This window comes from Kitasatospora sp. NPDC002522 (assembly GCF_053595195.1).
The window spans coordinates 57672-114804 of sequence record NZ_JBSFXE010000014.1 but is presented as its reverse complement, the minus strand read 5'-3'; the positions used below and the strand labels follow the sequence as shown (position 1 = coordinate 114804).

At 74.8% G+C, this 57133-nt stretch carries 49 protein-coding genes and 2 tRNA genes (2 of these 51 only partly in view); 22 read left to right on the top strand and 29 right to left on the bottom strand.

What is annotated here, in order from left to right:
* The 9 genes from ACWD4U_RS14835 to ACWD4U_RS14795 all read right to left on the bottom strand — a co-directional run.
* Positions 1-271, bottom strand: partial view of a phytanoyl-CoA dioxygenase family protein gene (locus tag ACWD4U_RS14835; RefSeq protein WP_363448936.1) — the 5' portion only. Its footprint begins 647 nt before the window's first position; the window shows 271 of its 918 coding nt (coding positions 1-271); the start codon lies at positions 269-271; its stop codon lies beyond the left edge, outside the window.
* A gap of 14 nt (positions 272-285) precedes the next feature.
* Positions 286-1287 (bottom strand): VOC family protein, encoded by a 1002-nt coding sequence (locus ACWD4U_RS14830; protein WP_363448938.1) that lies wholly within the window; start codon positions 1285-1287, stop codon positions 286-288.
* Positions 1284-2552 (bottom strand): beta-ketoacyl-[acyl-carrier-protein] synthase family protein, encoded by a 1269-nt coding sequence (locus tag ACWD4U_RS14825; protein ID WP_363448940.1) that lies wholly within the window; start codon positions 2550-2552, stop codon positions 1284-1286. The genes ACWD4U_RS14830 and ACWD4U_RS14825 overlap by 4 nt, the downstream gene beginning before the upstream one ends.
* A complete protein-coding gene (locus ACWD4U_RS14820) occupies positions 2549-4168 on the bottom strand; it encodes a class I adenylate-forming enzyme family protein (RefSeq protein ID WP_363448942.1) in 1620 nt (539 codons plus the stop codon). Before ACWD4U_RS14820 ends, ACWD4U_RS14825 begins: the two co-directional genes overlap by 4 nt.
* Positions 4169-4248: 80 nt before the next feature.
* Entirely contained in the window at positions 4249-4719 is a 471-nt protein-coding gene (locus ACWD4U_RS14815) for a beta-ketoacyl-[acyl-carrier-protein] synthase family protein (protein WP_363448944.1), read from the bottom strand.
* 103 nt (positions 4720-4822) lie between these two features.
* Positions 4823-5938 (bottom strand): beta-ketoacyl synthase N-terminal-like domain-containing protein, encoded by a 1116-nt coding sequence (locus ACWD4U_RS14810; RefSeq protein ID WP_363448946.1) that lies wholly within the window; start codon positions 5936-5938, stop codon positions 4823-4825.
* Positions 5935-6246, bottom strand: a complete 312-nt coding sequence (locus ACWD4U_RS14805; RefSeq protein ID WP_363448947.1) for an acyl carrier protein — start codon at positions 6244-6246, stop codon at positions 5935-5937. Before ACWD4U_RS14805 ends, ACWD4U_RS14810 begins: the two co-directional genes overlap by 4 nt.
* Positions 6246-6512 carry an acyl carrier protein gene (locus ACWD4U_RS14800; protein ID WP_363448948.1) on the bottom strand — a complete coding sequence of 89 codons (267 nt, stop codon included), beginning with the start codon at positions 6510-6512 and terminating at the stop codon, positions 6246-6248. Before ACWD4U_RS14800 ends, ACWD4U_RS14805 begins: the two co-directional genes overlap by 1 nt.
* 130 nt (positions 6513-6642) lie before the next feature.
* Positions 6643-7998, bottom strand: a complete 1356-nt coding sequence (locus tag ACWD4U_RS14795; RefSeq protein ID WP_363448949.1) for a class I adenylate-forming enzyme family protein — start codon at positions 7996-7998, stop codon at positions 6643-6645.
* Positions 7999-8239: 241 nt separating this feature from the next.
* Here ACWD4U_RS14795 and ACWD4U_RS14790 point away from each other — a divergent pair, with 241 nt between their 5' ends.
* The 4 genes from ACWD4U_RS14790 to ACWD4U_RS14775 all read left to right on the top strand — a co-directional run bounded on the left by ACWD4U_RS14790 (position 8240) and on the right by ACWD4U_RS14775 (position 12559).
* Positions 8240-9340: an alpha-hydroxy acid oxidase gene (locus ACWD4U_RS14790; protein WP_363448950.1), complete on the top strand. Its 1101-nt coding sequence runs from the start codon at positions 8240-8242 to the stop codon at positions 9338-9340.
* Between the two features lie 104 nt (positions 9341-9444).
* The gene (locus tag ACWD4U_RS14785) at positions 9445-10272 is read left to right on the top strand and encodes a class I SAM-dependent methyltransferase (RefSeq protein ID WP_363448951.1); all 828 of its coding nucleotides are present in this window, start codon (positions 9445-9447) and stop codon (positions 10270-10272) included.
* Positions 10272-11249, top strand: a complete 978-nt coding sequence (locus ACWD4U_RS14780; RefSeq protein WP_363448953.1) for an alpha/beta hydrolase — start codon at positions 10272-10274, stop codon at positions 11247-11249. Before ACWD4U_RS14785 ends, ACWD4U_RS14780 begins: the two co-directional genes overlap by 1 nt.
* Positions 11246-12559: an aminotransferase-like domain-containing protein gene (locus ACWD4U_RS14775; RefSeq protein ID WP_363448955.1), complete on the top strand. Its 1314-nt coding sequence runs from the start codon at positions 11246-11248 to the stop codon at positions 12557-12559. The genes ACWD4U_RS14780 and ACWD4U_RS14775 overlap by 4 nt, the downstream gene beginning before the upstream one ends.
* 71 nt (positions 12560-12630) lie before the next feature.
* Here ACWD4U_RS14775 and ACWD4U_RS14770 read toward each other — a convergent pair whose 3' ends face one another.
* The 3 genes from ACWD4U_RS14770 to ACWD4U_RS14760 form a co-directional block, all read right to left on the bottom strand.
* Positions 12631-13395, bottom strand: a complete 765-nt coding sequence (locus ACWD4U_RS14770; protein ID WP_363448957.1) for an ABC transporter permease — start codon at positions 13393-13395, stop codon at positions 12631-12633.
* Positions 13396-13477: 82 nt separating this feature from the next.
* Entirely contained in the window at positions 13478-14428 is a 951-nt protein-coding gene (locus tag ACWD4U_RS14765; RefSeq protein ID WP_363449332.1) for an ATP-binding cassette domain-containing protein, read from the bottom strand.
* A gap of 104 nt (positions 14429-14532) precedes the next feature.
* On the bottom strand, positions 14533-15711 hold the full coding sequence (locus tag ACWD4U_RS14760; protein ID WP_363448959.1) for a glycosyltransferase: 1179 nt from the start codon (positions 15709-15711) through the stop codon (positions 14533-14535).
* A gap of 202 nt (positions 15712-15913) precedes the next feature.
* Between ACWD4U_RS14760 and ACWD4U_RS14755 the strand changes: the two genes are divergently transcribed.
* From ACWD4U_RS14755 to ACWD4U_RS14725, 7 genes are all read left to right on the top strand, one after another.
* Positions 15914-16846 carry a 3-oxoacyl-[acyl-carrier-protein] synthase III C-terminal domain-containing protein gene (locus tag ACWD4U_RS14755; protein WP_363448961.1) on the top strand — a complete coding sequence of 311 codons (933 nt, stop codon included), beginning with the start codon at positions 15914-15916 and terminating at the stop codon, positions 16844-16846.
* A 126-nt stretch (positions 16847-16972) separates the two neighbouring features.
* The gene (locus ACWD4U_RS14750) at positions 16973-17305 is read left to right on the top strand and encodes an acyl carrier protein (RefSeq protein WP_363448963.1); all 333 of its coding nucleotides are present in this window, start codon (positions 16973-16975) and stop codon (positions 17303-17305) included.
* Positions 17306-17307: 2 nt separating this feature from the next.
* Positions 17308-18183 carry a hypothetical protein gene (locus tag ACWD4U_RS14745; protein WP_363448965.1) on the top strand — a complete coding sequence of 292 codons (876 nt, stop codon included), beginning with the start codon at positions 17308-17310 and terminating at the stop codon, positions 18181-18183.
* Positions 18180-18947, top strand: a complete 768-nt coding sequence (locus tag ACWD4U_RS14740; protein WP_363448967.1) for a 4'-phosphopantetheinyl transferase family protein — start codon at positions 18180-18182, stop codon at positions 18945-18947. The genes ACWD4U_RS14745 and ACWD4U_RS14740 overlap by 4 nt, the downstream gene beginning before the upstream one ends.
* Positions 18948-18955: 8 nt before the next feature.
* Positions 18956-19834, top strand: coding sequence for a class-II aminoacyl-tRNA synthetase family protein (locus tag ACWD4U_RS14735; RefSeq protein WP_363448969.1), 879 nt, complete (start codon positions 18956-18958; stop codon positions 19832-19834).
* 13 nt (positions 19835-19847) lie between these two features.
* Positions 19848-21500, top strand: a complete 1653-nt coding sequence (locus ACWD4U_RS14730) for a condensation domain-containing protein (RefSeq protein WP_363449334.1) — start codon at positions 19848-19850, stop codon at positions 21498-21500.
* A 175-nt stretch (positions 21501-21675) separates the two neighbouring features.
* On the top strand, positions 21676-22617 hold the full coding sequence (locus tag ACWD4U_RS14725) for a DUF5996 family protein (RefSeq protein WP_363448971.1): 942 nt from the start codon (positions 21676-21678) through the stop codon (positions 22615-22617).
* 37 nt (positions 22618-22654) lie between these two features.
* Here ACWD4U_RS14725 and ACWD4U_RS14720 read toward each other — a convergent pair whose 3' ends face one another.
* Together ACWD4U_RS14720 and ACWD4U_RS14715 are read right to left on the bottom strand one after the other, a co-directional pair.
* Positions 22655-24220: a glycosyltransferase family 39 protein gene (locus tag ACWD4U_RS14720; protein WP_363448973.1), complete on the bottom strand. Its 1566-nt coding sequence runs from the start codon at positions 24218-24220 to the stop codon at positions 22655-22657.
* Between the two features lie 86 nt (positions 24221-24306).
* On the bottom strand, positions 24307-25218 hold the full coding sequence (locus tag ACWD4U_RS14715) for a hypothetical protein (protein WP_363448975.1): 912 nt from the start codon (positions 25216-25218) through the stop codon (positions 24307-24309).
* Between the two features lie 322 nt (positions 25219-25540).
* On the opposite strand from ACWD4U_RS14715, the gene murQ reads away from it, so the two are divergent.
* Together murQ and ACWD4U_RS14705 are read left to right on the top strand one after the other, a co-directional pair.
* A complete protein-coding gene (gene murQ / locus ACWD4U_RS14710; RefSeq protein WP_363448977.1) occupies positions 25541-26476 on the top strand; it encodes an N-acetylmuramic acid 6-phosphate etherase in 936 nt (311 codons plus the stop codon).
* Between the two features lie 304 nt (positions 26477-26780).
* Positions 26781-28304: a hypothetical protein gene (locus ACWD4U_RS14705; protein ID WP_363448980.1), complete on the top strand. Its 1524-nt coding sequence runs from the start codon at positions 26781-26783 to the stop codon at positions 28302-28304.
* A gap of 52 nt (positions 28305-28356) precedes the next feature.
* Here ACWD4U_RS14705 and ACWD4U_RS14700 read toward each other — a convergent pair whose 3' ends face one another.
* Positions 28357-30426 carry an ATP-binding SpoIIE family protein phosphatase gene (locus ACWD4U_RS14700; RefSeq protein ID WP_363448982.1) on the bottom strand — a complete coding sequence of 690 codons (2070 nt, stop codon included), beginning with the start codon at positions 30424-30426 and terminating at the stop codon, positions 28357-28359.
* 267 nt (positions 30427-30693) lie between these two features.
* Between ACWD4U_RS14700 and ACWD4U_RS14695 the strand changes: the two genes are divergently transcribed.
* The 4 genes from ACWD4U_RS14695 (at position 30694) to ACWD4U_RS14680 (ending at position 34596) form a co-directional block, all read left to right on the top strand.
* Positions 30694-32490, top strand: coding sequence for an AMP-binding protein (locus ACWD4U_RS14695; protein ID WP_363448984.1), 1797 nt, complete (start codon positions 30694-30696; stop codon positions 32488-32490).
* Between the two features lie 369 nt (positions 32491-32859).
* Positions 32860-32935 (top strand) — tRNA-Ala (locus ACWD4U_RS14690).
* 12 nt (positions 32936-32947) lie between these two features.
* Positions 32948-33022 (top strand) — tRNA-Tyr (locus ACWD4U_RS14685).
* 65 nt (positions 33023-33087) lie between these two features.
* Positions 33088-34596: an SDR family oxidoreductase gene (locus tag ACWD4U_RS14680; RefSeq protein ID WP_363448986.1), complete on the top strand. Its 1509-nt coding sequence runs from the start codon at positions 33088-33090 to the stop codon at positions 34594-34596.
* Between the two features lie 9 nt (positions 34597-34605).
* Here the strand turns inward: ACWD4U_RS14680 and ACWD4U_RS14675 are convergent, their stop codons facing one another.
* Positions 34606-35946: an APC family permease gene (locus ACWD4U_RS14675; RefSeq protein WP_363448988.1), complete on the bottom strand. Its 1341-nt coding sequence runs from the start codon at positions 35944-35946 to the stop codon at positions 34606-34608.
* Between the two features lie 105 nt (positions 35947-36051).
* On the opposite strand from ACWD4U_RS14675, the gene ACWD4U_RS14670 reads away from it, so the two are divergent.
* Positions 36052-36540, top strand: coding sequence for an Lrp/AsnC family transcriptional regulator (locus tag ACWD4U_RS14670; RefSeq protein WP_363448990.1), 489 nt, complete (start codon positions 36052-36054; stop codon positions 36538-36540).
* A gap of 42 nt (positions 36541-36582) precedes the next feature.
* On the opposite strand, the gene ACWD4U_RS14665 is transcribed toward ACWD4U_RS14670, so the two are convergent.
* The 5 genes from ACWD4U_RS14665 to ACWD4U_RS14645 all read right to left on the bottom strand — a co-directional run bounded on the left by ACWD4U_RS14665 (position 36583) and on the right by ACWD4U_RS14645 (position 42971).
* The gene (locus ACWD4U_RS14665) at positions 36583-36963 is read right to left on the bottom strand and encodes a hypothetical protein (protein WP_363448992.1); all 381 of its coding nucleotides are present in this window, start codon (positions 36961-36963) and stop codon (positions 36583-36585) included.
* 44 nt (positions 36964-37007) lie between these two features.
* Complete coding sequence (locus tag ACWD4U_RS14660; protein WP_363449336.1) at positions 37008-40544, bottom strand: RHS repeat-associated core domain-containing protein; 3537 nt, start codon at positions 40542-40544, stop codon at positions 37008-37010.
* Between the two features lie 96 nt (positions 40545-40640).
* On the bottom strand, positions 40641-40859 hold the full coding sequence (locus ACWD4U_RS14655; RefSeq protein ID WP_363448994.1) for a hypothetical protein: 219 nt from the start codon (positions 40857-40859) through the stop codon (positions 40641-40643).
* A gap of 142 nt (positions 40860-41001) precedes the next feature.
* Positions 41002-41763, bottom strand: coding sequence for an SDR family NAD(P)-dependent oxidoreductase (locus ACWD4U_RS14650; RefSeq protein ID WP_363448996.1), 762 nt, complete (start codon positions 41761-41763; stop codon positions 41002-41004).
* Between the two features lie 68 nt (positions 41764-41831).
* Positions 41832-42971 carry an acyl-CoA dehydrogenase family protein gene (locus tag ACWD4U_RS14645; protein WP_363448998.1) on the bottom strand — a complete coding sequence of 380 codons (1140 nt, stop codon included), beginning with the start codon at positions 42969-42971 and terminating at the stop codon, positions 41832-41834.
* A 121-nt stretch (positions 42972-43092) separates the two neighbouring features.
* Here ACWD4U_RS14645 and ACWD4U_RS14640 point away from each other — a divergent pair, with 121 nt between their 5' ends.
* On the top strand, positions 43093-43689 hold the full coding sequence (locus ACWD4U_RS14640) for a TetR/AcrR family transcriptional regulator (protein WP_363449000.1): 597 nt from the start codon (positions 43093-43095) through the stop codon (positions 43687-43689).
* Positions 43690-43731: 42 nt separating this feature from the next.
* Here the strand turns inward: ACWD4U_RS14640 and ACWD4U_RS14635 are convergent, their stop codons facing one another.
* Together ACWD4U_RS14635 and ACWD4U_RS14630 are read right to left on the bottom strand one after the other, a co-directional pair.
* Positions 43732-43905, bottom strand: coding sequence for a hypothetical protein (locus ACWD4U_RS14635; RefSeq protein WP_363449002.1), 174 nt, complete (start codon positions 43903-43905; stop codon positions 43732-43734).
* A gap of 90 nt (positions 43906-43995) precedes the next feature.
* Positions 43996-44976, bottom strand: a complete 981-nt coding sequence (locus ACWD4U_RS14630) for an NADPH:quinone reductase (protein ID WP_363449004.1) — start codon at positions 44974-44976, stop codon at positions 43996-43998.
* A gap of 157 nt (positions 44977-45133) precedes the next feature.
* On the opposite strand from ACWD4U_RS14630, the gene ACWD4U_RS14625 reads away from it, so the two are divergent.
* Positions 45134-47275, top strand: coding sequence for a hypothetical protein (locus tag ACWD4U_RS14625; protein WP_363449006.1), 2142 nt, complete (start codon positions 45134-45136; stop codon positions 47273-47275).
* Between the two features lie 30 nt (positions 47276-47305).
* Here the strand turns inward: ACWD4U_RS14625 and ACWD4U_RS14620 are convergent, their stop codons facing one another.
* The 3 genes from ACWD4U_RS14620 to ACWD4U_RS14610 form a co-directional block, all read right to left on the bottom strand.
* Positions 47306-48985: a translation initiation factor 2 gene (locus ACWD4U_RS14620; RefSeq protein WP_363449008.1), complete on the bottom strand. Its 1680-nt coding sequence runs from the start codon at positions 48983-48985 to the stop codon at positions 47306-47308.
* Positions 48986-49195: 210 nt separating this feature from the next.
* Positions 49196-49945, bottom strand: a complete 750-nt coding sequence (locus ACWD4U_RS14615; RefSeq protein WP_363449010.1) for a CbtA family protein — start codon at positions 49943-49945, stop codon at positions 49196-49198.
* 23 nt (positions 49946-49968) lie between these two features.
* The gene (locus ACWD4U_RS14610; protein WP_363449012.1) at positions 49969-50181 is read right to left on the bottom strand and encodes a CbtB domain-containing protein; all 213 of its coding nucleotides are present in this window, start codon (positions 50179-50181) and stop codon (positions 49969-49971) included.
* A gap of 268 nt (positions 50182-50449) precedes the next feature.
* Between ACWD4U_RS14610 and ACWD4U_RS14605 the strand changes: the two genes are divergently transcribed.
* Positions 50450-51013 (top strand): histidine phosphatase family protein, encoded by a 564-nt coding sequence (locus ACWD4U_RS14605; RefSeq protein ID WP_449787197.1) that lies wholly within the window; start codon positions 50450-50452, stop codon positions 51011-51013.
* Positions 51014-51065: 52 nt separating this feature from the next.
* Here ACWD4U_RS14605 and ACWD4U_RS14600 read toward each other — a convergent pair whose 3' ends face one another.
* Both ACWD4U_RS14600 and ACWD4U_RS14595 read right to left on the bottom strand, forming a co-directional pair.
* Positions 51066-53879, bottom strand: coding sequence for a hypothetical protein (locus ACWD4U_RS14600; RefSeq protein ID WP_363449016.1), 2814 nt, complete (start codon positions 53877-53879; stop codon positions 51066-51068).
* A 198-nt stretch (positions 53880-54077) separates the two neighbouring features.
* Positions 54078-54878, bottom strand: a complete 801-nt coding sequence (locus ACWD4U_RS14595; RefSeq protein ID WP_363449018.1) for a TIGR03084 family metal-binding protein — start codon at positions 54876-54878, stop codon at positions 54078-54080.
* 305 nt (positions 54879-55183) lie between these two features.
* On the opposite strand from ACWD4U_RS14595, the gene ACWD4U_RS14590 reads away from it, so the two are divergent.
* Positions 55184-56872 (top strand): (2,3-dihydroxybenzoyl)adenylate synthase, encoded by a 1689-nt coding sequence (locus ACWD4U_RS14590; protein WP_363449020.1) that lies wholly within the window; start codon positions 55184-55186, stop codon positions 56870-56872.
* Positions 56873-56929: 57 nt separating this feature from the next.
* Here ACWD4U_RS14590 and ACWD4U_RS14585 read toward each other — a convergent pair whose 3' ends face one another.
* A protein-coding gene (locus tag ACWD4U_RS14585; protein WP_363449022.1) for a class I SAM-dependent methyltransferase crosses the window boundary here: on the bottom strand, positions 56930-57133 show its final stretch. The gene runs 525 nt beyond the window's last position; 204 of the gene's 729 nt are visible here — the last part of the coding sequence; the start codon falls outside the window, past its right edge; the stop codon is at positions 56930-56932.

The following is a 57133-nucleotide window of genomic DNA, read 5'->3' as shown; positions in this document are numbered from 1 at the left end:
GCTCGTAGTGCACGTAGTCGTTGTGCCGCTGCACCGCACCGTCGGCGGGTGTCCAGGACGCCAGGTGCGGCGGGCGGCCGGGCAGTTCACGGTCCCGCTCGCCGCGGTAGTAGCGCTCGGTGGCGGCCTGCAGCAGGTCGAGTTCCGCGTCGCTGAACAGCCGCCGCGACAGGTACCAGCCGCGCTCGGCGTACTCCAGCACCTCCTCGGTGGTGGGCAGCAGCGCCGACTCCTCGTCGGTCAGCGTGAACGGCTCGATGGTGGTGGTCACGTGGGTCACTCCTCTCAGCTGTCCGCGGCGGCGCGCTCGCGCTCGACCGCCTCGTACAGGGCCTTGATGTTGGCGGTGCCGAAGGTGCCGGCGCCCCGCCGCTCGACCAGCTCCAGGAAGAGGGTCCGCCGCGGGTGGATGGAGCGGGTGAAGATCTGGAACAGCTCGCCGCCGTGGTCGCGGTCGACCAGCACGTTGAACTCGCGCAGCTCGGCGACCGGGATGGCGGTCGGGCCGAGGCGGCCCTCCAGTGCGTCGTAGTAGGTGCCCGGGGTGGTCAGGAACACCACCCCGCGCTCGCCCAACTCCCGTACCGACGCGGTGATCGAGCGGGTGGCGAAGGCCAGGTGCTGGACCCCGGCGCCGCCGTGGGCGTCGAGGAAGCCGTCGATCTGGCCGGGGCTGCGCGCGGTGTCCGGCTCCAGCAGGGTGAGGGTCACCGAGCCGTCGGGGCTCTGCACCACCCGCGAGTCCATCGCCTGGTCGCCGATCTCCACGTACTCGCGGAAGATCTCCCGGTACCCGAGGCCCTGCGCGGCGAACTCCACCCCGGCGTCCAACTGCCCGCCGGGCACCACGACCGCCACGTGGTCGAGCAGCACCAGCGGCCCCTCGCCGGGCAGTTCGTCGGCCGGCAGCGGGTCCGGGTCGGCGGTGAACCGGATCGCCACGTCGCCGAACCCGGCCACCGTGCCCGCACCGTCCAGGCAGCCGCCGCCGGCGTTCAGCGCCCGCTCGGCGGCCGAGGCCGCCGCGACCCGGTCGGTGAAGCGCAGCGCCAGCACCGCGACGCCGTCGCCGTGCCGCCGCACCCACTCGGCGACCTGGTGCTCGGCGTCCACCGCCGAGGTCAGCAGCAGCCGGATCGCGCCCTGGTGGGCCAGCACCTGCTCGGTGCCCGCCGCCACGGCGGCCGGCGCGGTCAGGGTGAACCCCCAGGCGTCGCGCAGGTGCGCGGCGTACTTGTGGGCGTCCTCCACGTACAGTTCGGCGTAGGCGAGGCCCGGGCCGGTCATGAGGTCCCTCCGAGGTGCTTGGCCGGGATGCTCGGCGGACCGAACACCAGGCTCAGGTTGTGGCCGCCGAAGGCGAAGGAGTTGGACAGCGCGTACCGCACCGGGCGGCGCTCGGCCGCGCCGCGCACGTGCCGCAACCCGTCCGCCGGGTCCGGCTGTTCGAGGTTGAGGGTGGGCGGCAGGACGCCCTCGGCGACGGCCAGCGCGCAGACCGCCGCCTCCACCGCCCCGGCGGCGCCCAGCAGATGGCCGGTCGCGCCCTTGGTGGAGCTGACCGACGGGCCGTCGGGGCCGAACACGGCGCGCAGCGCGGAGGCTTCGGCGCGGTCGCCGAGCTTGGTGCCGGTGCCGTGCGCGTTCACGTAGTCGACCGCGCCGGCGTCCAGGCCGGCCGAGCGCAGCGCGAGGCGCATCGCCGCGGCCGCGCCGGACCCGTCGGGGCGGGGCATGGTCGGGTGGTGGGCGTCGGTGGTCGCGCCCCAGCCGGCCACCTCCGCGTACCCGGCGGCGCCGCGGGCGGCGGCGTGCTCGGCCCGCTCCAGCACCAGCACCGCGCTGCCCTCGCCGAGCACGAACCCGTTGCGGCGGGCGTCGAACGGCCGGGAGGCCTGCGTCGGATCGTCCCAACCCGAGGCCAGTGCACGGGAGTTGTCGAAGGCGGCGGCGATCGTCGGGTGCAGCGGGGCCTCGCTGCCGCCGCACACCACGACGTCCGCCTCGCCGCCGCGGATCAGCCGCAGCCCCTCCGCGACGGCCTGCGCGCCCGCCGCGCAGGCGGTGATCACGGCGGAGCTGTAGCCGCGGATGCCGTGGGTGATGGCGATCCGGGCGGCCGCCATGTTGGAGAGCATCCCCGGCAGCAGGTAGGGGCTGACCGCGGCCCGGCCGCGCTGCCGGCGTCCGTCGGCCTGCTGCTCGTACGTCTCCAGCCCGCCGCCGCCGGTGGCCAGCACCACCGCGACCCGCTCCGGGTCGGCGTGCTGACCGACCGTCAGCTCGGCGTCGGCGAGCGCGTCGGCCGCGGCCGCCAGGGCGAGCAGCACGAAGCGGTCCGCGCAGCGGGTCTCGGTGGGCGGCAGCACCTCGACGGCGGGCACCTCGGGGGCGATCCCGGCGGCGCGCAGCCAGCCGGCGGCCGGGTGGCCCTCGGGCGGGGCGACCAGCCCGGAGCGGCCCGCCGCCAGCGACTCGAACACCTCGGGGACGCTGCGGCCGAGCGGGGTGAGGAACCCGATGCCGGTCACCACCGCCGCGGCGGCGCTCACCGCGCCCCGGCCTCGGCCAGGTGGCGCCGGCGCAGCAGCACCTTCCGGACCTTGCCGGTCGGGCCGACCGGGATCGACTCGTCGGCGACCGGCTGCACCGAGCGGACCACCTCGGCGACGTGCGGCTCCAGCGCGGCCAGCACCTCGGCGGTGCGGTCGCGCTCCTGGTCGGCGGCCGGGTCGAGCTGCAGCAGCACGTCCGCCACCACCGTGTCGCCGTCGCGGAACGCCACCACCGTGCAGTCCAGCACCTCGGGGCAGGCGGTCAGTACCCGCTCCTCGCTGGCGGCGGTGTGCAACCGGCGGCCGCCGGTCAGCTCGACCGTGTCGACGGCGCGGTCCACGTGGTAGTAGTAGCCGTCCTCGTCGCGGTACATCAGGTCGCCGGTGAGGAAGTAGCCGCGCACCCGGGTGCGGTGGGTGGTGACCGAGTCGTTCCAGTAGCCGAGCGACAGGGTGGGGGAGCGGGTGCCGAGCTCGCCGACCTCGCCGGGGCCGAGCTCGTTGCCGTCCGGGTCGAGGACCGCGCAGTCGACGAAGGCGTGCGGGCGTCCCACGCAGCGGCCGTAGCGCTCGGAGTCGACGGTGTGGGTGATGAAGAAGTGCGAGTGGCCCATCTCGGAGGAGCCCAGGCCGTCGATGAAGACCGAGCCGGCGGTGCGCACCCGGCCCTCGCGGGTGGCGGTCTCCCGGGAGCCCTGGGCGACCAGCCGGCGGATGTGTGCCTCGTGCGCGCAGTCGCCGGTGTTCCACCACAGGCCGACCGAGGCGAGGTCGCGCCGCGCGAGGTCGTGCCGGGCCAGGTCGGCCCAGGTGGTGGCGAAGCCGTACACGCTCTGCGGCTGCCAGCGCTCGATGGCGTTCAGCACCTCACCGCCGGACTGACTGGAGATCAGGTGCAGTTGGGAGTCGAAGCTGAGCGCCAGGTTGACCGCGATCAGGGTCGCCGCGTGCGGCGCGGGCAGCGCGCTGAGCACCCGGTCGATGCCCTGCGGGCGGGGCAGCAGCAGGCGGTGGCGGATCGCCGCGTACAGGCTGTCGTGCGAGTGCAGCACCGCCTTGGGCAGGCCGGTGGTGCCGGAGGAGTGGGTGATCGCCACCGGGTCGGTGGGCCAGTGCCGGTACGGCGCGGGCGCCGACTCCGGGTCGCCCGCGCCGAGTTCGGCGGTGTCGGCGAGCAGCGTGGTGCCGAAGTCCTGGTCGGCCAGCGCCTTGGCGTGCGCGGTGTCGGCGAGCAGCCCGGCCGCGTTCAACCGGCGCAGGTAGCGGGCCGAGGTGTCCGCGTCCAGCGCCGGGTTGAGCAGTGCCGGGATCGCGCCGAGCCGGGTCAGCGCCAGGAAGGCCAGCACCTGGTCGGCCGCGGCGGAGGCCTGCACCGCGACGGGGTCGCGCCGGCGCACCCCGAGGGCGTGCAGCGCGGCGGCTCTGGCGCGGACGGCGCGGTCGAGTTGACGCAGCGTCAGGGTGGTGAGGGCGGGGTGCTCGTCGACGGCGGTGTCGAAGGTCAGGGTCGGCGAGTCCAGGCCGAGGCCCTGCTCGACGCGGGTGGTCAGCACGTTGCCGGCGCCGACGGACGGGTCCGCGGACAGGACGGCACGCAGGGTGCGGATGCTCATGGTTCCCGTTCTGGTCGTGGTGCGGGAGGGGGAGTCGGGTTCTCGCGCGGCCGCGGTGCGCGAGGCGGGGTCGGGTGCGGTCAGGGAGCGAGCAGGACCGCGGTGGCGTGGTCCGGCGGGCCCTGGACGGCGGTGATCGCCAGGACCTGCTCGGCGTCGCCGTCCTCGATCAACAGGGCTGCCTGTTCCTGAAGTTGACGTGTATCGTGAAAGCCGGGGCCGAGCGCGACGACCGGGCCGTCGAGCTGCCAGCGCGCGGCCAGGTGGCCGAGCACCGCGTTCGGGTTGGACTGGTAGAAGAGCAGCGGCGGCACCCGGTGGCCTTCGGCGACGGCCTCGGCGAGCGCGTCGGCGGTGCCCAGGTCGCCGGTCGGGCTGACCAGCAGCAGGGCGGTGCGCGGCGCGTCGGCCGCGGGCGGCGGACCGTAGGCCAGGCGCAGGCAGCGTTCGGCGGCCTCCGCGATCAGGGGGCTGAAGGTGGAGACCACGAACCCGGCGATCGGCGGCAGCTGGTCGCCGGGACTGCTCGGCCAGTGCGCGCGGGCCAGCACCCGGAGCGGCGGGTCGGACGTCCGGCGAGCCGAACGTGCTTCGGTGGAAGGGGAGTTGACGGTCGGTATCACGGCGTGGCCTTGGCGGGCGGACGGGCGGCGCTCATGCGGGCGCCAGCAGCAGGGCGGTGTTGGCGCCGCCGAACGCGGCGTTGACGGTCAGGGCCAGTTCCGGGGCGGCCGGCCGGGGCAGGTCGAGGACCAGTTCCAGCGGGCAGTCCGGGTCCGGGGCCCGCCAGCCGGCGTTGACCGGCAGCCGGCCCGCGCGCAGCACGCCGACGGTGACGGCGAACTCCAGCAGCGCGGACGCCTCGAGGGCGTGGCCGTGCAGCGACTTGGTGGAGCTGACCGGCGGGGTGCCGGACGGGTAGAGCAGGGTGAGCGCGGCCGCTTCGGCCCGGTCGCCGAGCTTGGAGCCCGCGCCGTTGGCGTTGACGTAGCCGATCCGGTCCGGGCCGGCGCCCGCGCGGGCCAGTGCGGAGCGCACTGCCCGGGCCAGCCCGGCACCGTCCGGACGCGGCCGCACGACGTGGTGCGCGTCCCCGGTGCGTCCCCAACCGGCCAGCCGGGCCAGGGCGTTGCCGCCGCGACGGCGCAGCGCCGTAGCCGACTCGAGGACCACCGCGACCACGGCGTCGCCGAGCAGCATGCCCTGCCGGCCGAGACTGAACGGCCGGACCGCGCCGTCGGTGGACAGCGCCCGGCCGGCGTCGAACACCGCGAAGGTGTCCGGCTCGACCAGGTAGCCGGCGGCGACCACCACCCGCTCCCGGCGGCCGGAGGCGATCAGTGCGGCGGCGTCCGCCACCGCGGTGGACGCGGCGACGCACGCCCCGGTGTAGACCCGGGGCCGCAGCCCGGTGCGGGCGGCGACCTCGGCGGCAACCGGCCCGGTGCGCCGGTCGCCGTGCAGCGCCAGCAGCACCTCGTCGGCGCCCCCGTCCGGGGTCCGGCCGTGGCCGGGATCGGCCAGGGCGTCCGCCTCGGCCAGCACCGCCGTCAACTGGTCGGCCAGCCGCGGCGATCCGGCCGCGGTCGCGGCCAGGTCGGTGCGGCGCAGGTCGGTGGCGAAGCGGGTGACCGGGGAGAACGCCGGCCGGCCGGCCAGCACGCCCTCGGTCAGCGCCGCGAGCCCCGCGCCGAACGCCGAGCGGACCCCGACTCCCGCGACCAGCACGGCGCCTGGCGGCGGACCGTCCCGGAGAGCGGCGGTAGTCATGACCCGGCGACCCCGGCGACCCCGACGGTCTCCCCGGTCCCGGTCCCGGTCCCGGCGCCCGCCGCGGCGAGCACCGCACCGAGCGCCAGGGCCGCGTCGTCCACCGTGCGGATGGCGTCCAGGCGGTCGTCGTCCAGGTCGAGTTGCACCCCGTACGCCTGCTCGACCTCGGCGATCAGCCAGGTCAGCTCCAGCGAGCCGAGTTCCTCCTCGACCTGTTCGGGGGAGCGGTCGCCGTACCGGGCGAGCATCGAGCGGACCGCGGTGCGGTCGAGCGGGCCCTGCGGGGCCGGTCGGTCGACGCCCATCAGGCCGAGCCCACCGCGGACTTGGCGATCCGGGAGGCGACCTCGGCGGCGAACTCGTCGATCGTCATCAGCGCGGTCGACTCCATGTCGTCGAGTTCGAAGCGGACCCCGAACTCCTCCTCGACCTGCACCGCCAGGTCGGCCAGCGCCAGCGACTCCAGATCGAGCCCGGCCGGGCCCAGGTCGGTCTCCGAGGTGACCTGCGAGACGTCGTAGTTCATCGCGGCCAGGGTGGCGAGGACGAACGAGCGGACTTGTTCCTGCATGGGCTGACTCTCCAACGCGTCGGGAAGGGCGGATCGGTGTCCGGGCAGCACGGACCGGCGGAGGGGCGGACGGCGTCTGGAACCGTCCGGACCCGCCGGAGAGATACCGGAGACCCGGATGAAGGGGGGATCAGCGGGCGTCGTCGGCCTGTCGGCGCAGGGCGGCGGCGTCCCGCAGCAGCTTCCCGGTGGCGGTCCGGGGCAGTTGCGGCAACACGTGCAGGCGGCGGGGCAGCTTGTAGCCCGCCAGTTGTTTGCCGAGCAGTTCGCGCAACTGCTCGGCGGCGCCGCCCGGTCGGGACGGCGGGCAGGAGACGCCGTCGGCGGTCGCGGCATACGCCTCGATCGCGCCGTCGGCGAAGACCACCACGGCCTCGACCACGCCGGGGAGCCCGGCGAGGGTCTGCTCGACCTCGTTGAGGTCGACCTTGAGACCGCCGATGGAGATCTGGGAGTCGCGTCGGCCGAGCACCGTGACCAGGCCGGTCGCCGGGTCGAGCAGGGCCGCGTCGCGGGTGTGCAGCAGGCCGTCCGACCAGCGGGTCGGATCGGTCAGGCCGAGGTAGGGGGAGTGCGCGCGGGCGATGTGCAGTTCGCCGCCCTCGACACTGAGCTCCAGGCCGTGCACCGGTGCCACCGCAGGATGGTGACGGCCCGTCAGGTCGGTCGCGATCACGCCGACCTCGGTCATCCCGTACATGGTGCCCAGCGGCACCCCGTACCGGGCGCGGAACGCCTCCGGCAGGTGCGGGCGGACCAGTTCGCCGGCCACGATCATCCGGCGCAGCTGCGGCAGCGGCGGGGGAGCGGCGACCGCGGCCAGCAGCTCGGCGTGGAACGGCACGCCGATCACGGTGGTCGGTGCCGGCCCGGCGGCGACGGCCGCCAGGATGCCGCTCGGCGTCATCCGCTCCGGCACCACCAGCTCCACCCCGGCGTGCAGGGCGTGCAGCAGCCCGCCGACCAGGCCCAGCACGTGGACCGTGGAGGACAGCAGCACGGTGCGCTCGCCGCGCGCCGGGAACTCCGGCAGCCGGGCGTAGCAGTCGAGTTCGCGCAGCAGATCGGCCGCGGTGCGGGCGATCACCTTGGACGGGCCGGTCGAGCCGGAGCTCAACTGCACCAGCGCATGCCCGCCGGCCTCCGGCGCGTCGGCCGCGAGGGTGCGGAACTGCAGCTCGCCGTCGATGAGTTCGACCAGCACCCGCGGGTTCAGCCGCTCCAGCGCCCGGTCCACCTCGGCGGCGGTCAGCCGGTGGTCCAGCAGGACCGCCTGGCCGCCGGAGCGCCAGACCGCGAGCAGGACGGCGGCGAAGTCCAGCGACGGCGCCAGCCGCAGCGCGGCCACGCCCCGCTCGCCGAGACCCGCCGCGGCCAACTGCCGCTGCCGCTCGGCCACCAGGGCGCGCAGGGCGCCGCGGTCCACCGGAGCGCCGAAGCGCAGACACGGTTCGCCGTCCGGTCCGGCGAGTAACTGCTGGTCCACCCAGGTCGCGACAACCGTGTGGTCGCGCCCAGGAGTTGGGGTAAGCGTCAACGCAACTCCGCGCGCTCGAAAAGGGAAGCATGGGTCGAGAAGTTGTGATGCTTCAGTGTCGAACCCCCGTCGGCCCCGACCTTTGCACGGGAGTCCATCAAGGGTCAAGGTCTATACCAGTGGCCGGATGGCCCCTACGCTGTCCAACGTTTCCGGACCAGTTGACTGACCATCAGGAGGCTTGGAGGCGATGGTTCCGCTCACGCTGGCGGAGCACGGCGCGCTGGCGAAAGCCCGACTACCCGCCGCGATCTGGGACTTCTTCGAAGGCGGAGCCGGCCGCGAGTGGACCAGCCGGGCCAACCGCGCCGCGTTCCGCCGACACGTCCTGCGCCCGCGCGTCCTGGTGGACGTCTCCGCGCCGGACTGCCGCACCGAACTGCTCGGCGCCACGCTCGCCGCCCCGTACGGCGTCGCGCCGATGGCCTACCACCAACTCGCCCACCCGGACGGCGAAGTGGCCACCGCCCGGGCCGCCGCCGCGGCCGGCGCGCTGCTGGTCACCAGCATCTTCGCGGGCCGCACCCTGGAAGAGATCGCCGCCGCCGCGCCCGACGCACCGCGCTGGCTCCAGCTGTACTGGCTGCGCGAACGCGGCGCCCTGACGGCGCTGGTCCGACGCGCCGAACAGGCCGGCTACCAGGCGCTGGTGCTCACCGTCGACGCCCCCAAGGTCGGCCGCCGGCTGCGCGACCTGCGCAACGCCTTCGCACTGCCGCCCGGCCTCACCGCCGCCAACCTGGCCGCCGAACTCACCACCGGCGCCGGACACTCCGCCGCCGGTACCTCCGGCATCGAGGAACACTCCCGGCAGCAGTTCGACCCCGGGCTGAGCTGGGCCGACCTGGCCTGGCTGCGCGAGCGGACCCCGCTGCCGCTGGTGCTCAAGGGCGTGCTCACCGCCGAGGACGCCCGGCTCGCCGTCGAGCACGGCGTGGACGCGCTCATCGTCTCCAACCACGGCGGCCGCCAGCTCGACGGCACCCCGCCCGCGCTCGCCGCCCTCCCCGAGGTGGTCGCCGCCGTCCCGGCCGGCTACCCCGTGCTGGTCGACGGCGGCCTGCGCCACGGCGCCGACCTCGCCAAAGCCCTCGCCCTCGGCGCCCGCGCCGCCCTGATCGGGCGGCCCGTGCTGTGGGGACTCGCCCACGGCGGCGAGCACGGCGCCCGCGCCGTGCTCGACCTGCTGCGCGAGGAACTGCTCGACACCATGGTGCTCGGCGGCCGTCCGACCCTGGCCGACCTGGACCGCACCGCGCTCGCGCCCTGGCCGCCGCAATCGCTGACGTAGCGTCAGATCGGCTGTAGGTGGTTCTGCCCACCCGCCGTGGGCGATCCACCCAGAGCTTGCGCACCACCTTCGTGCTCGACCTTCACGTACAACGAGAGGATCCCGTGGCGACCGCACACCCCGACCCCGCCGCACCTGCCGCCACCGCCGAGTCGCTGTTCGCCGGCTGGGACTGGGAGGACCCGGAGGGGCTGACCGCGCGCACCGACGCGTTCACCGAGAACCTGGCCCGGTGCGAGAGCCTGGAGCAGGTCCGGGAGGAACTCCCGCACAGCCACCAGGACTTCCAGCAGCTGGGGGTGACCGGCCTGGAGTTCGCCGCGTTCCGCACCCGCCACCCGGCCGGGCTCGGCACCGACCTGGTCGGCCTGCACAGCGACACCGACGCGACCAAGCCCGGACCGGTCTACCGGGTCGACGGCAGCAGCCTGTTCACCCAGCTCGACATCTCGCAGCCGCTCCCGTTCGCCGACCACAGCGTCGACTGGGTGTACGCCGAGCACCTCATCGAGCACGTCCCGCTCGCCGTCGCGGTGCACTGGCTCGGCGAGGTCCGCCGCGTCCTGCGCCCCGGCGGCCTGCTCCGGCTCACCACCCCCGACCTGGCCCGCTACATCCACGGCTACCTCGACGAACGCGAGAGCTTCTTCGCCCGCCACCGCCGCCGGCTGCGCACCATGCGGGTCGGCCCGCCGATGCCCGAGCGGCGCGCCTTCATGCTGAACCAGATCTTCTACCACTTCGGCCACCGCTGGATCTACGACGAAGCCGAACTGCGGCACGTCCTCGAGCGCGCCGGGTACGCCGGATTCACCATCGAGCGGCGGGAGTTCCAGACCGGCGCCCGCCCCGACGTCGCCGACCTGGACACCGCCTTCCGCAAGGACGAGTCGATCTACCTGGAGGCCCTCGCCCCGGGAGCCGGACACTGATGCCGCTGCACCCGCAGGCCGAGGCGATGCGCGCCCGCCGCGCCGCCGCCGGCACCCCGCCGCTCTACACCCTCACCCTCGAGCAGGCCCGCGCCGCCGACCTCGCCGACCTGCGGGCCGCCACCGGCGCCCGCGAAGAGGTCGGCAGCGTCGAGGAGTTCACCGTCGACGGCCCCGCCGGACCGCTCACCATGCGGCACTACCGGCCCAAGCAGGCCCCGCCCGCCACCGCCCGCCCCGCCCTGCTGTACCTGTACGGCGGCGGCTGGGCGCTCGGCTCGCTGGAGACCGGCGACCCGATCTGCCGAGCCCTCGCCAACGCCGCCGGCTGCTCCGTCCTCGCCGTCGGCTACCGGCACGCCCCCGAACACCGCTTCCCCGCCGCCGTCCTGGACTGCCACGCCGCACTGGAGTGGACCGCCGGACACGCCGCCGAACTCGGCATCGACCCCGCACGGATCGCCGTCGGCGGCGACAGCGCGGGCGGGAACCTGGCCGCCGCACTCACCCTGCTCGCCCGCGAGTGCGGCGGACCCGCGCTCGTCCACCAACTGCTCGTGTACCCGAACACCGACCACCGGCCGGGCTCTGACGCGCCGTCCGGCCCGGCGGACCCGCTGCTGTTCAACCGGCACTCGGTCGCCTGGTACTGGTCGCACTACCTCGCCGACCCCGCCGACGCCGACGACCCGCTCGCCTCCCCGCTGCGCGCCGCCGACCACGCCGGCCTGCCGCCCGCCACCGTGATCACCGCCGAGTACGACCCGCTGCGCGACGAGGGCGAGGAGTACGCCGGGAAGCTGCGCGCCGCCGGCGTCCCCGTCGAACTGCGCCGCTACGCCGGGATGCCGCACGGCTTCTTCGCCATGCCGGGCGTCCTGGACGACGGCCGGGCCGCCCAACGGTACGCCGCGCAGCGCCTGGTGGCGGCCTTCGAGAGCGCGCCCGCGGACCGCGCCGGGGCGGGGCGGCCGTGAGCGGCCCGCTGCGGCTGGCGGAGCTGCACGGCTCGCTCTCGGATCCGCTGCTGGACGCGATGACCTTCCTCAACGAGGTCACCGGCCGCTACCCCGACGCGGTCTCCTTCGCACCCGGTCGCCCGTACGAGGAGTTCTTCGACCCCGCGGAGATCCCCCGCCACCTGGACGCCTACCTGCGGCACCTGCGCGAGGAGCGCGGCCTGACGGAGAGCCGGGTCCGGCAGGAGGTGTTCCAGTACGGGCGCACCAAGGGGCTGATCGCGCCGCTGATCGCGGCCGCGCTGGCCGCCGACGAGGAGCTGGCGGTGGACCCGGAGGCGCTGGTGGTCACCGTCGGCGCGCAGGAGGGCATGCTGCTGGTGCTGCGCGCGCTGTGCGCGGACCCGGACGACGTGCTGCTCGTCTCCTCGCCCTGCTACGTCGGGGTGACCGGTGCGGCGCGGCTGCTCGACCTGACGGTCCGTCCGGTCCCCGAGGCCGGCCCGGACGGCGGCCTCGACCCGGAGGCGCTGGCCGCGGCCGTCCGCGAGCTGCGGGCCGCCGGGAAGCGGCCGCGGGCCTGCTACGTGGTCCCGGACTTCGCCAACCCGAGCGGCGCCAGCATGGGCCTCGACGCCCGCAAGCGGCTGCTGGAGGTCGCCGAGGAGGCCGGGCTGCTGCTGATCGAGGACAACCCGTACGGCTTCTTCGGCCGCACCGCCCAGGCCCGGCCCACGCTGAAGGCGCTGGACGGCGACGGGCGGCGGGTGGTCTACCTCGGCTCGTTCGCGAAGACCTGCTTCCCCGGCGCCCGGGTCGGCTACGTCGTCGCCGACCAGCAGGTGATCGGCCCGGACGGGCGGCTCGGGCTGCTCGCCGACGAGCTGGCCAAGCTGAAGAGCATGACCACCGTGAACACCTCGGCGCTCAGCCAGGCGGTGATCGGCGGGATGCTGCTGCGCGGCGGCCTGCGGGCCGCCAACGAGCCCGCCCGCCGGTTCTACGCGGCCAACATGGAGCTGCTGCTGACGGAGTTGGAAAAGGCTTTCCGGCACACCCCCGGCCTCACCTGGAACGCCCCGGAGGGCGGCTTCTTCGCGGTGCTGACCGTCCCGTTCCAGGCCGACGAGCAGGCCCTGGACGCCTGCGCGCGGGAGTACGGCGTGCTGTGGACCCCGATGTCCGGCTTCTACCCGGACGGCGGCGGCGAGCACCGCCTGCGGCTGTCCTGCTCCTACCTGACGCCGGAGCAGATCACCGACGGCGTACGGCGACTGGCCGCGTACGTGCACACCAGGCTGCCGGCCGGCGGGGCGGACGGCCGGTAGGACGGCGCAGCGAGCAGGGGTCGGGCTGGGTGCCCGGCCCCTGCTCGGCATGCGCCGTCACGGGCGGCGGGTCAGCGGACGCGTTGGGCGAAGAGGCGGGCGGACCAGGCCACGGCGAGGACGGTCATCAGGGCGGTCAGCAGCAGGCCGCGCCAGACCGCGGGGGCGTCGAGGTGTCCGGCGAAGAGTTCGCGCATGCCTTCGACGGCCCAGTAGCAGGGGTTCCAGGAGGCGGCGGTCCGCAGCCAGGCGGGGGCGAGCGCGATCGGCAGCAGGGTGCCGGAGAGCAGGGCGAGCGGCTGGGCGATGGTGTTGACGACGGGGCCGAGGGCGGCGTCCGTGGGCACCAGCAGGGCCAGCCCGTAGGAGACCGAGGAGGCCATCATCGCCATCAGGGCGAGCAGCGCGAGGGCCAGCAGCAGGTCCGTGAAGGAGACGGTCAAGCCGAACGGGATGGCCAGCACCGCGATGATCACCGACTGGACGAGCAGCGCGGTGGTCTCCCGCAGGGCCCGGCCGAGCAGCAGGGCGACCCGGCTGACCGGGGTGACCCGGGAGCGCTCGATGATGCCGGCGTGCAGCTCGCCGAGCAGCGTGAAGCCGGTGAACAGGCCGCCCATCACGGCGAGCGCGGAGAGCAGGCCCGGCACGTAGATGCGGTAGGCGTCGGCGGTGCTGTGCGCTCCGGAGGCGGCCAGCGCCGAGGTCAGCAGCGGTGCGAACAGCAGCAGGTAGGTGAAGGGCTGGAGCAGCCCGACGGCGAGCCAGGTGGGGGAGCGGGCCATCAGGAGCAGTTGGCGCTGGTAGACCAGCCAGGTGTCGCGGGCGAGCTTCACGGGGACCTCACGGGGCGTCGGGAAGGATCGAGGGCTGACGGCGCTGACGCAGGGTCAGCCGGGCGGCATCGGCCGCAGGAGGTCAGCTGTGCACCAGCGGGCGGCCGGTGAGTGCCAGGAAGACGTCGTCCAGGCTCGGGCGCTGCAGCTGGACGTGCTCCGGCTCCAGGCCGGCCGCGGCCAGCGCGCGCAGCAGCTGCGGGATGGCGGTGGCCGCGGAGTCCACGTGCAGGCGCAGGCCGTCCTCGCCCGGCAGGCTCTCCAGCCGCTGCACGCAGGGGAGTTCGGCGAGGGCGCGCTCGGCTCGGGCGGTGTCGCCGTCGCCGGGCAGGCCGATGGTGACGGCGTCGCCGGAGATCTCCTGCTTGAGCTGCTCGGGGGTGCCCTCGTTGACGATGCCGCCGTGGTCGACGATGCCGATCCGGTCGCAGAGCGCGTCGGCCTCGTCCAGGTAGTGGGTGGTCAGCAGCACGGTCATGCCGTCCTCGCGCAGGCGGCGGACCTCGGCCCACACCTGGGCGCGGCTGCGCGGGTCGAGTCCGACGGTGGGCTCGTCGAGGAAGAGCACCTTGGGGCGGTGCACCACGCCGAGGGCGAGGTCGAGGCGGCGGCGCTGGCCGCCCGAGTAGGTCTTGCAGAGGCGGTCGCCGAACTCGCCCAGGTCGAAGGCGGCCAGGCCGTGCTCGGCGCGCTGGACGGCCTCGGCCTTGCCGATGCCGTACATCCGGGCCTGCAGGACGAGTTCCTCGCGGGCGGAGGCGTTGTCGGTGGTGCCGCCGCCCTGCGCGACGTAGCCGATCCGGCGGCGGACCTCGCCGGGCTCGCGGAGCAGGTCCGCGCCGGCCACCGAGGCGTCGCCGCCGTCGGGGGTGAGCAGGGTGGCGAGCATGCGCAGGGTGGTGGTCTTGCCCGCGCCGTTCGGGCCGAGGAGGCCGTAGATCTCGCCCTCCTCGACGTGCAGGTCGATGCCGCGAACCGCGTCGACAGCGGTACCGCGGCGGGGCTGGAAGGACTTGCGCAGCCCCTTGGTCACGATCAACCCGGACTCCTGTGGTCGGTTGGGATCGGATGCCGGAGCAGACCCTAGGGCCCGAGCCGGTCTGCCGACAATGGTCTGGACCAGATGGCGGGACGGGTTCAGCGCGGTGCGCGCGCGAACCGCTCCAGGCGTTCGACCGCGGCCACCGCGCCGCCGCCGTCGAGCAGTTGACGGCCCAACAGGCGTGCGGCGGCGCCGATCTCGGGCCGCGTCAGAGCGGCCGACAGCGCTGCGTGCAGCTGGTGGGGGGTGGCGGTGGCGAAGTCCACCTGGACGGCGGCGCCGAGGGCGGCGAGCCGTGCGGCGGTCACGGGCTGGTCGTGCCGGATCGGGGCGACCACCAACGGCCGCCCGTGGACCAGGGATTCGCCCACGGTGTTCATCCCGCCGTGGCACAGTACGGCGTCCACCGCCCCGCGCTCAAGCAGTTCCAGCACCGGAACCCGGTCCAGGGCGATCGACCCGGGCGGCAGTGCGGCGTCCCCGGGGGCCGCCACCACCGCCTGGACGTCCGGGAGTTCGGCCAGCGCGGCGGCCACCCGGCGGTGGAAGTCGCCCGCCACCTCGGCCGACAGGGTGCCCATGGTGACCAGCACCCGGCGTCGGTCCGGGTCCAGCAGCTCCCAGGGGAACGGGAGTTCCGGGCGACCGGCGAGCAGCGGTCCGACCAGCGCGTATTGCGTCGGCACGGCCGGCAGGCCGACCAGCTCCGCGCAGGTCGGCGCGATCACCAGGTCGGGCGAGAACCGCGGGTCGGTGAACCGGTCGGCGGGCAGCCCGGCCCGCTCCCACAGACCGTGCAGCACCCCGTCCAGCCACGCCGTCAACTCCCGGTCGTCGTCCAGCGGTCGGCCGATCTCCAGCGAGGACGGGGCGAACGAGGCCCAGGGCACCCCGGCCTTCTGCGCGGCCAGCGCGCCCGCCGGACTGTGCTGGTCGGCCAGCACCACGTCGGGCCGCCACTCGGCGATCGCCCGCTCCACCGCGCGCAGCGTGAACCGGGTGTACGGCGCGACGAAGCCCTCCCACAGTGAGCGCACCGCCGCCGCGCCGCCCGCCGCCTGCTCCCGGAACACCCGGGCGCCGGTCGGGTGCACCACGGCGTCCGGCCCCAGCACCGGCCGCAGCGCCGACTCCGGCCCCACCCAGCAGAGTTCATGGCCCTGCAGCTCCCACTCCAGGGCCAGCGCCCGGGCCGGCAGCAGGTGCCCGGCCAGCGGCGGGACCACCACCAGGCAGCGCAGCGGACGGTCGACGGCGGTTTCCACGGAGGCCACGACGGCTCCCTCCGGACGGCGCCGGATTTCGCGGCGCGGGTCAACGGGCGGACGGGCGAGAGGTGTTGGGCGGCGGCGGTGCGGCGCCTGCGTTCGTCGTGTGCAAACGACGGGGGAGCGGTGAAGGTCCGGCGCAGGCGGTGCGAAGGAAGCCCCGGTGATCTCTTGTGCGGGCCGGGGAGGCGACGGAATACTAGCCCGCGTGACCGCTCTGGAGGCAGTCGCCGTCCACCTGCCGCCCGTCGCCGAACCGATCGAACTGGTCGGAGCGCGCCTCGGGCTGACCGATCGTCAGGTCAAGCTGTTCCGCCGGTTCCACGGACTCGACCAGGTCCGCCTGGACCCGGACGGCGACCTGACCGATCTGCTCACGGCAGCGGCGTCGGCCCTGACCGAACTGCGCGGCCGCGAACACCGGGTGAAGTACGTGCTGCACGCGCGCAGCCTGCCGATCGCGGCGCCCTACCCGCACAACCCGCTGCACGAACTGCTCGGCCGTCTGGGGCTGGACCATGCGCGTGCCTTCACCATCACCCACCACGCCTGCGCCGGCTCCCTGCTGGCCCTGGACGTGGCCGGTCGGCTGCTGGCGGCAGATCCCGACCCCGAGGCGATGGCGCTGATCCTGGCGGGCGAGAAGACCTTCACCCGGGACGCCCGACTCGTCCCGGACACCGCCCTGTTCGGCGAGGGGGCGGCCGCCTGCCTGGTGCGAGCCGAAGGCGAACGCGACCGCGTGCTGTCCTACGCGGTCGACCAGCACGGCGAATTCGACGGGCGATTCGCCGACGATCCGGAGCTGCTGGAGCGCTATCAGCGCAGCTACCCGGAGCTGGTGGTCGGCGTGATGGAAGCCGCACTCAAGGAAGCCGGCGAGACCTGGGAGTCGATCCGGCTGCTGCTTCCGCACAACGTCAACCAGGTCTCCTGGAAACGGATCTGCCGCCTGACCGGGTTCCCGCCCGAGCGGGTGGTGCTGGACAACGTCCCCGCGGTGGGGCACAGCTTCGCCGCCGACGTCCTGCTCAACCACCACACCGCCACCACGCGTGGCCTGCTCCGCCGCGGCGACCGCTACCTGGTGGCCGCGTCCGGACTCGGTGCGACCTTCGCCGCCATGGTGCTGCAGCACTGAGGCCCACCGCCTCCGCACGTGCCGCGGTGCCCGGCGCGCCGACCGCGCCGCCGTCACGCCGCCTCGCCGCCTTGTGAATCATCAGGCCGTGCCCACCAGTTGGGCCCGGCCGGATTGGGAATCGCCATGACCGACTCCACCGTTGCCGAAACCGCTGCCGGTACCGAAGCCGCTGCCGACGTCGACTCCGCCGCCGACCCCGAGCTGCGCGCCCGCGCGCTCGACGGGATCCTGCTGCTGCTGCCCCGGGTGCTCAAGAAGGAACTGCCCGAGGTCGGCGAGAACGCCTGCCTCTTCGACGAGGTCGGGCTGACCTCCGCCGCCACCCTGGAACTCATCCTGGAACTCGAGGACCACCTCGACGTGCAGATCGACGTCGAGGGGATCGACCAGGACGACCTGCGCTCGGTCGGCACCCTGGCGGGCTTCGTCGCCGGACACGTCATCGCCGAGGACTGAGCGTGCGCGTCCGCGGACCGCTTCCCGACCGCACCCTGCCCCGCAGCGGCTCCCCGCTGCGCCTGACCACCGCGCACGCCCTCGACCTGACCGGAGACTCCCCGCTCGCCGCCGACCCCGACCTGCGCACCTTCACCGCCGACCTGGCCGGACCGTACGGGCTGGCCCTGGACGAGGACAACCTCGGCGGCGCCCGCGGCCAGTCATACGCGGCCCTCGCCGAGCAGGCCGTGCACCACCTGGTGGACGCCACCCGCCCGGTGGACCTGCTGGTCCTGGTGTACGCCACTCCGGACGTCCGGCCCGGCCAGGCCGTCGCCGTCCACCTCAGCGGCGTCTGCCCGGGCGAGCCGCTGTCCTTCGCGCTGTGCGACGAGGGCGCCGGCGGCGGCTTCACCGCGCTGCGGATCGCCGACGCCTACGCCCGCACCGCGGGGGCGCGGCGCGTCCTGCTGATCGCGGTCGAGCAGGCCGACCTGCACCACCGCCCGCACCGCCCGGCCCGGCTGCCCGACCGGCATTCGGCCGCCGCGTTGCTGTGGGAGGAAGAGCAGGCTGGCCGTCCGCTGCAACTCCTGGACTGCGCACGCGATGTGACGGCTGATCAGGTCGAGGCGCGAGTGCACGCCTGGTGCCGCGAGCTGCCCCCGGACGTCGCACTGCTGTTCGGCCCCGGGCTGGCCGGGCTCGCCGGCGTGGACGGGACGGAGATCCGGCGGGCTCGCGCGGGCAACCCGTACACCGGCGGCTGGGCGGCCCTCGGCGCGGCGCTCGCCGATCCGCTGCTCGCCGACCGCCCGCTGGCGCTGGCCGACTGGGAACCGGAGACCGGCGAACTCGACCTCGCCTGCTGGGGGCCGGCAGGGGAGCGCCGGTGATCGAGGTATGGCTGATCCCGGCCGACGTCGAGGCCGAACAGGCCCGCGCGCTCTACGAGTTTCTCGACCCCGACGAGCGTGATCGGGCCGCCCGCACCCCCGCCGGACCGCAACGCCACCGCTTCATCGCCGCGCACGCCGTCGCCCGGCAGCTCACCGCCGCCGCCGCCGACCTGCCGCCCGAACGGGTGCGCTGGCGGCGCGGACCCCACGGCCGACCCGAAGCGGTCGGCCTGGAAAGGGAGTGGAGCGTCAACCTGAGCACCAGCGGCGGGTGGGCGCTGTTCGCCCTCGCCCCGGCGGACGGCGGACGGCTCGACCCGGTCGGCGTCGACCTGGAACCCGTCCCCGCCGACGGCGCCGCCGCCCGACTCGCCCACCGCTACTTCCCGCAGGGCGAAACCGGCGAGGGGGCAGCGGAGTTCACCGTCCGCTGGACCCGCAAGGAGGCGTACACCAAGGCCTTCGGAGGCCGCCTCGCCGACGGGCTGCGCACCCCCGCCGGGCCGCTCACCCCCGGGCCGCACCTGCTCACCGGACCGCTCGGACCGTGCACCGTCACCGACCTGCCCGCGCCGCCCGGCCACCGGGCCGCCCTCGCCCGCCGCGGCGCCCACCACCTCGACCCGCAGCTGCGCACCTACCCGCCGACCCGGCCGCACACCGACCCCCGGGCCACCTCGCGCACCGAGCCGGACCACGCCACCGCGCCCTCCGCCCCGGCGGCGCAACCCGCCAACGCCGCCCGCCGGCCCCGACCCTGAGGCAGACCATGAACCGCCACCCCGACGACGCCACCCCGCTCCCCACCGATGTCCCCGGCGTCCAACTCCAGCCCGCCGCCTACGAGAAGCTGCTGCTCGCGCTGCGCGACTCGATCGCCCGGCTGGCCGCGGACGAACCCTTCGTCCGGCTCGCCATCCCCCCGGTGATCTCCCGCCGCACCATCGAACGGGCCGGCTACGCCGCCTCCTTCCCGCAGCTGCTCGGCACCGTGCACAGCTACACCGGCAGCGCCGCCGACTGGCGCCGGCTCGCCCCGCTGGTCGCCGAGTCCGGCGCCTGGCACGCCGACCAGGAGATCTCCGACCTGGTCCTGCTGCCTGCCGCCTGCTACCCGGTCTACGCCGGGCTCACCGGCCGCGACCTCGCCGAGCCGGTCCGCTACTCGGTCGAGGCGCAGTGCTTCCGCCAGGAGGCCACCGCCGAACCCGGCCGCCTGCGCACCTTCCGGATGGCCGAGCTGGTCACCGCCGGCACCGCCGAGCACTGCGCCGCCTGGCGCGAGCACTGGCTGCAGCGGGTCGCCGCCTGGCTGGACGGCCTCGGCCTCAAGCCCTCCGTCGAACTCGCCGACGACCCGTTCTTCGGCGGCGGCCGCAAGCTCTACCAGGCCGCCCAGCGGGCCCAGGAGTTGAAGTTCGAACTGCGGGTGCCCGTGGCCGACGGCCTGCCGCAGGCGATCGCCTCCGCCAACATCCACAAGGACCACTTCGGCGAGGCCTTCGACTTCACCGCCGGCGGCGAACGCGGCAACACCGCCTGCACCGCGTTCGGCCTGGACCGGATCGCGCTCGCCCTGCTGCACACCCACGGCCCCCGGCCGGTCGACTGGCCCGAGTACATCAGCACTGCCCTGAACGGAGACTGACGGAGTGTCGGACATGCACACCACGGTGGTGCGGTACCGGGCCGAGGCGCCCGGAGCCGAAGGGCCGCTCACCTTCGGGCAGGACAACATGCTCCGCTGCCTGCGCAACGAACAGCCTTCGCGCGAGAGGAACGAACCCTCCTCGCTGAACAAGCAGGCGGCCTGGATCATCCCCGAGAGCGCCGACGTGGCGCGCTGCCTCGCCGCCCTGCGCACCCTCGCCGAGCGGCACGCCGCCCTGCGCACCGTCTTCCCCGGGCCCGAGGACCGGCTCCCGGAGACCCAGCAGCAGCTCCAGGAAGGCGAGTTCACGGTCGAGGTGATCGCCCTCGACGCGGACGAGGACGCCGCCGCCCGGGCCGACGCGTTCTGCTGGGACAACCGCTGCGACCCGTACGACCTCGCCGTCGACTTCCCGCTGCGCCTGGGCCTGCTCACCCGCGACGGCCGCCCCGTGCTGCTCGCCGTGGTCGTCTGCCACGCCCAACTCGACGGCGTCGCCACCGGGTTGCTGTTCCAGGAGTGGCTGACCCTCACCTCCGGGGGCGAACTGCCACCGGCCACCGGGCCCACCCCGATCGAGGTCGCCGAGCAGGAGCGCTCCACCGGCGGACAGCGCCGCGCCCGCGCCGCCGTCCGCCACTGGGAACGCATCCTCGGCGAGGAGCCCACCGCCGTCTTCGCCGACGACCGGGTCCGCTCCGTCGACACCATGCTCCACACCCTCGCCCTCCGCACCCCGGCCGGCGCCGCCGCCCTGGAGCGCGCCGTCCAGCGCACCGGAAGCTCCAAGTCGGCCGTCCTGCTCGCCTGTTACGCCGCCCTGGCGGCCCACCGGGCGGCCCGGTCGACCGTGGTGATGGCCGCGCTCTCCGCCAACCGGCACCGCCCCGGCCTCGCCGAACACATCGGCACCCTCGCCCAGGACGCCCTGCTCGTCCTCGACACCGACTGCCCCGACCTCGACACCCTGATCGGCCGCACCCAGGGCCAGGCCCTCTCCGGCTACTGGCACGCCACCTTCGCGACCGAACGGATCTGGCAGCTGATCGAGGACTCCGCCCTCCAGCGCGGCGCCCGGTTCGTCCGCGACGTCGTCCTGAACGACGTCAGCGGCACCGTCCCCGAGGAGATCGCCGCCCTGCGCCCCGACCCGGCCGTCGACCCCGACCTGGTCTGGTACCCCACCGAACCGCTCCCCACCCGACTGATGATCAACATCTGGCGCACGAGCGGCTGCCTGGAGATCAGCCTGCACGCCCACCCCGACATCCTCGACCGCGAGGAGACCGAGAACTTCGCCCGCGCCCTGCTCCGCCTGATCGACCTCGCCGGACAGCGCAACGTCACCCTCGGACCCGACGGAGAACTCGCCGCCCTCAGCGGCCTGCCGGTCGGCCGCCGCGAGAAGGGCCGCTGGCAGCAGGTCGGCAGCAACTGGGTCGACCTGGACGCCGTCGCCGACCTGCTGCGCACCGTCCTGGCCGTCAAGGACGTCGAAGTCACCTGGGAGAACGGCGAGTTGACGGCAACCGTGGAGTCCGGCTGCGAGCTGACGCCGACCGAGGCGCACGCCGCGGTGGTCGCCGCGCTCTCCTGGCGCGACACCGTGACCGCCCCGCAGCGCTACGTCCTGCCGGCCGGCACCGGCAGCGGACGCGACTGACCCCGCCCGGGAACCGCCACGACGGACCCGCCGGGAACCGACGCGACGGGCCCGTCGAGAACCGACCCGAACCGCCGGGCGAGTCGCCGCCCGGCGGGTCGCAGCCGCCCGGCGGCTCGCGCGGCGGCGAGGATGTCCCCTGACACCCCCGCCGCCCGCGCACCCGGAGGCCACCGTGGAACTGTTCCCGCCCCTGCCGCTGGAAACCTGGCGGGACACCAAGGAGACCCTGCACCGCTTCGCGCAGATCATCGGCAAGATCCGGCTGGCCGGCAGCGCCCGCCGCAACCACTGGTGGAACGTCGCCTTCCACCTCACCGGCCGCGGCCTGACCACCCGCCCCACCGGCCCGACCCGCGGCGGTGACGCCTTCACCGTCGACTTCGACCTCACCGACCACCGCCTGTACGTCCGCACCCTCGGCGGCCGGGAGGTGTCCTTCCCGCTGGCCGGCCGCTCCGTCGGCGCGTTCTACCGCGACACCCTGCGGGCGCTGATCTCCCTGGACATCGACATCGTCCCCGGCCACCCCTACCCGTACGACCTTCCCGACGCGCACCGGCCGTTCGCCGACGACCACGAACACCGCAGCTACGACCCGGCCGCCGTCACCACCTGCTGGCGGATCCTCAGCCAGGTCGGCCTGCTGCTCGAGGAGTACGCCAGCGGCTACTCCGGCAAGACCAGCCCCGTCCACCTGTTCTGGCACAGCTTCGACCTCGCCGTCACCCGCTTCTCCGACCGCGAGACCTCCCAGCCGGCCGCCGACGCAGTCACCCGCGAGGCCTACTCCCGCGAGGTCGTCTCGGCCGGCTTCTGGTTCGGCGACGACAAGGTGCCAGCCCCCGCCTTCTACTCCTACACCGCGCCCGAACCCGCCGGACTCGACACCAGCCCGCTGCGCCCCGCCGCCGCCCGGTGGTCGGCCTCCCACGGCAGCCACCTCGCCCTCCTGCCGTACGACGACGTCCGCGCCGCCGCCGACCCGTGGCGCACCGCCCGCGAGTTCCTCGACTCCGCCTACCGGGCCGGCGCCGATCTGGCCGGCTGGGAGCGCAGCCGCGAGTGCCCCGGTGGCATCACCGACGCCGAACTGCGCACCCTGCCGCAGGACTGAGCCGCCGCTGGTGCCGGTGCCCCTTCCTGTCGGTCCGTCAGTAGAAGTGCCGTAGCTGCGGCCAGAGTTGCGACCACGGGGCGACGGCGCCCGCGCACAGCAGGACCGGGGCGTGCTGCTCCTGGTTGCCCAGGCCGTGCCCGTTGTCCACCCGGGCGACCACCCGGCAGTCCGTGAAGTACCGCTCCACCTGCGGGTACGGCGCCGGGTGGAGCAGCAGCACCGGGCCGGTGGCCGAGTCCGGCGGCGGGCCCCAGTCCGCGAAGGACATGTGCCCCGAGTGCGCCTGCGGCAGGCCGTACCGTGCGCCGAACCGGTCGAGCGCGCCCGCCTCTCCGTAGTTGCTGGCGAAGACCACCGTGCGGGACCGCAGTTCGGGCGGCACCTCGGACCAGCCCGCGCCGACCGCCGCGGCCAGCTCCGGCCAACCGACCTGCTCGCCCTGCTCCGGGTAGATCCAGGTCACCGCCGGGAGTTGACGCTCCGTCAGCACGGGCAGCGTGATCACGGCGTTCACCAGCGCGCCCACCAGCAGCCAGCCGAGCAGCCGCACCCGGGCCCGGGCACCCCCGCCCGGCCCCCACACCCGCTGCGCGACCGGCTCGCACCCGGCGGCCGTCACCACCAGCAGCAGCGGCAGCGCGTAGTACGGCTTGCCGCCCAGCGCCACCACCAGCACGCAGAGCACCGGATACCCGAACGCGACCGCCCTGGCCCACCGCAGCTCCGGTTCGCGCAGCAGCCGCCGGAAGCCGGCGACCCAGACCGGGACCAGCACCGGCGACAGGTACAGCACCTGCATCGGCACGAAGGTCAGCCGGTTGGCCAGGCCGTCCTTGTCGCTGATGCCCGCCGCCACCGTCAGCTGCGGCCAGCCGTGCCGGGCCTGCCAGTACAGGTTCGGCAGCACCAGCACGCCCGCGAGCAGCGCCCCCGCCACGGGCCACGCACCGCGCAGCACCCGGCGCGGACCGGCAGCCGCGACCGCCGGGAGCAGCGCCGCGAGGAGCAGCAGCACCAGGTCCTTGTTCAGCAGCGCCACACCGGTGGCCGCGCCGACGCCGAGCCACCAGCGGCCGTCGCCGGTGCGCAGCAGCCGCAGCAGCAGGAGGCTGACGGCCAGCCAGGCGACCAGGTCGAAGGTCACGGTGGTCACCATGTGGCCCACCGCGAGCACCATCGAGGAGACCGCCCCGGCCGCCGCCGCCAGCACCTGGCCGGGTCGGCCCGCCCCCAACTCCCGTGCCACCACGGCCATCAGCACGATGGTCGCGGCGCACAGCAGGGCCGCGACCGCGCGCAGCCCCGTGGGCCCGTCGCCGAACAGCTCCGTGGACACCCGCGCCAACAGCGGGGTGAGCGGCGGCTGGTCGGTGTACCCCCACGCCAAGTGCCGTCCCGCGACCAGGAAGTACAACTCGTCCCGGTGGAACCCGTACCGCCCCGCCAGCGCCACCTGCACCGCGCCGACCGCCGCAGCGAGCGACAGCACCTCGCGGGCGGCGAACCGCGCCCGCGGCGCGGTCGGGTCGAGCGCACCCGGGCCGTCCACCGCTGGAACCGCACGGCCGACCTGCCGGTGGCCATCCCCCCGAACGTCCATGCGAGGAGTGTGGCAGACACCCCGGCCCGGCGCAGGCCCCGTGGCGGTGCCTTTGCCGAGCGGTGACCGAGCGGGCCGGCGGAGCGTCAGCCGGCGTCCTGCGACGGGCCGGTGCGGCGGCGGCGGACGGCGACGACCAGGGCGGCCCCGCCTGCGAGGACGGCGCCTGCCCCCAGGGCCAGCGGGGTCGCGGCGGAGCCGGAGCCGCCGGTGGTGGAGAGCGCGGTGGTGCTCGCCGACACCGACGGGGACGGCGAGCCGCTCGCGGTGGGAGAGCTGCTCGGCGTCTCGGAGGGCGACGGCGCCGGGGTCGGCGAGTCGACGGGTGACGGGGCGTCGGCCGTGGCGCTCGCCCGCGCGGCGGTGTCGTCCGCGACGGGGGACGAGGAGTGACCGGCGATGGCCGTCCGGGACGGTGCGGCGGTCGTCCGGGTCGGGGTGGCGGGAGCGGCGCCGCCGCCGTAGACGAACGTGGTCTGCGGGTAGTTGTACGAGTCGAGGCTGCCGGCGCCGTGCCCGTCCTGGTCGACCAGGCTGTACGCGGACACGCCGTTGGTGCCGACCTGGTAGGTGCCCGCGGGGGCCGACGGGCCCATGGCGATGCGGACGTGGACGGTGAGCGAGCCGTACGGCTGGATGGTCGCGGCCCCGCGCTCGTACAGGCTCCAGCCCATGCCGTCGCTGAAGTCGGAGGCGCGCCAGGCGCCGGTCGCCGGGTCCTGCCACTGCGCGTCGACCCCGCGGTGGCCGGCGTCGCGCTCGGTGCGGTTCCAGAAGCTGAGGTAGAGCGTGTCGACCTGGATCCGGTACGGCGAGGTGGACTTGACGGTGAAGGAGAGGGTGAAGCCGTCGCCGGTCGCCACCCGGGACGGGACGCCGCCGAGGGTGGTGGTGGCGGTGCCGTTGCCCGCCGCTTCGGCCGGCGTGGCCGCGGGCAGCGCGGCCAGCAGCAGGGCGGCGGCGGACAGCGACGTGCAGCGGATGACGCGAGGCGCCATGGAATCCCCCAGAGGTGACGGGCCCGCAATGATCGGCGGGTCGAGCAGCCGGGATACTAGCCCGCCGGGGACGGCCGGACGCCACAGGGTGCCCGTTCGATGCGCGGGTCGGCCGACGCGGTCGGCAAACGCTTTCCGATCGGGTGGGCGGCGGCGAGTCGCAGCATTGGTGCCGTGGTAGGCGATCTTTGCCTGACGGGGCGAAGGCTGCCGCGGTACCAGGGCCTGTCTTCAAGCTCCCGTCTGCCCCACGCCGAGAGCACGCACCAGACGACGCGGGGCTGCGACGGCAGTTTGACGACAGGCCCTAGGCTCGGAGGCTGTGACGAGTAGCCCGCAGCACGACGAAGACCTGTTCGCCCAGCTGGACCGGCTGGCCACCGAGGCGTACCGGCCGGAGCTGGCCGGGATCGACCGGCTGCCGACGGTGGAGATCGCGGCGCTGATGAACGGCGAGGACCGGCAGGTGCCGGCGGCGGTGGCCGAGGCGCTGCCCGCCATCGCCGCGGCGATCGACGCGATCGCCGAACGGATGGGCCGGGGCGGGCGGCTGGTCTACGCGGGCGCCGGGACGGCCGGGCGGCTCGGGGTGCTGGACGCCAGCGAGTGCCCGCCGACGTTCAACACCGCGCCGGGCCAAGTGGTCGGACTGATCGCGGGCGGCGAGCGGGCGATGACCGCCGCCGTGGAGAACGCCGAGGACGACCGGGACGCGGCCGTCGCCGACCTCGACGCGCTGCGGCTCACCGCCGACGACACCGTGGTCGGCATCTCCGCCTCCGGCCGCACCCCGTACGCGCTGGCCGCGGTCGAGCACGCCAGGGCGCTCGGCGCGCTCACCGTCGGGCTCTCGTGCAACGCCGGCTCCGCGCTGGCGGCCGCCGCCGAGCACGGCATCGAGGTGGTCGCCGGACCGGAACTGCTCACCGGGTCCACCCGGTTGAAGGCCGGCACCGCGCAGAAGCTGGTGCTCAACATGCTCTCGACGATCGCCATGATCCGGCTCGGCAAGACGTACGGGAACCTGATGGTCGACGTCCGCGCGACCAACGAGAAGCTCCGGGTCCGCTCCCGCCGGATCGTCGCGCTCGCAACCGACGCCGACACGCCGACCGTTGACGCCGCGTTGGACGCCACCGGCGGCCGGGTGAAGGACGCCATCCTGCTGATCCTCGCCGGCTGCGACGCCCCGACCGCCGCCCGGCTGCTCGCCGAGCACCACGGCCGGCTCCGGGAGGCGCTGCGGGCCGCGCTGTGACGGGTACTGTGGGCGGGTACGCGAACTGTGGACAGCAGTTCGAGTGTTGACCGATGTACGTTGGGGGATTTCGGTGCGCAATCGCCGACTCGTGGTTCCGGCTGCCCTGGTGGCGGCCGGTGTTGGTCTGACTCCCGGCGTCGCCGTGGCGGCGGGTCCCGGCGCGGCACCCGCTGCGCCGGTAGCGCCGGTTGCAGCGGTTGCGGCGTCCGCCGGGCAGGGGAGTGCCGGGCAGGGGAGCGCCGGAGCCGACCTCGGCCGGGCACTGCAGGGCAAGACGTACAGCAGCCCCGCCGATCGCACCGTGGTGGCGCCGAAGGCCGGCGCGGCCGCCCGCGGCCAGGGCGAGGCGCAGCCGCAGAGCGCGCCCGGCGACGCGTCCGTCACGGTCGGCCTGTCCGCCACCACCTGGGGTGCGCACGACATCGACCTGCGGACCTCCGTCCTCGACACCAAGGACGGCGCGCTGGAGATCACCGTCAACTGGGGTGACGGGACGTCGGAGACCTTCGCGGTGGACGCCCGCGCCTACGGCGGCGACAGCCGGACCACCCGGCACCGCTACCCCGGGGTGGGGATCTTCGGCGTCACGGTGACCGCGAAGGACACCACCAACGGGGTCGAGGCGAGCAACCAGGTCGCGGTCACCACCGGGGGCGCCGAGTTCACCCCGCACCGGCCGACCCGGGTGCTCGACACCCGCGATGGCACCGGCTACAGCCGGGCCAAGGTGCCCGCGCGCACCACGGTGGCGCTGAAGATCACCAGTGCGGGACAGGTCCCGGCGGGCGCCACCGCCGTCGCGATGAACGTCACGGTCACCGGCACCACCGGGCCCGGCCACATCTCGGTGGAGTCCGAGAAGGCCCTCGCCGAGAGCGCCGAGACCTCGAACCTGAACTTCGTGGCCGGGCAGACCGTGCCCAACCTGGTGCTCAGCAGGCTCGACGACAACGGGTTCGTGTACCTGTTCAACGCGGGCTGGGAGCCGGTCGACCTGATCGCCGACATCACCGGCTACTTCGCGCCCGCCCGCGCCGCCGGGTACCGGGCGGTGCCGCAGACCCGCGCCGTCGACACCCGCGAGGGCCTCGGGACGGCGCGCGGGCAGGTCGCCGGCGGGAACTCCTTCGACGTGCAGATCGCCGGCGCGACCGGCGTTCCGGCGGGCGCCACCGCCGTGGCGCTCAACCTGACGGTCACCAACCCGCAGGAAGCCGGTCACCTGACCGCCTACCCGGCCGGACAGGGCGTGCCGAACGCCTCCAACGTGAACTTCACGGCCGGCCAGACGGTCGCCAACGCGGTGATCGTGCCGATCGGCAAGGACGGCAAGATCTCGGTGCGCAACGGAAGTTGGCGCCCGGCGGACGTGGTGGTCGACGTGGTCGGCTACTACACGCCCGACAGCCGCGCGGCGTTCGTCCCGACCTGGGTGCCGTTCCGGATCGTCGACAGCCGCAAGACCAGCTGGGGCCGGCCGGCCGGGCCGCTGCCCGCCCGCAGCTACTTCGCGATGCGGCTGGAGAGCGACACCACCACCCCCGAGGTGGACGGGTGGGCGCTGAACACCACCGTCACCAACACCGGCGGACCGGGCTTCCTGTCGGTCACCCCCGACCCCAACTTCTGGTCCGACTACCAGAACGGCACCGCGCTCACGCCGCCGCGGCCGGTCTCCTCGACGCTGAACTGGACGGCCGGCGCGACCGTCCCGAACGTCGCGCAGACCCCGGGCGGCAAGGGCGGCATCGTCGACATCTGGAACCAGGGCTGGCAGGACACCGACTTCATGGTCGACCTGCTCGGCTACTACCAGAGCAGCTGAACCCCGGCCCCCGGCACCGGAGCTGACGATCCGTCAGTTCCGGTCCGGCGGCTCACAGTTCCTGCTCCGCCCAGATGGTCTTGCCGCGCGGGGTGTGCCGGGTGCCCCAGTTGCGGCACAGCTGGGCCACCAGCAGCAGGCCGCGCCCGCCCTCGTCGTAGGTGCGGGCCCGGCGCAGGTGCGGGGCGGTGCTGCTGCCGTCGGAGACCTCGCAGAGCAGCATTCCGCCGTCCCGGATCAGCCGCAGCCCGATCGGCGCCAGACCGTAGCGCACCGCGTTGGTGACCAGTTCGCTGACCACCAACTCGGTGACGAAACCGGTCTCTTCGAGACCCCAGTCGGCGAGCTTCGCGGTCACCAGCTTCCGCGCCCGCGCGACCTCGGACGGGTCGCGCTCCAGCGGCCAGTCCGCCACGTCGTCCTCGTGCAGCGCCCGGGTGCGGGCCAGCAGCAGCGCCACGTCGTCACTCGGCGGCCTGCCCGCCAGGGTGGCCGACAGCGCCCGGTCGCAGAGATCCTCCAGCGACGCGGCCGGGGTGGCGAGCGCCCGGGCGAGCCGGTCCAGGCCGAGCCCGGGATCGCCGCGCAGCTCGGAGGCGCGCAGCAGCCCGTCCGTGTACAGCGCCAGCACCGTGCCCTCGGGGACGGCCAACTCGGAGGCCTCGAAGGGGAGTCCGCCGAGTCCCAGGGTCGGGCCCGGCGGCAGCTCGGGGAAGATCACGGTGCCGTCCGGGGTGACCAGCGCCGGGCCGGGATGCCCGGCCCGGGCCAACGCGCAGGACCGCGAAACCGGGTCGTACACCGCGTACAGGCAGCTCGCGCCGACGCTGCCGCCCGCCCAGTCGTTGGCGCCGCCCTCCGGCAGCTCGTCGCGGTCCACCCGCAGCACCAGGTCGTCCAGGTGGGTCAGCAACTCGTCCGGCGGCATGTCGATGTCCGCCAGCGTGCGGACGGCGGTGCGCAGCCGGCCCATCGCCGCGGAGGCCGCCACCCCGTGCCCGACCACATCGCCGACCACCAGCGCCACCCGTGCGCCCGACAGCGGGATCACGTCGAACCAGTCGCCGCCCACGCCCTCCCGGCCGTTCGCCGGGAGGTAGCGGAACGCCACCTCCACCGCGGCCTGCCGCGGCGTGCTGCGCGGCAGCAGCGAACGCTGCAAGGCCAGGGCGGTCTCGCGCTGGTGGGTGTACTGGCGGGCGTTGTCGATGGACAGCGCGGCCCGCGCCGTCAACTCGGTGGCGAGCAGCAGGTCGTCGTCGTCGAACGCGTCCGGCGTCCGATGCCGCAGGAAGATCGCCACGCCCAGCGTGGTGCCGCGCGCGGTGAGCGGCGCGAGCAGGGCCGAGTGGATGCCGAACTCGTCGGCCAGATCCGCCCGTTGAGGCTCCTGGACGAGCCACGAGCGGATCGCCGGGTCGCGGTAGTCGGTGCGCAGCGGCCGGCCCGAGGTGAGCACCTGCGACATCGGGGAGTCCGGGCCGATCGCGTCGGTGGTCCCGATCCGCACCGCGGACTCCGGGCAGTGCGGCAGGACCGACTGCTGCGCCACCCGGTAGAAGACCAGCCCGGCGTGCGACGGGGCGCCGCCGCGGAACACCGAGTCGAGCAGGTCGATGCCGACGAAGTCCGCGAAGCCCTCGGTGGCGACGTCGGCCAACTCCTGTGCGGTCCGGTCGACTTCGAGGGTCGAGCCGATCCGCAGCCCGGCCTCGGAGAGCAGCGCGAGCCGCCTCCTGGCCCGGTCCTCGGCACCGGCCGCGGTCCCACCGGGCGCTGCGGCGACCGGAGCCGACCGGGCGTCGGCGGAGAGCGGACGCGCCGTCAGCACCCAGCCGAGGCCGGACTCGGGGGTCCGCAGCGGAACGACGCCCAGCTCCACCGCGACCGGCTCCTCGCCGCTCCGGCCGAGCCGGACCATGCCCGTGAAGGTCGACTGCCGGGACAGCGCGTGCAGCAGCTCCGGCGGGGGGTCGCCCGCCAACAGATCGGTCGCGGTACGCCCCAGGGCCCGTCGGGCGGAGAGGCCGAGCAACTCCTCGGCCGCCGCCGACCAGCCGGTCACCCTGCCCCGGCCGTCCACGGTGGCCGTCGCCGCCCGGCCGGGAACTCGCGTCGCCATGTCCGGACGACCCCCTTCGGAACGGCAACTCCCGGCCAGGGCCCAGCATGACCCGCGGACACCACCGGTCCAACGCGCCACGCCGGGCCGAACGGCCACCGGCCCCGTCCGGAGGCACGGCCGTTCGGCGGTGCGGGTGAGGCCTCATGGCCCGCCGCGAGCCGGACCCGTACGGTACGTGCAGTGGAGCTGTCCGCCATCCGGGCGAACTCCCCCGCGGAGCGGGGAGTGCGGGGGCGGAGGTACCGAGAGACAGAGGGGACAGGCATGGGTTCAGCGCAGAACGCAGGCACCGTGGCGCAGTCGGGGCAGTCGGGGCGGTCAGGGCAGTCGGGACGGGGGACGGGCGGTGCCGCGTCCGGACCGGGGCGGGCGGAGTCCGCGGCCAACTTCCTCGCGGCGCGGGAGGTGCTGTTCCGGCACCGCACCGACTACCAGGCGGCGCGGGAGGAGTTCCGCTGGCCGGAGCTGGGCGAGTTCAACTGGGCGCTCGACTACTTCGACCCGATGGCGCGCGGCAACGACGCGACGGCGCTGTGGGTGGTCGACGGCGACGGCGGCGAGCGGATCCACAGCTTCGACGCCCTGGCCAAGCGCTCCGACCAGGTCGCCAACCACCTGCGCGACCTCGGGCTGCGACGCGGCGACCGGGTCCTCGTGATGCTCGGCAACGTCAGCGAACTCTGGGAGGTGATGCTCGGTGCGATCAAGCTCGGCGTGGTGCTGATCCCGGCCACCCTGCTGCTCTCCGCCGAGGACCTGGCCGACCGGCTGGAGCGCGGCGAGGTCCGGTCGGTGATCGCCGCCGCCGAGGTCGCCGACCGCTTCACCGGCCTCCCGGGCGCGCCGCTGCGGATCGCCGTCGGCACCGACACGCCCGAAGGCTGGCACCCCTACACGGCGGTCGACGGCGCCTCCGCGGACTTCACCCCGGACGGCCCGACCCTGGCCACGGACCCGCTGCTGCTGTACTTCACCTCCGGCACCACCTCCAAGCCGAAGCTAGTCGAGCACACCCACGCCTCCTATCCGGTCGGCCACCTCTCCACCCTGTACTGGATCGGCCTGCGCCCCGGCGACGTGCACCTCAACATCTCCTCGCCCGGCTGGGCCAAGCACGCCTGGAGCAACTTCTTCGCACCGTGGAACGCCGGCGCGACCGTCCTGGTCTTCAACTACGCCCGGTTCGACGCCGCCCAGCTCCTCGACGTGATCACCCGCTGCCGGGTCACCGCGCTCTGCGCCCCGCCCACCGTGTGGCGGATGCTGATCCAGGCCGACCTGGCCTCGCACCGCACCGAGCTGCGCGAACTCGTCGGCGCCGGCGAGCCGTTGAACCCCGAGGTGATCGAACAGGTCCGCGCCGCCTGGGGCCTGACCATCCGGGACGGCTTCGGCCAGACCGAGACCACCGCCCAGGTCGGCAACACCCCCGGCCAGCCCGTCCGGCTCGGCTCGATGGGACGGCCGCTGCCCGGCTACCACGTCGCACTGCTCGACGCCGACGGGAAGCCCGCCGAGGAAGGCGAGTTGAGCCTCGACCTGGCCCGCCGCCCACTCGGCCTGATGACCGGCTACCGCGGCGACGAGGAGCGCACCGCCGAGGCGATGCGCGACGGCCACTACCGCACCGGCGACGTCGCCGCCCAGGACGCCGACGGCTACATCACCTACGTCGGCCGCGCCGACGATGTCTTCAAGGCCAGCGACTACCGGATCTCCCCGTTCGAGCTGGAGAGCGTCCTGATCGAGCACCCGGCCGTCGCCGAGGCCGCGGTCGTCCCGTCACCCGACCCGGTGCGCCTGGCCGTTCCCAAGGCGTACGTCCTGCTGGTCGACGGGAAGACCCCGAGCCCCGAACTCGCCCGCGACATCCTCGCGTTCACCCGCGAGAAGCTCAGCGCGTACAAGCGGATCCGCCGCCTCGAGTTCGGCGACCTGCCGAAGACCATCTCCGGCAAGATCCGCCGCGTCGAACTGCGCACCCACGAGGCACAGCGCACCGAGGAACGCCACCCGAACGAGTACTGGGACAGCGACTTCCCCGACCTGCGACAGGCCTAGCGGCCGGCCGGGCGGGCCAAGACTTAACGGCAGGGCCGGCCTGGCGGCAGCGCCAATTGGCGAGGCCGAACGGCAAGGCCTTGCGGCAGCGCCCTGGCAAGGTCGGCCGGCAGGGCCTTGCGGCACGGCCTAATGCCAGCGCCAATCCGCAAGGCCGAGCGGCAGCGCCTGTCGGCAAGACCGAACGGCACGCCTATCGGCAAGGCCTGGCGGCAGCGCCTGTCGGCAAGGCCGAACGGCAGGGCCCAGCGCCAGCGTCTGTCGGCGAGGCCGAACGGCAAGCCAGGGCGGGGCCGGTGACGTGCCGGAGGGGGCGCTCGGAAAGCGTTTGCTGAGTGCCCCCCGGCGGGCGGTAGCATCCGTTTCACTTCCGGGCGTGGGCGCAGAGGCAGCCGCCGCCGCCTTCGCAAGGCGGAGCACGCCGGTTCGAATCCGGCCCCCGGGAGGCAGTAGGGGTGGGCCTCGTGTGCGCAGAGGCAGACGCGCCGGTCTGTAAAACCGGAACACGCCGGTTCGAATCCGGCCGGGCCCACCCTGCTTCGGCACAGTCACCCGCGGACAGCGGCGGGACCACAACCCGCCGCACCAGGGGACCAGATGAGCACGCCCGTGCCCGACGAGACGGAACTCGCCGCCCTCGACCGGACCCTCGGACGGCTGCGCGCGCTCCCCGCCGACCACCCGGTACGGCTGCGCGCCGAACGCGTCGCCGAGTCCTTCGTCCGCGACGGTCGCACCGGCCGCCGTCGGGAACGCCGCACCGCCACCGCCCGCGCCGACGCCGAGCTGCTCGCCGCCACCGCCACCGGCGCCACCGACCGCCGCGAGGACGCCCCGCTACCCGGCCCCGCACCGACCACCGCCGCCGCACCGGACCCCGGGTCACCCAGCCCTACCAAGCACGCCGCCTCCGCGACCGCCTCCGCCCTCGCGCCTGCGACCCTCGCGCCTGCGACCCTCGCTCCCGCGACCCTCGCTCCCGCGACCCTCGCGCTCGGCGAACTCGGCCGCAGCCAGCGTTGCTACGTCTGCAAGGAGCGCTACCGGCGGGTCGACTCGTTCTACCACCGGCTCTGCCCGGGCTGTGCCGCCGACAACACCGCCCGTCGCGGGCTCAGCACCGACCTGCGCGGCCGCCGTGCGCTGCTGACCGGCGGCCGGGTCAAGATCGGCTTCCAGCTGGCCCTGATGATGCTTCGCGACGGCGCCGAACTGACCGTCACCAGCCGCTTCCCGCACGACACGGTGCGCCGCTTCCGGGCCGCCGACGGCAGCGCGGAGTGGCTGCACCGGCTGCACGTGGTCGGCATCGACCTCCGCGACCCGCGCCAGGTTCTCGGCCTCTGCGGGCAACTGCGGTCCGACGGCCGGCCGTTGGACATCCTGGTGAACAACGCCGCGCAGACCGTCCGCCGGCTGCCCGAGGCGTACGCCCTGCTGGCCGCCGGGGAGCGGGGACCGGTGCCCGCACAGGTCGGCCACGCACCCGGGTTCCGTCCGCTGCCGGCGCTCACCGCGGCCTGGCCCGCCGCCGAACTGGCCCCGGCGGACCTGCTACCCGGCGAACTCCCGGTCCGGCTGCGGCCGGTGGCCGACGAGGCCGGGCTGCTGCCCGACACCGCCGCGGCCAACTCCTGGTCGGCGACGCTCGGTTGCCTCGACCCGGCGGAGGTGCTGGAGACCCAGCTGGTCAACGCCCTCGCCCCGGCGCTGCTCTGCGACCGCCTGCTGCCGCTGCTGGAGGCGTCCCCGCACCCGGCCAGGTACATCGTCAACGTGACCGCCGTGGAGGGCCGGTTCGCCGTCCGCAACAAGACCGCCGGACACCCGCACACCAACATGGCCAAGGCCGCGCTGAACATGCTCACCCGCACCAGTGCCGCCGAACTCGCCGCCCGCGGCGTGCACATGTGCGCGGTCGACACCGGCTGGATCACCGACGAGAACCCGGCGCCGAAGAAGAACCGGATCGCCGCCGCCGGCTTCCGCACCCCGCTCGACATCGTCGACGGCGCGGCCCGGGTGTACGACCCGATCGTCCGGGGCGAGGCCGGCGAGCCGCTCTCCGGCGTCTTCCTGAAGGACTATCAGGTCGCCGACTGGTGACCCGCCGACTCAGGCCGGCTGACGGTCCGACCGCGCCGTCGCCGCCGCGTCGGTCGCCACGTCCGTCGTCGCGTCCGCAGGCACCGGCCGGGCCGCGGGAGTGCGGGCGGCCGCGAGCAGGGCCACGGCGGCCGCGGCCAGGGCCGGCCAGCCCGTACCGGCCAGCAGGACCAGGACCGTGACGGCGGAGATCGCCGCGGCGAGCCGCAGCGCGCCCGGCAGCACCCGCGCCGCGGCCGCCGTGCAGCCCAGGTAGACCGCCAGGAAGAGCGCCGTCGGCACCGACACCAGCTGGTCGGTGCCGAGCACACCGTTGCCCACCAGCAGGATCATCGGGCCACCGGTCAGCGCGGTCACCGCGACGATCCCCACCGTGCCACGTCGCCCGCCACCGGCCGCGTCGCCGCCGCCGGGAACCGCACCGCGGGCCTTCCGCGGCAGCAGGGCCTCGGCCATCGCGGCCGCGCCGGTGAGGTAGGCGTTGGTCGCCGCCAGGGTCAGGGCGAGCGCCAGCACCACCGCGAGCGTCGGGCCCGCGGCGCCGATCGCCACCCGCAGCAGGTCCGCCAGCGGTACCGGCCCGCCCGCTCCCGCGCCCAGCACGCCGACGGTGGCCGCCGCCAGCCCCAGGTACACCAGCGAGGTCACCGCGAACGCGGCCAGCACCACCCGGCGCAGTTGCCGGCGCGGGTCGCGCAGCCGGGTGGTCAGCGGCGCCGCGGCCTCCCAGCCGACGAAGGCGAACATCAGCGGCGGCGCGGCCTGTGCGATCCCCGACCAGCCGTGCGGCGCGCACGGGTGCCAGTTCGCCGCCCGCGCGTGCGGCGCCGCCCCGAGCACCGCCAGCACCACCAGTGCGGCCAGCACCGCGACGAGGACGAGCTGCAGCTTCACCCCGGTCCGCACCCCGGCCAGCCGGACCGCCAGGACCACCGCCAGCAGGCCGAGCGCCGCCCAGATCGCCACCCCGTCCCCGGCACCGAGCATCGCCGCCGCGTACCGGCCTCCGATCAGGCAGACCACCGGCGCGCCGAGCACCACGCCGGCCAGGAAGCACCAGGCGGCCGCCGCCCCGGCCCGCTCGCCGAGCCCCGCCGCGGTGTACCGGGCGACCCCGCCGGTCGAGCCCAAGCGGGTGCCGAGGCCGCAGAAGACCGCCGCGATCAGGCCGGAGAGCACCAGCAGCGCCAGCCACAGCAGCAGGGAGGCCGGTCCGGCCAGCCGGGCGGCCAGGCCCGGCAGCAGCAGCAGACTCGGGCCGAGCAGCGCGCCGATGTACAGCGCGGACGCGCCGGTCGTGGAGAGGTACGAGCCGGAGGTGTCGGTCTTCGGACGGGAGGTCTCGGTCATGGCTCGATCATGGTCCCGATCGCGCGGCACGCGATGGCGAATCCAGCCCCGATCCGGCTCCGGAACGGCACATTCCACCGCGATCGGCCCGCTAGGGTGCACAGCATGCCGAACCAGCAGTACGACCGCATCGATCGTGCCATCCTGGAACACCTGCAGCGCCACGGGCGCACCGCCAACGTCGACCTCGCCGAGGCGGTCCGGCTCTCCCCGTCCTCCTGCCTGCGCCGCACCAAGGCCCTGGAGGCGGACGGCGTCATCGCCGGCTACCGCGCCGAACTCGACCGCGACAAGGTCGGGTTGGGCCTGACGGTGTTCATCGCGCTGACCGTCGACCAGCACTCCCGGGAGACCTCCCGGCAGATCGAACGGGCCCTCACCGCGATCCCCGCCGTGGTCGCCTGCCACGTGGTGTCCGGCGAGGCCGACTTCCTGGTCGAGGTCGCGGTGCCCGACCTCGCCACCTACGAACAGGTGCTGCTGGACGACATCCTGTCCATCGGCCCGGTCCGCGACGCCCGCTCCACCTTCGCCATCCGCACCGTGCTCAGCCGCGGCCCGCTGCCCGTCGACCGCTGGCCCGCGCGCCGCTGAGCGCTCGCGGCGGCGGTCGACGGCCCGTCAGCTGACGTGCGGTCAGCGCCACTCGCGCACGTCGTGCAACGCTCCCGTGGTCAGGTCCGGTCGGCCCTGCAGGTCCCCGACCCGGGTCGCGTAGACGGCGACGATCCCGCCGTCGACGTCCGGGTAGGCGGTGTAGTAGCCGATCCGCCAGGACGGCTCCGGGACGTCGGGCACGGCCAGCCGGAGCCGTTCGGTGCCGTCCGGGTTCAGGACCAGCGCGTTGCTGGGCTGCGCCGTGCCGCCCGCGGGGTCCTCGGGGTCCTCGATGACGAGGATGCTCGGCGGGTCGTCGAACCCGACCACGGAGACCGGCGGGCGGTCGAACGTCCGCTCCGCGGCGCCGTCCGTGCCCCAGCGCACGGTGCGCGATCCGTTCTGCCAGTCGATGTCCACGGCGTGCCTCTCTCGGTGTGTCCGCTCTCCTCGATCTCCCGCGGTCAGGAGATCTCGAAGGGATCGCCAACGGGGATCAGTCTGGCACGGTCCTCGAACTTCAAGATCTCCAACTGGGTGGCGCCGCCGCCCGGGAGGTGGCCGAGCAGCGGGTCGTGCTGGGGGCCGATGACGCTCTCCTGGATCCGGATCGGCTCGCCGTCCATGGGGAAGGCGTACCGCTGGACCAGCGACACGTCCGACTTCCAGTCGGTGCGGATCGCCAGCTGGTGGCGGACGAAGTCCTGGTTCGGCACGTCGTCGAAGGTGCCGAAGCCACCGGGCCGCGACACCGGCTGGCCGCGCGAGATCACCATGTTGAACGTCTCTCCCGGCCGGCCGAGCCGCGAAGTGATCGGCGAGCCCGGCAGGTTGGGCGGCTCACGGAGCGCCGGGGGCAGCGCGGGGCGGGAGTGGGCGTGCGGCGAGAGACCGAGCGGGTCGGACCAGGTGTGCGGGTTGCGGACGTAGCCGTCGGGGTTGGGGGAGGGGACCAGACCGAGCGGGTCGGGACTGGTGTAGCGGGCGGTCTCGGGGTCGTAGTAGCGGTTGAGGTTGTAGTGCAGGCGCGTCTCGGGGTCGAAGTACTGGCCCGGGAAGCGCAGCGGCGTGTAGGTGGTGCTGTCGGCGGGCCAGGTGGTGTTGCCCCAGGCGGTGGGGACCGCGCGCCAGGCGATGGTGTCGGTGACGGGGTCGACGAGCTCGGTGGGCGTGCCGATCAGGTCGGTGACGACCGCGAAGAAGCGACGGTCGATCTGCTCCTGCGAGGCGTCCGGGCCGGCGGTGGTGATGGTCTCGCTCTGGGCGATCGGGTGCAGGCCGTGGTAGTCCCAGCTGAGGGTGTGCGGACCGGGCAGGTAGGGGGCGGTGGTGGTCTGCTCCGCGAGGAGCGTGCCGTCCCAGGTGAAGTCGATCTGCTCCGCGACGCTCGCACCGTCCGCGGCCAGGCGCTGCTTGGCGATGCGGCGGCCGAACGGGTCGTACCGGTAGCGCCACCTGGTGCGGTCGGGGGTGGTGACCTCGGTGAGGCGCCCCTCGGCGTCCCAGGTGTAGTGCCAGGTGTCGGGCTTCCGGGACTCCCGGGCCCGCTGCCGGAGCACGGTGCGGCCGGCGGCGTCGTACTCGTAGCGGATCCCGCCCGCCGCGGTGAGCTGCGTGCCGATGTAGGTCCGGTCGCCGAGGGCCGCACCGGTGGCGGACGTGGCCGGCCATTCGGCGGACGTGAGGTTGCCGGCCGGGTCGTAGGAGTACCGCTCGGGGGCGCCGGCGGCGTGCACCGCGGTGATGCGTCCGGCCGGGTCGAGGTCGAAGGTGCGCGGGCCGGTGAGCAGGTCGTCGACGCCGGTGAGGTGACCGTCGGGCCGGTAGGCGTAGGCGTGCTGCTGCAGGACGGCGGGGCCGGCGGGGGCGGTCGTCCGCAGGGTCTGGGAGGTGAGGCGGTGCCGGGGGTCCCAGGTGCGGGCGAGGGTGAGGTTCTCGCCCAGGGTGCGCTCCAGCTCGCGGCCGAGGACGTCGTGGTGGAAGGCCAGGCCGCCGCCCGGGACGGTCAGCGCGCTGGGGCGGCCCGCCGCGTCGTAGGTCCAGGTGCTGGTGTGACCGCTGGGGGTGGTGCGGCCGGTGCGGCGGCCCAGGGCGTCCCGGGAGTGGCTGGTGGTGCGGCCGTTGACGGTTTCGGTCAGCAGGTTGCCGAGCGCGTCGAGGGTCCGGGTGACCTCGGCGTCCGGGCCGACGGCGCGGACCAGGCGGCCCGCGGGGTCGAAGGCGTACCTGGTGACGCGCCCGGCCGCGTCCTTGGCGACGGTGCGGCCCAACTCGTCGTAGGTGTAGCGGATCTGCTCGCCGAGCGGGTTCGTCGTCACGACCGGCCGACCGGCCGCGTCGAGCTGATAGGCCGTCAGTCGGCCCTGGAAGTCGCTCTCGCCGACCAGCCGGCCCGCGGCGTCGTAGCGGTACTCCCAGCGCCGGCCGAGGGCGTCGGCGACGGCCACGAGCTGCATGTGGGCGTCGTGGGTGAAGGTGGTCCGGGCGCCGTCGGGGTCGGTGCGGGCGGCCAGCGCTTCGAAGTGGGTGTACTCGAAGGAGGTGGTCCGGCCGAGCTGGTCGGTCGAGGTGAGCAGGTTGCCCTCGCCGTCGTACGTCCAGCTCTCGGTGCTGCCGTCGGGCGCGGTGCGGGACGCCGGCCGGCCCTCGACGGTCCAGCTGAACCGGCTGACGCCGCCGAGCGCGTCGACGACCGTGCTGACGCGGCCGAAGGCGTCCCGCTCGCACCGGGTGACGGCACCGCCCGCGTCGGTGATCTCCACCGGCAGCCCGGCGGCGTCGCAGCGGATCCGGGTGGTGTGCCCCAACGCGTCGGCGACGGTGGAGAGATGGCCCAGCTCGTCGTACCCGTAGGAGGTGACCGCGCCGCTCGGGTCGGTCAGCGAGGTGCGGTGCCCGCGCTCGTCGTAGGTGAACAGCCAGGTCGCACCGCCCGGTTCGACCACCCGGGTGGGCAGACCGACGGTGGGGCCGTACTCTACGACGGCCTGCTCGCCGTCCGGCCGGGTGACGGATATCAGGTCGTCGGCGCCGTCGTACGCGTAGCGGGTGGTGTGGCCGAGCGGGTCGGTCTCGGCGAGCAGTCGGTCGTGGTCGTCGCGTTCGTGGCGGACGGTGTTCCCGAGCGGGTCGACCTGGGCGACGATCTGGGCGTGCTCGTTGACGTGGTACCGGGTGGTGTGGCCGAGGGCGTTGGTCTCGGAGTGGACGCGGATGCCGGTGACGGGGTCCGGGTCGGCGTAGTCGAAGTGGAAGCGCAGCGCCCCGTCGGCGCCGCCCTCGTCGACGACCCGGTCGTGGGCGTCGTAGGCGTACAGGTACTGGGAGTTGTTGCGGTCGGTCCAGGACAGGACGCGGCCGCCGGCGTCGTTGGCGAACCGCATGGGCTTGCCGGAGGAGTTGTAGACGGACGACAGGTGGCCGTCGGTGTAGCCGTAGCGCAGCAGGAGCGCGTCGCGGCCGTCCTCGCCGGCGCCGGCGAGGCGCAGGGCGGTGATCCGGTCGTTGTCGGTGGTGACGAGGAGGGTGTAGCCGCCGGAGTGGGTGATCGACAGCGGGGTGCCGTCCTCGTCGTAGGCGAGGGTGTAGTGGCGGCCGTGGCGGTCCCGGACCTTCGTCAACAGGGCGTCTTCGCCGCCGGGTTGGAGCTTGAACTCGCGGACGATGTCGGTGGCGGGGTCGGTGAGGGTGTAGTCGCCCCGGTCGGTCAGGGCCAGTTCCCAGCGCACGCCGGCACTCGCGTGCACCGGATCGCCCGGCTCGGGGTGCGGGTAGGCCTGGGCGAACAGGTCCGGGGAGAGGTAGACCACGCCCTCGGCGTCGATCTCCAGGCGCTCGTCGAAGGTGCAGGTCCAGCGCGGGCCCATCCACCGCCCGGCCTGGTAGCCCGACTCGAAGTTCCGGACGAACAGCAGCGGCAGCGATCCCGGCAGGTTGACGTCGACCTGCTTGATGAACATCCGGCCGGTCGCCATGTCGACCGGCTCACCGCCCGGGCAGATCGAGTCCTCACGACGGCCCGCGTGCCGCGGCGAGCGGACCTGGTCGCGGCCCCGGCCGCCGAACGTGCGGCCGCGCCCCCCGCCCCCGCCGCCGTGTCAGCGGGGGTGCGGGAGGCCCTTCTCGCCGCCCTCGAAGATCTTCGCCAGGTCCTTGGCGTGCTTCTCCTCCAGGTCGCGGACGTTCTTCGCGACCTTCTTCATGTTCTGGCCGGCGGAGTGGTAGAAGTCCCGGACCGCCTTGCCGGCGTCCTTGGCCAGCGTGGTGCCGAGCTTCTCGGCGGCGTGCTCGAGCGCCTTGACGATCTGGTTGCCCATGCGAAAACCGCCCCCTGCGAGCCTGGCCCGTACGCCTCCGTGTGCGCCTGACGTCACCTCACCCGACGCCGCGCCGCACCAGACGGTACTGCCTCGCAGCCGTCGCCCTCAGCTCGTTGTCGAACCTTCGCCGATCTTCTGCTCAGCGGGCGGACATCCGCAGTGCGCCGTCCATCCGGATGGTCTCGCCGTTCAGGTAGTCGTGGTCGGCGACCATGCCCACCAGGCGGGCGTACTCCTCCGGCTGGGCGAGGCGCTTCGGGAAGGTGACGGTCGCGGCCAGGCCCGCCCGGACCTCGTCGGAGAAGCCCGCCATCATCGGCGTGTCGACGATGCCCGGGGCGATGGTGACCACCCGGATCCCGTACTGCGACAGGTCGCGCGCCGCCGTGATGGTCATGCCCGCCACGCCCGCCTTGGACGCCGCGTACGCGATCTGCCCGACCTGGCCCTCGAACGCCGCGATGGAGGCGGTGTTGACCACCAGGCCGCGCTGGCCCTCGGCGTCCGGCTCCAGCGCCGACATGGCCTCCGCGGCCAGCCGCAGCACGTTGAAGGTGCCGAGCAGGTTGACGTTCAGCACCGTGCGGAACAGGTCCAGGTCGTGCGGCCCGCGGCGGCCCATGATCCGCGCCGACGGGGCGATGCCCGCGCAGTTCACCGCCATCCGCAGCTCCCGGCCGTCCGCCGCGATGCGGGCCAGCGCGTCGCGCACCGGCTGTTCCTCGGTGACGTCGGCGGGCAGCAGGGTCACGCCCTCCGGCGGGGTCGGCGCGGACTCCACCGCCTTCGGCAGGTCCAGGCCGTACACGTGCGCGCCCCGCCCGGCGAGGTGTGCGGCGGTGGCGGCCCCGAGACCGGAGGCCGCGCCAGTGACCAGGGCGGCGATACCGGTGAGCTGCATGGTCGAACTCCCAATCTGACGAACCGTCGAAGTACCAGGTGGCGGCCGGAGCGGCCGAACTGCCGGACTCAGCGCGCGAACTGGCGGCTGATCACCAGCCGCTGGATCTGGTTGGTGCCCTCGAAGATCTGCATGATCTTCGCCTCGCGCATGAACCGCTCGACCGGGAAGTCCCGGGTGTAGCCGTAGCCGCCGAGCACCTGCACCGCGTCGGTGGTCACCTTCATCGCCGCGTCGGTGGCGATCAGCTTCGCCACGCTGGCCTGCCGGCTGAACGGTCGGCCCAGGTCGCGGCGGCGCGCCGCGTCCAGGTAGGTGGCCCGCGACGAGTCCACCGCGGCCGCCATGTCGGCGAGCAGGAAGCCCAGGCCCTGGTGGTCGAGGATCTTCCGGCCGAAGGTGGTGCGCTGGTTGGCGTACTCCACGGCGGTGTCCAGCGCCGCCTGCGCCAGGCCGGTCGCGCAGGCCGCGATGCCGAGCCGGCCGGAGTCCAGCGCCGAGAAGGCGATCGGCAGGCCCTGCCCCTCGGAGCCGACCAGCCGCTCGGACTCCAGCAGCGCCCCGTCCCAGTACGCGGCGGTGGTCGGCACCGCGCTCAGGCCCATCTTCTCCTCCGGCGCGCCGAAGGTCAGACCGTCGACCTGACCCGGCGCCAGGAAGCACGACACACCGTGCGGGCCGGGCGCGGTACGGGCGAACAGCGCGTAGAAGTCGGCCTTGCCGCCGTGGGTGATCCACGCCTTGGTGCCGGTGATCCGGTAGCCGCCGTCCGCCGGCTCGGCCTTGCAGGTCAGCGCCGCCGCGTCCGAGCCGGCGTTCGGCTCGGAGAGGCTGTAGCCGCCGATCAGCTCGCCCGCCAGCATCTTCGGCAGCCAGCGTTCCTTCTGCTCCGGCGTGCCGAACGCGTTCACCGGGTGGCACGCCAGCGTGTGCACGCTGGTGGCCACCGCGACGGCCGCCCAGCGGGAGGCCAGCTCCTCCAGCACCTGCAGGTACACCTCGTAGGGCTGGCCGCCGCCGCCGAACTCCTCCGAGTACGGCAGGCCGAGCAGCCCGGCCTGGCCCAGCAGCGCGAACAGCCCCTCGGGGTAGCGCTCCTGCTTCTCGTACGAGTCGACCTTCGGGGCGAGCTCCTTGTCGGCGAGATCGCGGGTCAACGCGATCAGGTCCGCGGCTTCTTCGGTGGGAAGCAAGCGATCCACAGCCATGTTCCGGCTCCAAGCGGTACGCAAAGCGGTACGTCAGTACCGGTTAGCGTAGCGCAACCGCCTCCGACCTGGGAGACCGGACATCGGTGAGAGGTCGGAGACCGACTGTCATACTGACCGGGTGATCGACAGTGCCGCCGCCCCCCAGCCCACCGGACGGGGCGCCGCGCGCCGGTCCGCCCTCTTCGAAGAACTGGTCGCCCTGGTCGTCGCCGAGGGTTTCGCCCAGTTCACCCTGGACGACCTCGCCGCCCGGCTGCACTGCTCGAAGCGCACCCTCTACGGGCTGGCCGGCTCCAAGGAACAGCTGGTCCGCACGGTCGTCGTCCACTTCTTCCGCAGCGCCACCGCGCGGGTCGAGGCCGCACTCGCCGCCGAGACCGACCCGGCCGCCCGCCTCGGCGCCTACCTGCGCGCCGTCTCCGCCGAACTCGCCCCCGGCTCCGCGCGGTTCTTCGACGACGTCGCGGCCTTCGAACCTGCCGCCGAGGTCTACGGCCGCAACACCCGCGCCGCCGCGCGGCGGATCCAGCGGCTGATCCAGGAAGGCGTGGCGGAAGGCGCTTTCCGCGAGACCCACGTGGCCTTCGCGGCGGACGTGATCAGCTCCGTCATGGTGCGCATCCAGCAGCGCCAGGTCGCCGAGGCCACCGGCCTCGCCGACGCCGAGGCCTACGGCCACCTCGCCGAGCTGCTGCTGCACGGGCTGGTGCGCTAGGGCTTGTCAGACAAGCCCTAGCCGCCCGCGGCAGGCTCCTGGTCAGGCGGACGGCTTGCTGGTGGTGGGGTCCTCCGCTGCGGGTGGGCAGGCGCAACTGCCGTCCCGTTCGCGGACCTTGCCGCACTCCGGGCAGACCAGGCTCAACCAGCAGGCGGCCTCGCCGCCCTCGTCCTCCATGGCGTCAGTCTGCCCGGAGGCGGACGGGATGGCCATCGGCCCGTCGTCGCCGCCAGGCGGCCCTGGCCCCGAGTGCGACGTGAGGGCCGACCCGGGGCCGCGGGGGCCGGCATGGGCTGTGGGAGGTCAGTCGGGGAGGTCGAGCAGGACCCGGCCTCGGCTGCCGGCGTCGACGTGGTCGTGAGCCTTGGCGATGTCGGCGAGCGGGTAGCGCGCGCCGACCTCCAGGGTGAGGGCGCCGACCGCGGCGGCGGCGGTCAGGTCGCGGGCGGCCTGCCGTTTGGCCTCGGCGGGGAAGTCGTCGCTGCCCAGCAGGCGGAGCGTGACGTTGTTGAACAGCAGCGGCCAGAACGGGAGTTCGGTACGGTCGGCCCGGGTGGCGTACGCGGCGATGACCGCGCCGTTCGTGGCGACGGCGTTGTCCAGGTCGGCGTTGTCGGACAGCGACACCTCGATGATCCGGTCCACGCCGTCGGGCGCGTGCGCGCGGATCAGGGCGGCCGGGTCACCCCCGTCGAGGGCGACGGCGTGGGAGACGACCGCCGGGTCGACGCGGTCCAGGTCGGAGCCGTGGCGGACGGTGCCGATGACGGTGGCCCCGGCCCAGCGCGCGAGCTGGGCGGCCAGTGAGCCGACGCCGCCGAGCACACCGTGGACCAGGAGGAGCTTCCCGTCGACCGGGCCGTCGGCGAACACGGCACGGTGTGCGGTGATCCCCGGGATGCCGAGGCTCGCCCCGAGGCTGTCCGTGAGGTGGTCGGGCAGGGGGACGGCGAGGCCGTCGGGGACCACCGTGTACTGGGCGGCCGTGCCGAACGGCCGGTAGGACTGGGCGCCGTACACCCACACCCGCTGCCCGGTGCGGCGCGCGTCGACGCCGTCGCCCACGGCGTCGACGACACCCGCGGCGTCGCTGTGCGGGATCACGCGCGGGTAGGGCATCGCGGAGCCGGTCCAGCCGCGCCGCTTCTTGGCGTCGCCGGGGTTGACGCCGGAGACCGTGACCCGGACCCGGACCTCGCCGGGGCCGGGAGCGGGGTCGGGCAGCTCGCCGACGCGCAGCACGTCAGCGGCGGGCCCTTGTTCGTCGTACCAGGACGCAAGCATGAGGTCTCTCCGTTCCAGGGGTGGCCGCCTCCATCTTCGGGCCGCCGCCCCCACCTGTCCCGCAGGCCGGTCGACACCACCGGACGGAGTCCCGTGCCCGGCGCCGTGGGGCCCGTAGTCCGCCGTCAGATCCGCACCGAGGACGTAGAGTTGCCGGGTGGCCGATGAGACGCGGAACGTCGTGAGCGGGAACGCCCGGGTCGGGATCTCGGTGCAGGCCGGGGTGATCAACGCGGTGCACGTCCACGAGGCGGCCGCGCCCGCCGGCCCGACGTCGTGTCAACTCCCGCCCGAACGGGCGAATTTCGTCAACCGCGAGGACGAACAGCAGCAGGTGCTGGCCGCCGCCGGGCGGCCGTCCGGCCGGCCCGGGCCGCTGGTGGTGGCGGTCAGCGGGATGGGCGGCATCGGCAAGAGCGCGCTCAGCTTCCGCCTGGGTCGCACGCTGCGCGGCGACTACCCGGACGGGGTGCTCTACGTCGACCTGGACGACCTGCGGCGCGACGGCACCGTCGAGGTCGCCGACGCGCTCGCCGACCTGCTCGGCGGCCTCGGCGTCCGCCCGGCCTGGCTGGAGTCGGGCTACCCGCGCCGGGTGAAGCAGTACTGGACCCGGACCAACGGCAAACGGCTGCTGATCGTCCTCGACAACGCCCGCAGCAGCGCCGAGGTCGACCCGCTGCTGCCCGCCTCGGCCGACAGCCTGGTGATCGTCACCAGCCACGGCCAGCTGCCCGGCCTCGTCGATGCCGCGCCGTTGGAACTCCCGCTCCGGCCAATGGAGTTGGACGAGGTCGTCGAGCTGCTGGAACGCTTGCTCCCCGCCGACCGGCGGCTCGCCGAGGAGCCGGACGCGCTGCGCGCCCTCGCCCGCTGCTGCGACGGACTGCCCGGAGCGGCCCACGCGGTCGGCCGCCTCGCCGCCCGCCACCCGCGCCGCACCCTGGCCCGCCTGGTCGACCGGCTCACCGCCGACCTGCACGAGCAGGGCCTCGCACCCGTCGAGGCGATCTGGGACGCCGCCTACGGCGAACTCGGCCCCGACGCCGCCCGGCTCTACCGGCTGCTGCCCGAACTCCCGGGCCCCGTCGTCACCGTGCAGACCGCCGCCGTCCTGCTCGGCCCCGGCAGCCACCCGGGCGACGACCCCACCGAGCACACCGTCGAGGACGCTGTCGAGGAACTGGAACTGGCCGGACTGCTGACGTTCCACCAGGCGGACCAGTACCGCCTGCACGGCCTGTTGCGCAGCCACGCCCAGCGCCGCGCCCGCCAAGCCGACCCGGACGGCACCGAACGCGCCGCCGCCCGCCGCCGCGCCGTCCACTGGCTGCGCCGCCAGGCCGGCCGCGCCGACCTGCTGGCGGCGGGCAGCCGGCTGACCGTCCAGCCGCTCCCGGAGGCGGTGCCCGGTCTCCCCGAACCCGCGCTCGACCGCACGCCGCACGCGTCCGAGGAGCAGCGGAAGGCCGACGCGGCCCGCGGCTACGCCTGGCTGGAGCGCCACCGCCTGGCCCTGCACGCCGCCGTCGCCACCGCCTACGCCGACCGGGCCGACGCGGACGCCGTCGCGCTCTGCGAAGCCCTCTGGACGCACTACCTCGACCACCCGCACCTCGCCGACGTCACCGACGCGTTCGGGACCGGGGTGGCCGCCGCCGACCGGCTGGACGACCTCAAGTCCCGGATCCGGATGCGTTCGCAGCTCGCCCGCCCGCTCTGGGAGCAGCAGCGCTACGAGGAGGCCGCCGAGGTGCTGCGGCAGGCGGTCGGCGCGACGCCACTGCTGGGCGACCAGGACGAGGACCGCAGGCTGGCCGCCTCCGCCATCGACTTCCGGGGACAACTCGCGCTCGCCCGAGGCGAGTTCGCCGTCGCAGCGGAGGACTTCGAGGCCGCCCGGGCGGTGCACCTGGCGATCGGCAACGGGTACGGCGCGATGCTGCAGACCTACCAGCTCGCGAAGGCCGCCCTCGGTGCGGGCGAACTCGCGCGCGCCGCCGAGCTGTTCGCCGACGCCCACCGGCAGGTCGGCGTCGACCGGCCGCGGATGGCCGCGCGCGCGGGCTTCGGCCGGGCGCAGGCGCTGCGCCGCCTCGGGCGGTTCGACGAGGCGCGGCCGCTGCTGGAGGTGGCGCTGCGGGACGCCGAGGGGCGGGGGTCGGAGCGCGAGCAGGTCCGGGTGCGCAAGGAGCTCGCGGCGCTCGCCGAGGGACAGGGACGTGCTGCCGAGGCGGCTGAACACCGGAACCTGGCAGCCGAGTTGACGAGGAAGAACGGCGGCCTGCCGGACGAGTGAACCGACCCCGGGGGGACTGTGGCGGGCCGCTCACACCTCGCGTTCGCCGTCCGCCGATTCGGCCGGTACCAGGTCGACGTCCACGGTGAGGGCGCCGATCTCGCAGTGCAGCGTCACCGGCAGCCGCAGCTCGGTGCGGCCGTCCAACCAGGCGTGGGCGGCGGAGACCAGCGCGGCGGGGTCGGCGCGCCGGATGCGGCCGAGGTCGTGGACGGCGGCCGCCCGGAGGGTGAGGGCGCCGAGGCGGCGGTGGCGGAGCAGGCAGCGGTCGGGGGCGAGGACGACGGCGGCGGTGCGGCAGCCGGGGTGTTCGGCCAGGACGTGGGACAGCCAGCCGTCGGCCGTCCAGGGAGCCGAGGAGACAGGGGAGTCGGCGTGCCGCCAGAGCACCGCCGAGCTCTGCCGGGCACGCAGGCCCGCGCGGGGGTGGTCGGCGGCGAGGTGGTGGACCGGGCGGGTGGTCTGGACGGGGTAGCGGTCCAGCCGGACGCGCGTGCCGGAGACCTCGGCGCCCACGGCGAGGGTGTCGGGCGGCGCGACCCGGTGGGCGGGGGGCGGGAAGGGCTCGGCCTCCAGCGGACCGGCCGGCGGCGTCAACTCCAGCAGCCGGTACAGCTCTTGGCGCAGCCGGGGGAGTGCCTCGCCGGGCCGGGCGAACGCCGTGGCGGCGATCTTCCGGGCGTCCTGGCCGGCCGCGGTGCGGAGTGCGCCGGGCAGCTCCTCGAGACCGGTGAACTGCGGTGCGGCGGCGAGCAGTTCGGCCATCGGGCTGCCGGGGAGGAGTTCGCTGCCGCCGTCGTAGGCGCTGATCACCGCGCAGCCGGCCGCGGCGGCGTACAGGGCGGAGGAGCCGTGATCGGTGATCACCGCGTCGGCGGCGGCCAGCAGGGCCGCCCACTCCTGGTAGGGGGAGGCGAGCAGCAGGCCGGCCCGGGTGGCGGGGCGGAACTGCTCGGCCAGGTCGAGCGGGCTGCGTTCGCTGAACTCGTTGGGGTGGACGGCGAGTCCGACCCGGTAGCGGTCCACCGGCAGGCCCAGCACCAGCTGCTGCGGCAGCTCCGGGCGGCGGGCCAGCAGGCTCTCCGGGCCCCAGGTGGAGAGCAGCACCACCAGCCGGTGGTCGCCGACGCCCAGCGCGGCGCGGCGGGACTCGCGCGCGTCGGCGGTGCGCAGCAGCCGGTCCAGGGTCGGGTCGCCGACCACCACGGCGCGGGGCGCGGCGGGCGGGCACGCCTCGGCGAGCCGGGCCAGCTCGTCGTCGTGCGCCAGGCCGTGCAGGTCGGCCCACGGTTCGCCCTCGTCCAGCAGGAAGGCCGGGTCGAGTCCGGACGGCAGTTCGGGCGAACCCTCGTCGCCGAGCGCCTTGTTGAAGCCGACGCCGTGCGGCAGGAGGGCCCGGCGGCCGGCCGACAGGCTGCGCAGCTCGCCCTTCGGGCTGGCGGTCAGCACCAGGTGGTAGGCGCCGGTGCGGGCCTGCTCCCAGTCGACCAGGCGGGCACCGGAGCGGTCGAGCGCCGCCAGCGCCTCCACGTCGAAGCGGGAGCCGGGGACGAGGGTGAACCGCCGGGAGATCCGCGGGTCGCCCTCGAACACCGGCAGGACGTCCAGCAGCCGGTGCAGCGCACCCGCCGAGCGGAACGCCAGCAGCACGGTGCGCCGCGCACCGGCGTCCCCGGAGGGGGCGTCCTCGTCCGGGCTGCGGTGCGGCATGCCGACGATGCTACCGGCGGGGCCGCCGGGACGCCCGACGCCTGGCCGGTGCCACCCTCGACCTGACCGTCAGGTTGCCTGACAAGTCGTCAGCGGCACGGAGTGCCGGGCTGACCGGTCGTCAGGCGGAAGCGCGCCGGCCGCAGGTCGACGCGTCCGCCGGAGCGGCGGGGCGTCGGCCTGCGGCCGGGGTTCGCGCGGAGCGTGGTCTCAGTGCGAGACGGGTGCCGCCGCGGCCGGGGCCTTGGCGGGCTTGGGGAGGAGCCGGCGTTCGGCGAGGTGGCCGAAGATCAGCCCGAAGGAGGCCCACATGGTCAGCTGGATGGCGAGCGCCGCGACGCGGAACTGCCAGAGCAGCGTGGCCGAGAAGTCCTCCGGGACCTCGTTGACGGCGGGGAGCAGGACGTAGGCGAGGCCGACCACGACGAGGTAGCCGACGACGGCCGCCACGGTCGCGTTCCACGTCCCGAGGCGCGGGGCGAGCTGCTTGCCGAAGGTCACCGCGGCGACCGCGAGCAGCACGCTCAGCACCATGAGCAGGAAGTAGAGCAGGGTGCGTCGCCCGATGGTGTCCGGGTCGCCCACCGACGGCGGGTTGGCCGGGTACTTGAGGAACGGCACCACGTACACCGCGACCAGCGCCGCCCCGGAGAGCAGCAGCGCGGTGGCCCGGGGGCCGAAGCGACCGATGCGGCCGAGGGCGAAGCAGTAGGCGAGGGCGGCGATCCCGCCGAGCGCGATGCCGTAGATCAGGATGCCGGTGGCCAGGCCCGCGGTGGACTGCAGGGTGCGGCTGACCAGTTCCTCGCCGTGCTCGTGGCTGTGGGACTCCTCGAACGCGATCGCGGCGTCCACCCTCGGCTCACCGAGGAAGTACGCCACGACCAGGGCGACGACGCCCGCGGCGAGGCCCGCGAGCATGCCGCGGACCAGCAGGTTTCTGACGATTGCGGAGTTCATCTGCAGGTGTTCGCTTCCCGCGCTCAGTGGCAGGGGAAACCGAGCAGGTGCCGGCCGTCGTGCACCCACTCGTGCACGCTCTCACCGGAGATCAGGGAGGTGGCTCCCTGCTCGGCGCCGACGAAGTAGAGCAGGGTGAGCAGCAGGATGCCGAAGAAGAGCGCCCACGGGGCGATCGCCTTGACGGAGATGGGGGTGATGGCCGGCGTGGCGGCGGGGGCGATGGGAAGAGCCATGGCCTTTGACCTCCTTGCGGGAACTCGCGTCCCGGTCGAATGGAGCACGGACGACGGGGCGGGTCTGACTTCCCGTCAGCCTGGAGGGCGATGGCGGGTACACAGTGGCGCGACCGTGCCGGGCTTTCACCGGACTTCCACGACCGTCGTATGAACTTGTCCGCCGAGACGGTACCGTTTCGCGGGAGCCCCGCCAAGGGGCGCAGCAGTACCGGCGGTAGCGTTGGTGGGCGAACGGTTGCGGTGGTGCGCCGGGAGGGGACGGCCGGTGACGGTTCGCGTGATCTTGGTCGCACCGGCGTTCGGGGCCGAGCAGCGGAGCGCCGCGTTCGGCGACGACCGGCCGCTGACCGACGCCGAACTCGCCCCCGCGCGCGGACTCCCGCTCCCCGCGGGCGGCCGGGTCGTCGCCGCGCCCGCCCCGCGCTGCCGGCAGACCGCCGAGGCGCTCGGACTGGACGCCGCCGTCGAACCCGCCCTCGGCGACCTCGACCCTGGCCGCTGGCGCGGTCGCGCCCTCGCCGAGGTCGCCGAGCGGGAACCGGAGTCGCTCACCTCCTGGCTCACCGATCCGCACGCGCCCGCACCCGGCGGCGAGTCCGTCGGCGCCCTGTGCGCCCGGGTCGGCACGTGGCTCGACGCGCTGCCGGACGCGGGCGGCACCCTCCTCGCGGTCGCCGAACCCGCCGCGATCCGCGCCACCGTCGTCCACGCGCTCGCCCTCCCGCCCGCGAGCTTCTGGCGGCTCGACGTCCGCCCGCTCACCGCCACCCACCTGACCGGCCGCGCCGGCCGGTGGAACCTGCGCTGCGGCGAACCGCTCCGGCCGTAGCGGGAGCGGTCGGACCCGCGGCCCGGGGCGGGATCCGACGGGGCGTCAGGGGTCAGTCGAGGTCGACGGCGAGGACGCCTGCGGGCAGGGCCAGGCAGAGGCGGCCGGTCGGGGTGATCACCAGGCCGGTGGGGGGTGCGCCGAAGTCGAGGTCGGCGGTGGTCGCGGTGTCGCCCCAGCGCCAGACCCGGGTGAGGCCGTCGGACCAGGCGGCGGCGATCATCATGCCGCGGGGGGTGGTGGCGACGGCGGTGGCGGTGACGGGGACGTCGCGGGCGGCGAGCGGGTCGGGCATCGGCTTGCGGCCGTGCATCCAGGTCCAGACGGCGCCGTCGCGGCCGCCGCTGAGGGTCAGGATCTCGCCGTCGGTGCGGGCGAGGGCGAGCGCGGTGACCGGCCCGTCGTGGAGCGGCTGGTCGGCGGAGCGGGGCGCGCCGCCGTCCGCGTCGGCGAGGTGGTGCACCCGGCCGCCGGCATCGCCGACCGCGAGCACGGCCTGCTCGCCGCCGAGCGAGGCCAGCGCGGTGGCGCCGTCCTGGAGGTGGTCGAGCAGGGCGGTGACGGCGCCGGGCAGGCGGTCGGCGGACGCCTGGACCGAGCCGTCGCGGCGCAGCCGGAGGATCGTCCCGTCGGCGCCGGTGGCCAGGGCGACCAGGGCGCGGTCCTCCAGCGGGGCCGGTGCGGTGCCGTCGGCGAGGGCGCCGGACTCCTGGTCCACCGTCAGGATCGAGGAGCCCACGGCCACCGCGAGCCGGCCGGGCAGCGGACCGTGCGCCTCGGCGATCCGGTGCACCGGTTCGCGGTCGTGGTCGAACGACCAGCGCAGGCGCCAGTTCCGGCCCGTCGGTTGCGGCAGCCGCGCGGTCGCCCGGTCGTCCCGCCCGGCCAGCCACGTGCACAGCGCCTCGGCGCGGATCGCCGGATCGGCGCTCGGCACGGCGAGCGGCCCGGCCAGCCACCAGGCCTCGGCGAGAGCGGCGTACGCCGACTCGGTGGACGGCCCTGCTTCCGCACCCACCGCCGCATCCTGATCCGGCGTCACAGGTGCAGCCACAGCCGCGCCGTCGACTGCCGAGTGCGGACCGCTCACCTCGCCCTGCCCCGCCGCACCGTCCCGGTCGCGCTCCGCCGCTGCGACGCTCGCGTGTTCGAACGCGGCGGTGACGGCGAGCGGGTCGGCGTGGGTGAGCACGTTCGGGTCGGCGAGGAGTTCGGCGGCGTCGTCGGCCAGGGCCGACTGCCGCAGGGCGAGGCCCAGGAAGCGGGGGTCGGCGGTGGCGGGGTCGGGGGGAACCAGGACCTGGCGCAGGGTCAGCGCGTCGACGCCGTAGCCGCCGTGCCGCTCGGTGAGGAGGTCCGGCCACAGGCGCCAGGCGCCGTCGCGGTCGGGCGGCAGCAGGTGCGTGGCGGCGCGGTCGACGGCGTCGAGCATGCCGACGCCCGGGAGCTCGGCCCACAGGCTGTCGTCGACGTGTCCGCCGACCGAGGCGAGTGCGGCCAGGGCGGGGCGGACGTCCATCGGGAGGGCGTCCCACCACGCGTCGGCGAGGACGGCGGCCCGGTCCGCGAGCGGGGTGGCCGGGTCGAGGACGGGCGCGGACGGGGTGCGGGCGGCGAGCAGGGCCAGGGCGGGGCTCGGGTGGACGGCCGCCTGGTCGACCTGATGGCCGGTCAGGGCCGAGCACCACAGCGCGAAGGAGTGCGGGTCGGTCCAGCGGGGCTCGTCCAGGTCGAGGACGGCGGCGGCCGGCAGCGCGGAGTCCAGCAGCTCGGCGGCCGGGGTGCCGTTGGCGCACTCCACCACCAGGCGCAGCCACGGGATCCGCAGCAGCGGGAGCAGCAGCCGGGCGGCGATCTGCTCCGGCATGCCGGGCAGCAGGCCGTGGCCCGCCCGGTCGAGGTCGGTGACCACCAGCACCCGGGGCACGCCGTCGATCAGCGCCCGGACCAGCGCCTCGGGGGTGCCGGCGGTCACGCCGAGCCGGTCCGCGAGCAGCCAGACGGCGCTGTCGACCGTCAACTCCCGGGCGGAGAGCGCCGCGTGGACCCGGCGGGCGGGGCGCGGGTTGTCCGGAGGGCAGGCGGCGGCCAGCCAGTTCAGCAGGTGGGTCCGGCCGCTGCCGGAGGAACCGGCCACCCGGCACAGGCGCGGCGAGCGCGCGTCCTCCAGCCAGCCGAACAGGGCCAGCCCGGCCGGTCGGCGGCCGGCCCGCAGCGGCGGCACGGGCGCGGCCTCGCCGTCCGGTTCGGGCGTGGCGGGGACGCCGTGGCGCGGGTTCGGCCAGAAGCGCAGCGGTGTGCCGTCCCGGTCGAGCTGCCAGGCGCCCTGGACGGCGTGCGGCGGGACGGGGCCGTCGAGGTGGTGGCCCGGGTCGGCGTGGAACAGCCAGCCGGGCGCGGTCCTGGCCTGCTCCCACTGCTGCTGGGTCATCTCCGGGAACGGCCGGTAGCCGCGCGGTTCGACCGGCGGCGGCGACTCGTCCGAGCCCTCGGCGGCGAGCAGCAGCAGCCGGCGCAGCGAGTCGGCGGTCGCCCTGGCGTCGGCGCGCAGGGTGCCGTCCAGCGGGTCGCCCGGCTCGGTCAGGAAGCGCTCGACGGCCTGCGCCGGGGTCAGTCCCCGTTCGCGGGCGTCGGCGAGCCGGGCCGCCCAGTGCAGCGGGGCGTGGTCGGCGGTGCTGGCCGTGCGGGGCTGGAAACCCGCCGCGTGGTCGGCCTCGGAGTACCAGAGGTAGCCGGTCAGGTCCCCGCCGTCGTTGACCGCGGGCAGGTAGTCGACCGGGCGGTCGGTGGTGTCGGCGTACCGCGGCGGCCGGCCGTCCGCGGGCGCGGCGTAGCGGTCGTCGCTGAGCTGGTCGTTGCTGGTCAAGAGTGGCCCTTCCCCCGTGAAGAACCTCCCCCTGGGCGGACGCGGTCGGGCGGTGGGCGACGCGATCAGGGTTCGGCGGCCACCAGCATAGGTTGTGCACCTCCGGTGTCCAGACCGCCCCCGCTCGCCGGGCAGCCCGACGGCGGGTCAGGAGGAGACCTCCGAGCCGCCGTTGGGCTCCCGCCGGATGACGGGGTGTCAGTGCAGGTGGGCGAACTGCCCCGGCCGGCGGCCCGGGCCGGCCGGCCCGCGGTAGGCCTGGGCGATGTCCAGCCAGTGGTCGGCGTCCGGGCCGACGGCGGTGACGTCGAGGTCGGCGCGGTGGCGGCGGCGGGTGACCAGCAGGCAGAAGTCGGCGGCGGAGCCGGTGATCCGCTGGGCCGCGTCCTCCGGGCCGAAGTTCCACTCGACGCCGGACGGGCCGGTCAGCTCGAACCGGAACTCCACCTCGGGGGTGGCCTCGCCGCGGGCCTGGTAGCCGAAGTCCCAGGTGCGGACGGCGAACCAGGCGAGGTGCCCGACCCGGTCGGTGTACTCGCGCTTGACGCCGAGCGCGTCGGCGACGTCCTGGCCGTGCCCGAACAGCTCCATCAGGCCGGCCGCGGCCAGCACCGGCGCGGGCAGCGGGCGGACCAGCCACGGCACCACCTGGCCGGCCGGCACCTTGACCAGCGCCTGCTCGGCGGCCTCCCGCTCCTCGCGCCAGGCGGTCAGCAGCTTCTCGTTGCCCAGCTCCAGGTAGGGCACCAGGATCTTGTTCACGGAGCCGTTGAAGTCGCCGGCCAGCGGCGTGACGTAGTCGACGAAGGCCTGGGCGTCGGTCGCGGACAGCGCGGCCATCTTGAAGATCGTGGTCAGGTGGGCGATCTGGTGGGCGACCGTCCAGCCCTCCGCCGGGGTGGGCGTCGCCCAGCCCGCCTCGTCCAGGCCGGCCACCAGCCGGTCGAGGTCCTTGCCCTCGGCGATCAGGTCGGAGAAGACGTCCTGGGAGTCGGCCACGGAGGCTTCCTTTCTGACTGGGGGCCGCGTCGTGACGGACCGTCAGCGGACGGTCTTCGGCGGCGCGTTCGGGTGCGTGCTGCCCAGCCTCCGGTCCGGTGCGCGGGGCGGACAACTCCCGTCGTGCGGCATGGCCGGCCGCCCGCGCGGGCCGGCCGCTCCGGGATCAGCAAGCGCCGAGACGCCCGACACCGGCCGGGCTCCCTAGGCTGCCCCGAGGGCACCGTCGGCCGGGTCGCTGCGAGCGCGGAGCCGCACCGGTGTCGAAGCCGTCCGGCGAGTTTCCGACGAGTTGAGGAGCAGTCATGTCCGAGACAGCTGTACGGTCGAGCCGCGCCGGGTCGGTGCCCTGGCCCGCCGAGTTCGCCGCCCGGTACACCGCGAAGGGCCTGTGGGCCGGGGGTTCGCTGAGCGCGCTGCTGGCCGCCGCGGCGCGCCGGACCCCGGACGCCGTCTGCCTGGTCGACGGCGAGCTGCGGATCACCTTCGGCGAACTGCTGGCCCGGGCCGACGGCGCGGCGCAGCGGCTGGCCGGACTCGGGGTGCGCCCCGACGACCGGGTCGTGGTCCAACTGGCCAACTGCTGGGAGCACGTGGTGCTCTCGGTGGCCTGCCTGCGGCTCGGCGCGCTGCCGGTGTGGACGCTGCCGCAGCACCGCCGGCACGAGATGGCCGGCGTCGCCGCGCACACCGAGGCCCGGGTGCTGGTGGTGCCCGGCGCGGTCAAGGACTTCGACCACCAGGCGATGGCGCACGAGGTCGCCGCGGCGGTGCCGAGCGTGCGCCACGTGCTGGTCGCGGGCGGTGAACTGCGGGACGGGAGCCTCGACCTGCACGCACTGCTGGCGCCCGCCGAGGACCCGGAGGCGGCGGCCGCCGCACTCGACGCCGCGACGCCCGCCGGGGACGCCGTCGCGATGTTCCTGCTGTCCGGCGGCACCACCGGCCTGCCGAAGGTGATACCCCGGACCAACAACGACCTGTGCTACATGATCGGGCAGGCCGCCGAGATCTGCGCCTACGGCCCGGACACCGTCTACCTGGCCACCCTGCCGCTCGGCCACGGCTTCCCCAACACCGGCCCCGGCGTGCTCGGCGCCCTGATCAACGGCGGCCGGGTGGTGATCACCGCCTCGCCCGCCCCCGAGACCGCGCTCGCCATCGCCGCCCGCGAACGGGTCACCACCACCGCCGCCGTCCCGGCCATCGTGCAGCGCTGGCTGCAGTTCCGCGACGAGCACCCCGACCTCGACCTGTCCGCGCTGACGCTGCTCCAGGTCGGCGCCGCGCGGCTGGCCCCCGCGGTGGCCCGGCAGATCGGCCCCAAGCTGGGCTGCACCCTGATGCAGGTGTTCGGCATGGGCGAGGGCCTGCTCTGCCTGACCCGCCTCGACGACCCCGAGCAGGTGCTGCACCACACCCAGGGCCGCCCGGTCAGCCCCGACGACGAGGTGCTGATCGTCGACGAGACGGGCGTCGAGGTGCCGCCCGGCGAGCCCGGCCTGCTGCTCACCCGCGGCCCCTACACGCTGCGCGGCTACTACGCCTCGCCGGACCTCAACGCCCGCGCCTTCACCGAGGACGGCTGGTACGTCACCGGCGACGTGGTGCGCCGCACCCCCGAGGGCAACCTGATCGTGGCCGGCCGGGAGAAGGACGTGATCAACCGCGGCGGCGAGAAGATCAACGCCGAGGAGATCGAGAACTTCGCGCACCAACTGGACGCCGTCGACCAGGCCGCCGCGGTCGCCATGCCGGACGCCGAACTCGGCGAGACGGTCTGCCTGTTCGTGGTGCCGAAGGCCGGACGGAGGGTCACCCTGGACGAGGTCCGGTCGGTGCTGCTGGACGCCGGGGTGGCCCGCTTCAAGCTTCCGGAGCGGCTGGTGCTCGCCGACACCATGCCCGCCACCCCGATCGGCAAGGTCGACAAGAAGGCGCTGCGCTCGCAGATCGCCCGCCTGCTGGACGCCGAGGCCACCGAGGCGCTCTGAGCTCCGACCACGCGTCAGGACCCGCCTCCCTTCGGGGAGGCGGGTCCTGACGGTTGTTCAGGCGGTGGCGACCCGCGGGTGCGGCGCGGTCGGGCGGTGCGCGCGGACGATCAGCGAGACGCCGCTGAGCGAGCGCACCGGCAGGTACCGCTCGGCCGCCACCAGGCCGCCGAACAGCGCGTTGATCGGCGCGGGCGGCGGCGCGTCGATGTCGCTGGAGGTGGAGCGCCGGCGGTGCAGTGCGACCAGCGGCCGCAGCAG

Excerpts from the sequence above, each read along its gene's own strand:
- ACWD4U_RS14830 (WP_363448938.1), bottom strand. The coding sequence starts at position 1,287 with ATGACCGGCCCGGGCCTCGCCTACGCCGAACTGTACGTGGAGGACGCC.
- ACWD4U_RS14820 (WP_363448942.1), bottom strand. The coding sequence starts at position 4,168 with ATGAGCATCCGCACCCTGCGTGCCGTCCTGTCCGCGGACCCGTCCGTC.
- ACWD4U_RS14810 (WP_363448946.1), bottom strand. The coding sequence starts at position 5,938 with ATGACTACCGCCGCTCTCCGGGACGGTCCGCCGCCAGGCGCCGTGCTG.
- ACWD4U_RS14805 (WP_363448947.1), bottom strand. The coding sequence starts at position 6,246 with ATGGGCGTCGACCGACCGGCCCCGCAGGGCCCGCTCGACCGCACCGCG.
- ACWD4U_RS14800 (WP_363448948.1), bottom strand. The coding sequence starts at position 6,512 with ATGCAGGAACAAGTCCGCTCGTTCGTCCTCGCCACCCTGGCCGCGATG.
- ACWD4U_RS14790 (WP_363448950.1), top strand. The coding sequence starts at position 8,240 with ATGGTTCCGCTCACGCTGGCGGAGCACGGCGCGCTGGCGAAAGCCCGA.
- ACWD4U_RS14780 (WP_363448953.1), top strand. The coding sequence starts at position 10,272 with ATGCCGCTGCACCCGCAGGCCGAGGCGATGCGCGCCCGCCGCGCCGCC.
- ACWD4U_RS14750 (WP_363448963.1), top strand. The coding sequence starts at position 16,973 with ATGACCGACTCCACCGTTGCCGAAACCGCTGCCGGTACCGAAGCCGCT.
- ACWD4U_RS14735 (WP_363448969.1), top strand. The coding sequence starts at position 18,956 with ATGAACCGCCACCCCGACGACGCCACCCCGCTCCCCACCGATGTCCCC.
- ACWD4U_RS14730 (WP_363449334.1), top strand. The coding sequence starts at position 19,848 with ATGCACACCACGGTGGTGCGGTACCGGGCCGAGGCGCCCGGAGCCGAA.
- ACWD4U_RS14720 (WP_363448973.1), bottom strand. The coding sequence starts at position 24,220 with ATGGACGTTCGGGGGGATGGCCACCGGCAGGTCGGCCGTGCGGTTCCA.
- ACWD4U_RS14715 (WP_363448975.1), bottom strand. The coding sequence starts at position 25,218 with ATGGCGCCTCGCGTCATCCGCTGCACGTCGCTGTCCGCCGCCGCCCTG.
- ACWD4U_RS14700 (WP_363448982.1), bottom strand. The coding sequence starts at position 30,426 with ATGGCGACGCGAGTTCCCGGCCGGGCGGCGACGGCCACCGTGGACGGC.
- ACWD4U_RS14695 (WP_363448984.1), top strand. The coding sequence starts at position 30,694 with ATGGGTTCAGCGCAGAACGCAGGCACCGTGGCGCAGTCGGGGCAGTCG.
- ACWD4U_RS14680 (WP_363448986.1), top strand. The coding sequence starts at position 33,088 with ATGAGCACGCCCGTGCCCGACGAGACGGAACTCGCCGCCCTCGACCGG.
- ACWD4U_RS14675 (WP_363448988.1), bottom strand. The coding sequence starts at position 35,946 with ATGACCGAGACCTCCCGTCCGAAGACCGACACCTCCGGCTCGTACCTC.
- ACWD4U_RS14670 (WP_363448990.1), top strand. The coding sequence starts at position 36,052 with ATGCCGAACCAGCAGTACGACCGCATCGATCGTGCCATCCTGGAACAC.
- ACWD4U_RS14655 (WP_363448994.1), bottom strand. The coding sequence starts at position 40,859 with ATGGGCAACCAGATCGTCAAGGCGCTCGAGCACGCCGCCGAGAAGCTC.
- ACWD4U_RS14650 (WP_363448996.1), bottom strand. The coding sequence starts at position 41,763 with ATGCAGCTCACCGGTATCGCCGCCCTGGTCACTGGCGCGGCCTCCGGT.
- ACWD4U_RS14645 (WP_363448998.1), bottom strand. The coding sequence starts at position 42,971 with ATGGCTGTGGATCGCTTGCTTCCCACCGAAGAAGCCGCGGACCTGATC.
- ACWD4U_RS14635 (WP_363449002.1), bottom strand. The coding sequence starts at position 43,905 with ATGGCCATCCCGTCCGCCTCCGGGCAGACTGACGCCATGGAGGACGAG.
- ACWD4U_RS14630 (WP_363449004.1), bottom strand. The coding sequence starts at position 44,976 with ATGCTTGCGTCCTGGTACGACGAACAAGGGCCCGCCGCTGACGTGCTG.
- ACWD4U_RS14620 (WP_363449008.1), bottom strand. The coding sequence starts at position 48,985 with ATGCCGCACCGCAGCCCGGACGAGGACGCCCCCTCCGGGGACGCCGGT.
- ACWD4U_RS14615 (WP_363449010.1), bottom strand. The coding sequence starts at position 49,945 with ATGAACTCCGCAATCGTCAGAAACCTGCTGGTCCGCGGCATGCTCGCG.
- ACWD4U_RS14610 (WP_363449012.1), bottom strand. The coding sequence starts at position 50,181 with ATGGCTCTTCCCATCGCCCCCGCCGCCACGCCGGCCATCACCCCCATC.
- ACWD4U_RS14590 (WP_363449020.1), top strand. The coding sequence starts at position 55,184 with ATGTCCGAGACAGCTGTACGGTCGAGCCGCGCCGGGTCGGTGCCCTGG.